The organism is Chryseobacterium angstadtii, assembly GCF_001045465.1.
GTDB classification, from domain to species: domain Bacteria; phylum Bacteroidota; class Bacteroidia; order Flavobacteriales; family Weeksellaceae; genus Chryseobacterium; species Chryseobacterium angstadtii.
In genome coordinates, this window is sequence record NZ_LFND01000001.1 from 288,358 (window position 1) to 346,028 (window position 57,671).

38 protein-coding genes and 1 riboswitch (2 of these 39 only partly in view) are annotated in these 57,671 nt (G+C 37.4%); of the genes, 8 read left to right on the plus strand and 30 right to left on the minus strand.

Annotated elements, in window-relative coordinates:
- The 13 genes from ACM46_RS01310 to ACM46_RS01370 form a co-directional block, all read right to left on the minus strand.
- On the minus strand, window positions 1-45 hold the 5' end (the start) of the coding sequence (locus ACM46_RS01310) for a hypothetical protein (protein WP_048504816.1). The gene continues 324 nt to the left of window position 1, outside the view; 45 of the gene's 369 nt are visible here — the first part of the coding sequence; it begins with the start codon at window positions 43-45; the stop codon falls past the left edge of the window.
- Between the two features lie 3 nt (window positions 46-48).
- A complete protein-coding gene (locus ACM46_RS01315) occupies window positions 49-723 on the minus strand; it encodes a superoxide dismutase (RefSeq protein WP_048504817.1) in 675 nt (224 codons plus the stop codon).
- 204 nt (window positions 724-927) lie between these two features.
- Entirely contained in the window at window positions 928-1,611 is a 684-nt protein-coding gene (locus ACM46_RS01320; protein WP_420911823.1) for an SCO family protein, read from the minus strand.
- Window positions 1,598-1,873, minus strand: coding sequence for a YHS domain-containing protein (locus tag ACM46_RS01325; RefSeq protein WP_048504818.1), 276 nt, complete (start codon window positions 1,871-1,873; stop codon window positions 1,598-1,600). The genes ACM46_RS01320 and ACM46_RS01325 overlap by 14 nt, the downstream gene beginning before the upstream one ends.
- Before the next feature lie 154 nt (window positions 1,874-2,027).
- Window positions 2,028-2,390 carry a hypothetical protein gene (locus ACM46_RS01330; RefSeq protein ID WP_048504819.1) on the minus strand — a complete coding sequence of 121 codons (363 nt, stop codon included), beginning with the start codon at window positions 2,388-2,390 and terminating at the stop codon, window positions 2,028-2,030.
- Window positions 2,391-3,016: 626 nt separating this feature from the next.
- Window positions 3,017-4,978, minus strand: coding sequence for a heavy metal translocating P-type ATPase (locus ACM46_RS01335; protein WP_048504820.1), 1,962 nt, complete (start codon window positions 4,976-4,978; stop codon window positions 3,017-3,019).
- Between the two features lie 44 nt (window positions 4,979-5,022).
- Window positions 5,023-5,442 carry a Fur family transcriptional regulator gene (locus ACM46_RS01340; protein WP_048504821.1) on the minus strand — a complete coding sequence of 140 codons (420 nt, stop codon included), beginning with the start codon at window positions 5,440-5,442 and terminating at the stop codon, window positions 5,023-5,025.
- A 13-nt stretch (window positions 5,443-5,455) separates the two neighbouring features.
- Window positions 5,456-6,352, minus strand: coding sequence for a cation diffusion facilitator family transporter (locus ACM46_RS01345; RefSeq protein ID WP_048504822.1), 897 nt, complete (start codon window positions 6,350-6,352; stop codon window positions 5,456-5,458).
- Window positions 6,353-6,372: 20 nt separating this feature from the next.
- On the minus strand, window positions 6,373-7,254 hold the full coding sequence (locus ACM46_RS01350) for a bestrophin family protein (protein ID WP_048504823.1): 882 nt from the start codon (window positions 7,252-7,254) through the stop codon (window positions 6,373-6,375).
- Between the two features lie 21 nt (window positions 7,255-7,275).
- Entirely contained in the window at window positions 7,276-8,013 is a 738-nt protein-coding gene (locus tag ACM46_RS01355; protein ID WP_048504824.1) for a methyltransferase family protein, read from the minus strand.
- 24 nt (window positions 8,014-8,037) lie between these two features.
- A complete protein-coding gene (locus ACM46_RS01360) occupies window positions 8,038-9,306 on the minus strand; it encodes an efflux RND transporter periplasmic adaptor subunit (protein WP_048504825.1) in 1,269 nt (422 codons plus the stop codon).
- Between the two features lies 1 nt (window position 9,307).
- Window positions 9,308-13,672: a CusA/CzcA family heavy metal efflux RND transporter gene (locus ACM46_RS01365; RefSeq protein ID WP_083997308.1), complete on the minus strand. Its 4,365-nt coding sequence runs from the start codon at window positions 13,670-13,672 to the stop codon at window positions 9,308-9,310.
- Window positions 13,673-13,807: 135 nt separating this feature from the next.
- A complete protein-coding gene (locus tag ACM46_RS01370) occupies window positions 13,808-14,131 on the minus strand; it encodes a DUF6660 family protein (protein WP_048504826.1) in 324 nt (107 codons plus the stop codon).
- 443 nt (window positions 14,132-14,574) lie between these two features.
- On the opposite strand from ACM46_RS01370, the gene ACM46_RS23590 reads away from it, so the two are divergent.
- The 6 genes from ACM46_RS23590 to ACM46_RS01405 all read left to right on the plus strand — a co-directional run bounded on the left by ACM46_RS23590 (window position 14,575) and on the right by ACM46_RS01405 (window position 24,931).
- Window positions 14,575-15,453: a hypothetical protein gene (locus ACM46_RS23590; RefSeq protein WP_053082652.1), complete on the plus strand. Its 879-nt coding sequence runs from the start codon at window positions 14,575-14,577 to the stop codon at window positions 15,451-15,453.
- Window positions 15,454-15,461: 8 nt separating this feature from the next.
- Window positions 15,462-15,932, plus strand: a complete 471-nt coding sequence (locus tag ACM46_RS01380; protein ID WP_048504827.1) for a hypothetical protein — start codon at window positions 15,462-15,464, stop codon at window positions 15,930-15,932.
- A gap of 108 nt (window positions 15,933-16,040) precedes the next feature.
- Complete coding sequence (locus ACM46_RS01385) at window positions 16,041-22,727, plus strand: RHS repeat-associated core domain-containing protein (RefSeq protein ID WP_083997309.1); 6,687 nt, start codon at window positions 16,041-16,043, stop codon at window positions 22,725-22,727.
- A 4-nt stretch (window positions 22,728-22,731) separates the two neighbouring features.
- Complete coding sequence (locus ACM46_RS01390) at window positions 22,732-23,208, plus strand: hypothetical protein (protein ID WP_048504828.1); 477 nt, start codon at window positions 22,732-22,734, stop codon at window positions 23,206-23,208.
- Window positions 23,209-23,832: 624 nt separating this feature from the next.
- On the plus strand, window positions 23,833-24,321 hold the full coding sequence (locus ACM46_RS01400; RefSeq protein ID WP_048504830.1) for an SMI1/KNR4 family protein: 489 nt from the start codon (window positions 23,833-23,835) through the stop codon (window positions 24,319-24,321).
- A gap of 226 nt (window positions 24,322-24,547) precedes the next feature.
- Window positions 24,548-24,931 (plus strand): hypothetical protein, encoded by a 384-nt coding sequence (locus tag ACM46_RS01405; protein WP_131707525.1) that lies wholly within the window; start codon window positions 24,548-24,550, stop codon window positions 24,929-24,931.
- Window positions 24,932-25,237: 306 nt separating this feature from the next.
- Here the strand turns inward: ACM46_RS01405 and ACM46_RS01410 are convergent, their stop codons facing one another.
- Together ACM46_RS01410 and ACM46_RS01415 are read right to left on the minus strand one after the other, a co-directional pair.
- Complete coding sequence (locus ACM46_RS01410) at window positions 25,238-26,731, minus strand: RagB/SusD family nutrient uptake outer membrane protein (RefSeq protein ID WP_048504832.1); 1,494 nt, start codon at window positions 26,729-26,731, stop codon at window positions 25,238-25,240.
- Window positions 26,732-26,749: 18 nt separating this feature from the next.
- Window positions 26,750-29,683, minus strand: coding sequence for a SusC/RagA family TonB-linked outer membrane protein (locus ACM46_RS01415; protein WP_048504833.1), 2,934 nt, complete (start codon window positions 29,681-29,683; stop codon window positions 26,750-26,752).
- A gap of 83 nt (window positions 29,684-29,766) precedes the next feature.
- A riboswitch (SAM riboswitch) is annotated at window positions 29,767-29,864 on the minus strand.
- A 234-nt stretch (window positions 29,865-30,098) separates the two neighbouring features.
- Between ACM46_RS01415 and ACM46_RS01420 the strand changes: the two genes are divergently transcribed.
- Window positions 30,099-30,509 (plus strand): type II 3-dehydroquinate dehydratase, encoded by a 411-nt coding sequence (locus tag ACM46_RS01420; protein WP_048504834.1) that lies wholly within the window; start codon window positions 30,099-30,101, stop codon window positions 30,507-30,509.
- Between the two features lie 361 nt (window positions 30,510-30,870).
- Here ACM46_RS01420 and pckA read toward each other — a convergent pair whose 3' ends face one another.
- The 15 genes from pckA to rimP all read right to left on the minus strand — a co-directional run bounded on the left by pckA (window position 30,871) and on the right by rimP (window position 56,466).
- A complete protein-coding gene (gene pckA, locus ACM46_RS01425; RefSeq protein WP_048504835.1) occupies window positions 30,871-32,487 on the minus strand; it encodes a phosphoenolpyruvate carboxykinase (ATP) in 1,617 nt (538 codons plus the stop codon).
- A gap of 127 nt (window positions 32,488-32,614) precedes the next feature.
- Window positions 32,615-33,520 (minus strand): GYDIA family GHMP kinase, encoded by a 906-nt coding sequence (locus ACM46_RS01430; RefSeq protein ID WP_048504836.1) that lies wholly within the window; start codon window positions 33,518-33,520, stop codon window positions 32,615-32,617.
- Between the two features lie 8 nt (window positions 33,521-33,528).
- Entirely contained in the window at window positions 33,529-34,404 is an 876-nt protein-coding gene (fabD, locus tag ACM46_RS01435; protein ID WP_048504837.1) for an ACP S-malonyltransferase, read from the minus strand.
- A 70-nt stretch (window positions 34,405-34,474) separates the two neighbouring features.
- The gene (locus ACM46_RS01440) at window positions 34,475-36,415 is read right to left on the minus strand and encodes a LysM peptidoglycan-binding domain-containing protein (protein ID WP_048504838.1); all 1,941 of its coding nucleotides are present in this window, start codon (window positions 36,413-36,415) and stop codon (window positions 34,475-34,477) included.
- Window positions 36,416-36,453: 38 nt separating this feature from the next.
- Window positions 36,454-38,040 (minus strand): bacillithiol biosynthesis cysteine-adding enzyme BshC, encoded by a 1,587-nt coding sequence (bshC, locus tag ACM46_RS01445; RefSeq protein WP_048504839.1) that lies wholly within the window; start codon window positions 38,038-38,040, stop codon window positions 36,454-36,456.
- A 13-nt stretch (window positions 38,041-38,053) separates the two neighbouring features.
- Window positions 38,054-39,991, minus strand: coding sequence for a putative porin (locus tag ACM46_RS01450; protein ID WP_048504840.1), 1,938 nt, complete (start codon window positions 39,989-39,991; stop codon window positions 38,054-38,056).
- Window positions 39,992-40,100: 109 nt separating this feature from the next.
- Window positions 40,101-41,564 carry a RagB/SusD family nutrient uptake outer membrane protein gene (locus ACM46_RS01455; protein WP_048504841.1) on the minus strand — a complete coding sequence of 488 codons (1,464 nt, stop codon included), beginning with the start codon at window positions 41,562-41,564 and terminating at the stop codon, window positions 40,101-40,103.
- Between the two features lie 12 nt (window positions 41,565-41,576).
- Entirely contained in the window at window positions 41,577-44,615 is a 3,039-nt protein-coding gene (locus tag ACM46_RS01460; RefSeq protein ID WP_053082654.1) for a SusC/RagA family TonB-linked outer membrane protein, read from the minus strand.
- 383 nt (window positions 44,616-44,998) lie between these two features.
- Window positions 44,999-45,646, minus strand: coding sequence for a hypothetical protein (locus tag ACM46_RS01465; RefSeq protein ID WP_048504842.1), 648 nt, complete (start codon window positions 45,644-45,646; stop codon window positions 44,999-45,001).
- Between the two features lie 18 nt (window positions 45,647-45,664).
- Window positions 45,665-46,438, minus strand: coding sequence for a hypothetical protein (locus ACM46_RS01470; protein WP_048504843.1), 774 nt, complete (start codon window positions 46,436-46,438; stop codon window positions 45,665-45,667).
- A gap of 18 nt (window positions 46,439-46,456) precedes the next feature.
- Window positions 46,457-48,073: a RagB/SusD family nutrient uptake outer membrane protein gene (locus ACM46_RS01475; RefSeq protein WP_048505555.1), complete on the minus strand. Its 1,617-nt coding sequence runs from the start codon at window positions 48,071-48,073 to the stop codon at window positions 46,457-46,459.
- Window positions 48,074-48,096: 23 nt separating this feature from the next.
- Window positions 48,097-50,961, minus strand: a complete 2,865-nt coding sequence (locus ACM46_RS01480; protein WP_048504844.1) for a SusC/RagA family TonB-linked outer membrane protein — start codon at window positions 50,959-50,961, stop codon at window positions 48,097-48,099.
- 740 nt (window positions 50,962-51,701) lie between these two features.
- Window positions 51,702-54,668, minus strand: a complete 2,967-nt coding sequence (gene infB / locus ACM46_RS01485) for a translation initiation factor IF-2 (protein ID WP_048504845.1) — start codon at window positions 54,666-54,668, stop codon at window positions 51,702-51,704.
- 79 nt (window positions 54,669-54,747) lie between these two features.
- Window positions 54,748-55,983: a transcription termination factor NusA gene (gene nusA, locus ACM46_RS01490; RefSeq protein ID WP_048504846.1), complete on the minus strand. Its 1,236-nt coding sequence runs from the start codon at window positions 55,981-55,983 to the stop codon at window positions 54,748-54,750.
- A gap of 15 nt (window positions 55,984-55,998) precedes the next feature.
- Window positions 55,999-56,466, minus strand: a complete 468-nt coding sequence (gene rimP, locus ACM46_RS01495) for a ribosome assembly cofactor RimP (RefSeq protein ID WP_048504847.1) — start codon at window positions 56,464-56,466, stop codon at window positions 55,999-56,001.
- Between the two features lie 446 nt (window positions 56,467-56,912).
- Here rimP and ACM46_RS01505 point away from each other — a divergent pair, with 446 nt between their 5' ends.
- Window positions 56,913-57,671 carry the 5' portion of a UDP-glucose dehydrogenase family protein gene (locus ACM46_RS01505; protein ID WP_048505556.1) on the plus strand. The gene runs 558 nt beyond the window's last position, so 759 of the gene's 1,317 nt are visible here — the first part of the coding sequence; the start codon lies at window positions 56,913-56,915; its stop codon lies beyond the right edge, outside the window.

Sequence of the window (57,671 nt, forward strand, 5' to 3'; positions counted from 1 at the left end):
GAATACCATGTAAATCGTGAGGAATATGCTGCAAATTAAATTCATCTGTTATTTTTTGCTTACCGCTTCATCATATCTTCTGCTTACCTCTTTCCAGTTGAGTACATTCCAGATGGCTGTAAGATAATCTGCTCTCTTGTTCTGATATTTCAGGTAATATGCATGTTCCCAAACATCAATTCCTAAAATCGGGGTTCCTTTTTCTTCTACTACATCCATCAGCGGATTGTCCTGATTAGGGGTAGAAGACACGAACAGCTTTCCGTTTTTATCTACCGAAAGCCATGCCCATCCTGAACCAAAACGGTCTGCTCCTGCTTTACTGATCTTTTCTTTGAACGCGTCCATGCTGCCAAATGTTTCATTGATCGCTTTAGCCAGTTTTTCAGAAGGCTGGGTGTTTTTTACCGGAGTCATTACCGTCCAGAAAAGCTCGTGGTTGTAATGCCCTCCCGCATTGTTTCTCACCGCCGGGCTCAATTTCGAAACTCCTGAAAGAATCTGAAACAGGGTCTGCTTTTCCTGTGGTGTTCCGGCAATGGCTTTATTCAAATTCGCAACATAAGCCGCCGCGTGTTTTGAATAGTGAATTTCCATGGTCTGTGCATCTACTGAACCTTCCAGCGCATTGTATGCATACGGAAGCGGAGTCTGCTTAAACTGTGCAAAAGCAAACTGTGCAGTAAATACCGCGCTTAAAGCTGCTATTTTCAAAATCTTCATAACGTTTTGTTTTTATGGTTTAACAATATTTTTTACTTACAGAAAGGAAGATGGAAGATGGATACAGAAAGTTATTTCAATCTGAAAACCACTCTGCTTCTTTATTACGACTTCATCTGATTTCTTATTTCTTTCAACATAATAACCATCATTCATTATAACCTCATCATTAACTTTCCTCATCCATCTTCAGACTTCCTTACTTTATTTCAATAATTTCTTGATATCCTCAATCAGGATTTCCCGGTCCGGATGGTATTTTCCATTTAACTTCGGGGTCTTTCCTTCCGGATCTTCATAATTCAACCCTGAATAATACAGGATCGGCATATTATCTTTATTGTATCTGCAGCGGATGTTCCCTTCTTTGTCTACAAGGGCAATCATTCCGCTGTGGTTAAGACTTTCGCTTTCGTCTTCCTTATCGCCTACATAAATATTGAACTGGTCGGCCAGCTTTCCGATATAATCTCTGTCTCCGGTAAGAAAATGCCAGTCCGGGGATTTTGCGCCTACCCTTTTAGCATGTTCTTTTAAGGCCGCAGGTGTATCATTTTCCGGATCAATACTTATGGAAACAATCCCGAATTCCGGGCTGTTCACCTCATCTTCAATAAATCTCATATTACGGTTCATTACCGGACAAATAGTAGGACATCTGCTGAAGAAAAACTCTACCAGATATACTTTCCCCAGCATATCTTTATTGGTGATCTTTTTATTATTCTGGTCGGTCAGTTCAAAATCGGGAACCTTCATTACCGTATACAGGTTCTTTTTAAAATATCCCATTCCTATGCCTATCCCCAGAAACAACAAGGCAAAAATCGCAATCGGAATGATTACTTTTTTTTTGGTTTCGGTTTGGGCTTTATTATTTTTGGACATATTTTTCAGGATTTCTTTTGAACTCATCTTTACATAAGCTACTGCAAAAACCGTACGTTTTATTTTTATAAACCACCGTATCCTTCATATCATCTTCTGTTTTCATATGACAGATAGGGTCTTCCGCATTGGCAAATTTGACTTTCTTTACATTCGATTTTGAAGATACAGAGCTCTTTTTATGTTTTACCTTAGGGGTTTCCTGTGCACAGGCGAATAATGAAACTGACAAGAATGCAGTTAAAATAATTTTTGATTTCATTTTAATTTTAAATTGAAATTGATTGTATTATGAATGTGTCAATTAATCTTTAACCCAAAGATAACCGCCGTTTTCATTGCAACCTTGAAAACAAAGTTGAACAACAAAGCGCGAAGACATCTTGAGAAAAAACTAAAAGAATAGTTAAGGAATATTAAACTAAAGGAGGATGAAATATCCTGGAGAAATAGTCTGAAGTATGATGAATGGTATACTCTGAATGCATGATCTGAGCTTCCGCATCAGAATCTTTCAGGATAAAAGATAAAAGAGTATCGCCGGAAACAAAAACATCCAGTACGGATATTTTGATGACCTGGGAATTGTTGGTCTGCTTTTCTGTTTTCGCCAGTTCTTTCCCTATATAACACTTTCCTTTACACGTAGACTGAGGTACATTTCTGTTTTCACAAAGGTTTTTTACAATATAATCATAGTTCACGGCATAATTAACCAATGGCAAAACAGGGCGTAATGCAATGGTGAAGATGATGAATATGGAAATAAAAAATCTCAATGATCAGTTCTGTTGTACAAATATACTACTCAAATTGGGTTTATATCTTATTTTATGATGAATGTCATTGATTATTTTTAATGGGGTGTTTTGTTTTCTTGTGGAGGTTTTTGTTGTGATAAAAGTGGAGAGGTTAGAGTTTATTAATCGCAAGGGCGCAAGAAATATGACAAAAAGCTGTTTTTAAAGCGCCAGGATTTTATCTCCGATAAAATTTTATAGTGCTGAGTATGTGGTGTTTTTTTTATTTCCTTACTGGGTGTTCGAGCTTTGGGGATTTTTCATAAAAAACCTCATAGGTTTAGTCATAATTATTCTAAAACAGGATTATGGTTATTAATCGCAACAGCAAGAAATATGACAAAAAGCTGTTTTTAAGGCGCGAGGATTTTATCTCCGATAAAATTTTATAGTGCTGAGTATGTGGTGTTTTTTTTATTTCCTTACTGGGTGTACAAGCTTGGGGATTTTTCATAAAAAACCTCATAGGTTTTGGAAACCTATGAGGTTGGGTGGGTTGTAATTATTTTAAAACGGATATAATATTAATATTGATTATGTATCACTTTTAGCTGCTACCTAACACCTATCATCTGCAACCTATTTACCTGCTACCTGCTCCCCTATCAAAACTTCATCCTTTGAATCCTCACAGCATTCAGGATAGCCAGCAAAGCAACTCCTACATCAGCAAATACAGCTTCCCACATGGTAGCCAATCCTCCGGCTCCCAGGACTAAAACAACTGCTTTTACAGCAAAGGCCAAAATAATGTTCTGCCATACTATTTTTTTAGTCTGCTTTCCAATATTGATCGCCATTGGTATTTTACTTGGTTTGTCATCCTGGATCACAACGTCTGCCGTTTCAATCGTGGCATCGCTACCGAGACCTCCCATGGCAATTCCTACGTCGCTGAGAGCAACTACAGGAGCATCATTTACACCATCTCCAACAAAGGCTACGGTTTCTTTTTTAGCTTTGATCTCTTTTACTTTATTCACTTTATCTTCCGGCAGTAAGTCCCCGAAAGCACTGTCTATACCCAGCTGGTCTGCCACATATTTCACCACAGTTCCTTTGTCACCGCTCAGCATGGTTGCTTTTACGCCCATTCTGTGAAGATTATCAACGGTTTCTTTGGCATCGCTTTTTATACTGTCTGCAATGGTGATGTAGCCCGCAAATTTCTTATCATACGCCACAGCAATAAGGGTATAAACAATATTGGAATGGTTGGTATCGTAACTGATATTGAATTTATCCATCAGCTTAAAGTTACCGACCAGTAATTCTTTTCCATCAACTGAAGCTTTTAGACCATGTCCGGCAATTTCTTCTACGTCTTCCAATGGAATGGAATGATCTATTTCGCCTGCATAATTGTGGATGGCAGTTGCTACAGGGTGTGTACTTTTACTTTCAAGGGCATTGACCAGCTTCAGAATTTCTTCTTTACTGAATCCCGGCTGAATGTTTACTTCCTGTACTTTGAATACGCCTTCTGTCATGGTTCCGGTTTTATCCATTACCACATTTTGTATTTCTGCAATACTGTCCAGAAAATTACTTCCTTTGAACAGAATTCCGTTCCGGCTTGCGGCTCCAATTCCTCCGAAATATCCCAGCGGAATAGAAATTACCAGTGCACACGGGCATGAAATTACCAGGAAGATTAATGCTCTGTACAGCCAATCTCTAAACTGATAGTCGCTGACAAAGAAATAAGGTAAAAGACAGATTCCTATGGCCAGAAAAACAACAATCGGGGTGTACACTTTTGCAAATTTTCTGATGAACAGTTCAGTCGGAGCTTTTTGGGCGGTCGCATTTTGTACCAGCTCCAAAATTTTACTCAATTTACTGTCTTCATAGGCAGTGTTCACCTTCACAAGGGCAATGCTGTTCATATTGATCATTCCTGCCAGTACGGCTTCGCCTTTTGATTTGGTATCCGGTTTACTTTCTCCGGTGAGCGCTGCGGTATTGAATGAAGCAGATGCTGTGATCAATTCGCCGTCCAGCGCCAATTTTTCTCCCGGTTTAAGCTGGATAATATCACCAATTTTGGCTTCTTTTGCTTTTATGGTTTTGGGCTGGCTTCCATCAATTATCGTTACCTCATCTGGTCGCTGATCCAGCAATGCTTTGATGTTTCCTTTTGCTCTTGAAACAGCCATTCCCTGGAATACTTCACCTACCGAATAGAAAAGCATTACCGCAACTCCTTCCGGATACTCTCCGATTATAAATGCGCCTACCGTAGCAATTCCCATCAGGAAAAATTCGGAAAATACATCTCCTTTTATAATGCTTTCATAGGCTTCTTTTAAAACAGGAAGCCCTACAGGAGCGTATGCCGCCAGATACCAGACTAAACGTACCCAGCCTGTAAACCATTCTGTTTTTATATAATTATCCAGTGCTATTCCTATGAGCAACAGCGCGAAAGATATAAGGGCAGGAAGAAACATCTGGAAAACCGTTTTATCCCCGGCATCATGAGAATGATCGTGATCGTGCCCGTCATTTTCGGAATGAACATGTTTGTCCTGTTCTTTTGGTTTTGTACTACAACATTCTTCCATAACTAATATTTTTATGTAAAATTAGGGTTATACTCAATGCAATGCTATTGCAAACCTTCGAGGCAGTTCTCACAGATTCCTTTGGCGAAGAGCCTTATTTCATCTATCCTGAAATTGGTCTGTATGTTTTCCGGAAAAGAAATATCTTCTCTGCAGGTAGTTTGTTTGCATATTTTACAGTAAAAATGCAGATGCCAGTCTTTATGTGTTTTTTCGTTACAATCGTCCTCGCATAATTTATATTTTGTAGTTGCATTTTCCTGGATGCTGTGTACAATTCCTTTTTCTTCAAAAGTTTTCAGGGTACGGTAGATGGTGGTTCTGTCTGCATTATCAAAATAATTTTCAACTTCTGAAAGAGACAGCGCCGCATCCTGTGTACTTAGAAAATCATACACGAGAATTCTCATGCTCGTAGGTTTGGTGTTTTTGCCTATGAGCTTGTTTTCTATATCTTTTTTCATTTTTAATTACAATTTAAAGATGAACTTCTTTTTCTTCATAGCCTTCTTCTTCTATCTGAAATGTGGTATGATGAATTTTGAAATTTTCCATGCTTGTTTCCGTTAAGGTTTTCAGCAATTGATTCTGAGCTGTTCCCTGTTCTCTGACAACATGCGCGCTCATCGCGTTCACACTGGATGTAAGCGACCACACATGAAGATCATGAACATCTTTCACTCCCGGAATTCCTTCCAAGTATTTACGCAACTCATGAATATCTACATCTTTTGGCGTTCCTTCCAGCAAAACGTTAATAGCCTCTTTCAGTAAACGCCATGTTCTTGGGAAAATCAGAAGGCCAATCGCAGCAGAAATAATCGGATCTGCATAATACCAACCTGTTGTGAGCATAATAACTCCCGCAATCATTACGCCTATTGAAGTAAGCATATCGGAAAGCACTTCGAAGTACGCCCCTTTCATATTGAGACTTCCTTCAGAATCTTTTCTAAGGATCATCATTCCGATAATATTGACGATAAGTCCGATACCGGCTACGATAAGCATAGTTTTACTCTGTACTTCCGGTGGGTTTTTGAACCGTTGAAAAGCTTCATAAAGTACATAAATGGAAATCCCTAACAATATAACGGCATTAATTACTGCTGCCAGGATCTCTGTTCTGTAGTACCCGAATGTTTTTCCGGCATCCGCTTTCCGCTCTCCTATTTTGATGGCGATGAATGCCAAAAGCAACCCGACAACATCGGTGAGCATATGGGCGGCATCTGCGAGAAGTGCGAGGCTCTGCGTGACAATCCCGCCAATCACCTCAGCAATCATATACGTTCCACTTAAAAGAAGGACAAAAAGCAGATTCTTTTTGTGCCTGCTTGCCGGTGAAGCGGTCTGTATTTTTATTTCTTCCATGTTTTTTAAATTTTAATGAATTACATTTCGTAATACAGAGAATTCTCTTTTTTCACAGGGACATTCTCATCTCCCGTCATTTGTTTAATATTAATTTCTATGGTCTGTGCCAACGAGGTCACAGGGGTATCAACAGGGCCGTTTTCAAATGGATCCTGCATAATGATGGATGTTTTTTCTATGGCAAGGAACATCACAGGAACAAGGAAAGTAATGATGATTTCAACTGCCAGCTGTCCATCATCCAATCCAAACGGAAGTATGGCAGCAAACACGTAGATCAATGTATGCAGCAGAATACTGTAAGATCTTGGAAAAACAGTATTTTTCAACCTTTCACATTTTCCCATGCTGTCGCATAGCCTGGTAATGATATCATTCAGCTGCATTTGCTGAAAATCCGTCAGTCCGCATGCTGCTCCCGTATCTCTGAGCTGTCGGGAATGAGCATCCAAAAGTGCATTCGGAATATTGGCGGCTTTGATGTGATGCTCATCCAGATATTTCTGAACCCTGTCTGAGAAAGGCTGCCTTCTTAAAGATTCACCAAGAGCATAGGTCCAGATGATCTGTCTTTCTGCAAATTCCTTTATGATCCTGTCTTCCCCGGCAGGAAAAAACTGTATAACCAATCTGATCAATGTTCTCGAATCATTCACTATGGCTCCCCAAACGGTTCTGGCTTCCCACCATCTTTCATAAGACTGAGACGTTCTGAAAGCCAGCAACAGAGATACCGCTGTTCCTAAAAGTGCCGGAATATTGAGGGGAAGGGAAATTTTCCGGAACCACGGGAGGAGATCTAACAGCCCTATGGACACGGCAAATATTCCCATATACAGGATCTGGGTTTTTATTTCACGGATGAAATACCAGATGGATATTTTTTTGTTTAACAGCATAGCTCGAATTTTTATCAGATTTTACCTGTTATTTTCCAGATAGTTGGTCCTTTTTTTAATTATTTTAAGTACAATGTAAATAATCATAGTCAAGGCACATCCTACTATAAAAAGCATATTGTAATGAGTATGGTTTTTAACCCATTCTCCTATTAAATCGAAAATCATAAAAATTAAAAACACAGCGAAAAGCCCGTTTTTCTCTTTCTTCAGTACCTTTTTCAAGCTGAACGACAGACTGCTCTTTGTAAAAAAATCTAATTTAGGAATAAAAACCGGTACTTTACCGGACCAGTTTCTATAAATATCCCCAAATTTTCTTTCCAAAAACTGTTCTTCAGCATAGATGATTCTTTCGTAATAAATCCAATAAAAAAGGATAAAGGAAATAATGAACCATACATTTTCTGTCATCAGAGCAGGCCCAAGCCACATCAGGAAATTCCCAAGATACAGCGGATGTCTCACCACACTGTATATTCCTGTTGTATTAAGGGTGTCTGCGACTTGCCCGTCTGCCGTATTTCTACCCGAAGTGTTTTTGGGTGTATGGCCTACCGTATATATTCTGACTCCGAGCCCTGCGAGACTTACAAACAGACAGAAAATTTCATAATAAACCATACAGTCCGTGGTTTCTTTCTCCAGATTGGTCTGGATGAAAACAACCAGCCCGATGAACAAAATCCCTATTGGCAGGAAACTCCGATACTTAAACAGCCAGTTTCCCTGATCTTCAAGTTCTTCTTTTAAAGCCATAATTTTTAAATTTCATTGTGTTTGTTAGTGTTCATGTCCTCCAGAATTAGAAAGTTTTGCATTCACAAAAAATGCTCCCTTCACCACAACTCTGGCATCCGGCGGAATTTGTCCTACCGGCGTAATTGCGGTATAACCCATATCTGAAGTTCCTTTCACTACTTCCACTTTTTCGAAATTCACGGTTTTTTCCTGCTCTCCGGCATGTCCGCCTTTTTCTTCTTTTTTCTCCCCACCTTCGGCAGCAGCTTCTTCATGTTCTTCAGCCTTTTTATCTGTCCGAACGAAAACGTAATACTTCCCGTCTGCTTCTACAATGGCTTCATTCGGAACGGCAGGGGTTGTATTTTTATCTAGGCTTACGATTCCGGTGATATTCATTCCGTCTATCAGGCCTGCTTTATTTCCGGTCACGGTTCCATGCACAGAAATGGTTTTGCTTTCATTCTCAAAAGAAGAACCTACGCTATATACCATGGCATCATATTCTGTTTCCGGATTATTGGTCAGTTTAAAATGAACAATCTGCCCTACTTTCATTCTAGGCAGGTCTTTTTCAAAAACCTGAAGATCCAGGTGAATAGAATTGTTGTCTATAATTTCCGCCACAGGAGAAGAAACATCTACATAACTTCCGATCTGAGCGGAAATGCTGCTTACGGTTCCGCTTATAGGTGCTGTAATGACAAGTCCTGATCTCATATTGGAATTACTGACTTTTCCGGGGCTTATACCCATCATCTGAAGCTGTCTTAAAAGAGAAGCTTTCCGGGTTCTTAATGTTCTGAGCTCTGCATCTGAACTTTGCAGGTTTTTCTTAGCCCCTGCATCGTTATCGAAAAGTTCCCGTTGTCTTCTGTATTCCTGTTCTGCATAGGTAATTCTACTGTTCGTTGTGAGATAATCTTCCTGTAAGCGGATAAAATCGGGATTGGCGATGGTTGCAATCACCTGTCCTTTTTTTACGATGCTTCCTACCTGCACGGTAAGGGTTTTGATGACTCCGCCGTACAGAGAGGTGATGGTTGCTTTGTTATTATTGGGAACCCGGAGAATTCCATTGGCTTTGACTGTGGAAGTCAGTTCTTTCATTTCCACAGGCCCTAGAGTTATCCCTACCGATTTCATCTGTTCTGCCGTTAAAGCTGCAATAGTCTGCGGACCTTCTTCATGGGCAGCTTCGGTCTTTTCGGTTTTCGTTTCACTTTTTTCTGCCGGGGTTTCTTTTTTCCCGCAGCTTATGAGTAAAAGAGCCGTGACCGTAAGGTATATGATGTTTTGCTTTATTTTCATGTTATTTATTGATAATTGAATTAATAGTAACTACAGATTGGTTCACCTGCTGGATAGATTCTAAATATTTTAACTGGATATTGGTTGCGGTCTGCAGGGCAAAAAGATATTCTACATAAGAGATTTCTCCTGTTTTGTACCCTAATTGGGCTGCTTTTACAATCTTTTCTGCGTTTGGAATAGCCTGACTTACATAATATTCATATTGTTGTATGTCCTGCTGGTATTGTCCCAAAGCATTTTCCAGCTGTGCAGTAAGCTGTTTCTGCTGCATTTTGGCATTGGTCTCGGCGGCAAGTTTATCATATTCCAAAGCCTGTATCCTTGCTTTTGTAGCTCCAAAAGTCAAAGGAATGGCAACGCCTACTGAAAAAGAGTTAAAACGGTCGCCTGCATTATAGAATTTCTCCTGTCCGTTTTTGGTATGAAAACCAATCAGCGACTGGCTTGTCAATCCGAGGCTGAACTCTGGAAGTCCCTGAGATTTTTCAACCTTCTTATTCTTTTCAGCAATCTCCATTTCCTGATAGAAAGCTTTTATTGTAGGGTTATTGGCTACAGAACCGCTGTCCAGAATATTCTCTGTTTTTAAAGGTTCATACTCTTTTTTAAACGGAACTTCAAAATCTTCTGACGTGTTCAGTAATGTCTTTAAATTTTTATAGGCATTGTTTAAATAGACTTCATTCTGTCTCAGCAGCAGACTGATTTCTCCTTTCTGGGTTTCTGCTGTATTAATTTCAATTTTCTTAATATCTCCTGCTTTAAATCTTACGGTAGCAATCCTGATAAAATCCTGGTAAAGGCTATCGAGATCCTTCAGCTTAAATTTATTGTATTGAAGGTATTCTATCTGATAGTAGTAGCTTCTTACCTGTTTTGTCAGTTCATTCACCGAAACTTCTTTACTGATCTGGCGGCTTTTGATATTTTCTGTAATCAGTTCTCTTCTCGCTTTGAACAGTGTAGGAAAAGGAATGCTTTGAGAAATGGCAAACGACTGGTCGAATTTTGGACTGTTGTACTGCCCCAGCTGCGCTTCAAAATTCAGCTTCGGAAGTTCTTTGGCTGTTCCTTTGAGGGCTTCCGCTGATTTTATACTCAGATCTTTCGATTTTAAAACCAGATTATTTTCCGTCGCCATTTCTACTGCCTGATCTACGGAGATCTGACGGGTTTGGGCTTTAAATGTCTGCCCGAACATCAGAAATCCAAGAACAAGAATTGTAGCGACAGGTTTAATTTTATTAATTCTTCCTTTAATCTTCGTATTAAAAATAATATAAAGCATCGGCAAAACAAATAAGGTAAGGAATGTGGCTGTCACCAGTCCTCCGATTACTACTGTAGCCAAAGGTTTCTGTACTTCTGCTCCGGCTCCCGTGGAAATGGCCATTGGTAAAAATCCTAATGAGGCCACTGTTGCGGTCATGAGAACAGGTCTCAGTCTGGTTTTTGTTCCTTCATAGACTCTTTTCAACACATCGGTTTCACCTTCTTTTTCCAGTTGGTTAAAGGTTCCGATCAAAACAATTCCGTTGAGAACCGCTACCCCGAACAGGGCAATAAACCCAATTCCGGCACTGATACTGAACGGCATGTCTCTTAAAAGAAGTGCAAATACTCCTCCGATCGCACTCATTGGAATGGCAGTAAAAATTAATGCCGCCTGCTTGAATGAATGGAATGTAAAATACAAGAGCATAAAGATGAGAAACAGGGAAACAGGAACAGCTATCATCAAACGTTTGCTGGCTTCCTGAAGGTTTTCGAACTGGCCTCCGTAAGTAAAGTAATATCCGGAAGGCAGTTTTACCTGCTTATCCAGTTTGGCCTGAATATCCTGCACCACACTCTGTACATCCCGTCCTTTTACATTAAACCCAATCACGATTCTCCTTTTTCCTTCTTCACGGCTGATCTGTGCCGGGCCAAGTTTATAGCTTACATTCGCTACTTGGGAAAGAGGGATTTGTGCTCCGGTATTGGTTGCAATCATTAAATTATTCACATCACTGATACTCGTTCTGTGAAGACTGTCGAGACGGACTACAAGGTCGAAACGTCTTTCATTTTCAAAAACCTGTCCGGCTGCTTTTCCAGCAAAGGCCGTACTTACAGCATTGTTCACATCTTCTATATTCAATCCGTAATTGGCCATTCTGGTTCTGTCGTATTCCACATTAATCTGGGGAAGACCGCTTACTCTTTCAATCTGAGGAGCTGTTGCCCCATCCACGGTTTGAATGATCTTTCCTACTTTATCTGCATAAATAGACAGCGAATCCAGGTTTTCACCAAAAATTTTAACGGCAACATCCTGCCTGATCCCTGTCATCAATTCATTAAAACGCATCTGAATCGGTTGATTTTTTTCAAAAAATACGCCCGGAATGGTTTCCAGCTTTTCACTGATTTCATCCGCCAGTTCCGTATAGGATTTTTTGGACTTCCATTCGCTTTGTGGTTTTAATACGACAATCAGGTCGGTGGCTTCCGGAGGCATAGGATCGGTAGGAACCTCAGCGGATCCGGTTTTCCCGACTACCATTTTCACTTCATCAAACTGCTTGATGATTCTGGATGCCTGCATAGAAGTTTCTATACTCTGGCTGAGTGAGCTTCCCTGCGGAAGAATACAGTGGAATGCATAATCTCCTTCCTGAAGCTGAGGAATAAATTCACCTCCCATATTTTTGAAGATAAAAGCACTGATGACAAAAATAAAGACAGTAACCGAAACGATGATATATTTTACTTTCACCGCTTTTTGCAGCATCGGCTGATAGATCTTCTGGAGAAAATCCATCATTTTGTCACTGATGGTTTTTTTATGGGTTATCTTTTTTGAAAGGAACAAGGCGCTTGCTGCCGGAATATAAGTAATAGAAAGGATTGTAGCTCCTATAATGGCAAATCCTACTGTTTTGGCCATCGGTGTAAACATTTTTCCTTCTACTCCTACCAGCGTAAGGATAGGTACATATACAATTAAGATAATAATCTGTCCGAATATGGCACTATTCATCATTTTGGAAGCTGCCGTTCCCACTTCCTGATCCATCTGGATCTGGGTAAGACTGTTTTTATAATTCTTATTGTGTTGCAGTACATGCAGTGTAGCTTCTACAATAATTACGGCACCATCTACAATGAGCCCGAAATCTATAGCTCCAAGACTCATCAAATTGGCACTTACGCCAAAAACATTCATCATTCCTAAAGCAAAAAGCAATGACAGAGGGATCGCTGAAGCCACAATAAGCCCGGCTCTGAAGTTCCCGAGAAAGACCACTAAAACGAAAATAACGATTAAAGCTCCTTCAATAAGGTTTTTCTCTACGGTATTAATAGCTCTGTCCACAAGATCTGTTCTGTCCAGGAAGGGCTCTATGACCACATCGTCAGGAAGCGACTTCTGAATGGTAGGGATCTTAGCTTTGATAAGACTTACCACATCATTACTGTTGGCTCCTTTCAGCATCATTACAACGCCGCCTACTGCATCTACTTTCCCGTTGTAAGTCAGTGCTCCATAACGAACAGCACTTCCCAAACGCACATCTGCAACATCTTTGATAAATATAGGAACGCTTCCGGTCTCATTTTTTACGGAGATATTTCTGATGTCATCCAATGAAGTTACAAAACCGATTCCGCGGATAAAGTAGGCATTTGGTTTTTTATCTATATAGGCTCCTCCGGTATTCTGATTATTTTTTTCTAAAGCTGTAAAAATATCGGAAATACTGACTCCCATTGCTTTGAGACGGTCGGGATTCACTCCTACTTCATACTGTTTCAATTCTCCACCGAAGCTGTTGATTTCAGCTACTCCGGGTGTTCCGTTCAACTGTCTTCGGACAATCCAGTCCTGCATGGTACGGAGTTCTTTGGCTGAATATTTTTTTTCGCTTCCTTTTTTAGGGTGAAGAATATACTGATAGACTTCCCCAAGACCTGTACTTACAGGTGCGAGTTCGGGTGTCCCGACTCCTTTGGGAATTTCTTCTACCGCCGTTTTCAACTGTTCGTTAATGAGTTGTCTGGCAAAATAAACGTCTACATTTTCTTTGAATACCACAGTGATTACGGAAAGCCCGAATCTTGAAATACTTCTGGTTTCCTCGATATCCGGGACATTGGCAATACTCTGTTCTATGGGAAAAGTAACCAATTGTTCCACTTCCTGCCCTGCCAGTGTAGGACATGCGGTAATGATCTGAACCTGATTGTTGGTAATATCAGGAACAGCATCTATGGGAAGTTTTGTAGCACTCCAAACTCCCCAGATGATCAGAAGCAAGGTCATAATTCCGACGATCACCTTGTTTTTGATACTGAATTTTATGATTTTATCTAACACGATCTGTATTTAATTTTTATGGGTAATAACTGCATGCGGCGGTAATGCCGATGCAAAAATATCACGAAGATCTCTGCAATGAAATTGCAAAGTTCAACAGAAAGAAAGCCTTAACTTTCTATTAATCAACAAAAATTAAATCTTAGGGGGCTGCCAGATATGGTCGTATACCTGGTATGCAAAGTTGTTTTTCTGAAAAAGAATTTTCTTTGAGAAATAAGCCTGAACATGATTTGGGACCTCAAACAGAGGATCCATTTTGAAAGCCGACACCGTCATCTGGCAACAGCTGCATGCACAAAGCGGAGAACAAATATCTCCTCTGTCTTTTGAATGAGACTCATCCATATTGAATGACAGCTTTGTATCTCCCTGTCCTGAAGGACGGTGCACATCTTCACAAGGCATCAGTGACAATGCCATGAAATAAAATGCAAGTATCCATCTTAACAGATTCATATGAACAAAGGTAGAGTTTTTTTCTAAAACGAAAATATTATATGAGGTATTTAATATATTCTTGACATTGGAGTGGAGGTTTGGGTGGTGTGGTGTATTTTAATCTGCCTCCGAATTTCAAAATTTATCATTAATATTTTTTATTCATTAAAAAGATCAATTAAATATTTTTCTTTTTTTATTCAACTAAAAGCCCAATAGTTCTCTTTTGGATGATATATATTAAGGTTAGATGGATTTAATTCAAATATTATTTAATTTTGCAAAAGCACACAAATCTCCTCGTAAAGTGAAAAAACTATATACTTAATTCTTTACCAACAGAATATATAAAGAGATGTTTATAAAATATAAGATCAAAGGATCTTTATTAAATTAACGGCTACCTCATGTAAACTACAAAAATATTTTTAAGATTTAAAAAGAAACAATTATACCATTTTATGAAAAAAATTTTATCAATTATCGGAATAGCTGTATTTGGAACACTATTTTCTCAAAATATCCCTTTTGACAAATTATATGGAAATTCAGATCCCACAAACTATTACCTAACCCATTATCCTGTAGCGGGTTCAGATGGCTTGGATATCAAGTGGTATGGTGGTATTAAACTCCAAACATCTGAGGCTTTAGTACAATTATTAAACAATGGGAATGTTGGTATTGGAACCAGTGACCCCAATGCAAAACTACATGTCCTTAAAGAGAATACAAATAATCAAAATTTAGTCATTGGTAAATTTGATGCCTCAGGTCCAACCGGAGGTAGTACGATGGTGAGTATAGGATATCATACTACTGCTAACCTAGAACTCAATTCTGCATATACAGGTAGTGGATTCAGATATGGAAGCTATGGTGATTTTAACATCGAAAATGATAACAACAGTACAAGTTTAGGAGCTATAAATTTTGTTTCCAATAAGAAAATACAAATGGCCATCATGCCCAATGGAAATGCATCTCTTCAAGGTAAATTTGAAGCAAAAGAGGTTAAGGTAACGCTTACACCAACAGCCGATTTTGTTTTTGATGAGTATTATGATCTACCAAAACTCGAAGATGTAGAAAAACACATTAAAGAGAAAAAACATCTTCCTGAAATTGCTTCTGCAAAAGTAATGGAAAAAGAAGGGGTAAATGTTGGAGAATTCCAAATTAAACTTTTACAAAAAATTGAAGAATTAACTCTTTATTCCATTGAGCAGAATAAGCAGATAAAAAGTCTTCAGGAAGAGAACAAAACTTTAAAATCTCAATCTGAAGATATAAAAGAATTAAAAAAACAGGTTCAGCAAATCCTTTCCACCAAAAAATAGACACACTGATGAAAAGAAAATTACTTTCGATATTCTCTCTACTTATAAGCATTTTCGGGTTTTCTCAAACCGAGATTTATTTCAAATACGATGAGGCCGGGAACCAAAGATACAGAGGCCCTAATACTGCAGGAAAAAATACTCCGGCAGAAGCAGCAAAAAAAGAGACTAAAACAGTAACTGCATTGCAACAAGCTTCTATCATGGATGAAAAAACTTTCTGGAAACAGATAAGATTATATCCTGTACCTGTCAACGATATTCTTACCATCGACTGGACTGAAGAAGCAGACCAACTTATAGAATCTGTTTCTCTATATCAACACAGTACGGTACATTGGAAATTCCAACAGCAGAATATTCCGGGGCTGAACCGTCAGCTTAAAATCAATATGACAGGATATGACTGGGGAGTATATATTCTGCGTTTTACATTGAAAGACGGAAGAGTATTCGGCAGAAATATTACCAAAAGATAGATTTTTTTGGATTAAAATAGATTAAAGCATTGAAAGATTAAAAAATTTTTCAGTGCTGTATCTTTTACTTATTGATCAACAATTCTCATTGATAATTATACTATAAAAATGAAATTTATTTTATCATTTATACTGTCCTTGTGTTCAGTACTGGGATTTTCACAGACCATACTTTACCAGACAGAAAATACATCAAGAACGGTTCAGGACCCACAAACGGTGATCCTTACTCCTGGATTTAGCGCTTCTTCAACAGTAGCTAATCCTTTTGTGGCAAAGATAGGATCCTCTACGGAAAGCTCTGGAGGCGGGCCTTTGGACTCCAATGCTGGTGTAAATAATCCATCTGGAACATCTGTTGTAGGTGATCAAAAATTCCATGACACAAAGGGAAATATTGAAGTGAGTGGAGCCGGACAGCTTCAGTTTACATTGCCTATTGCTTTACCTCCTGGAGTAAAAAATGTAGCTCCAAATATTAGCTTAATTTATTTAAGCAATTCAGGAAATGGTATTGCTGGCTATGGGTGGGCACTTTCAGGTATTACTACCATTTCAAGAATTGGAAAGAATATTGAAAAAGACGGAGAATTGAACAGTGTTAAATTAGATTATTCAGATTATTTCAGTTTCAATGGACAAAGGTTGCTATTAAAATCAGGAGAATATGGTAAGGACGGAGCTGAATATGTGACTGAAAAATATTCCAATACTAAAATAAAATCCGTCGGATCTATAGCAGGGCAGATTTGGCAGGGCCCTGAATATTGGGAAGTTACTTTTGAAGATGGTTCCCAAGCTTGGTACGGAGCTACTGCTTTAGGAAGTAATCCAGCCAGAACAGCTTTAGAATATAATATTGTAAAATGGAGAGATGCACAAGGTAATTATATAAATTATAATTATGAGTATACCATGATTTCCGGATTTAGAGGTATAGATGGTGGTGTGTCAAGAATATCATCAATTCATTGGGGTGGGAATGAAATTTTAAATAATCCCCACTTTAATACTATTGACTTTACTTATCATGACAGAGATCTTTCAGAAGAATCATATATGCAGGGGCTGAGATATATACAAAATAAATTATTATCTGAAATTAAGGTAAGTTCGAATGGAAACCAATTTAAAAGGTATGCTATTGAATATATAAAAAATGGAAGTAACTATCAATTAGTTAATACAATTACAGAACATAATACTGAAGACAGTGCTGCCAATCCGATAACTTTTAATTATCCTGTTCCTACTCTACAAAATCTGGAATATTCACCAAACAGTATGGATAGTTTTGACAACGTTAAGTTGACAGGTGATTTTAACGGAGATTCTTATGTGGACTTCATTATGAATAATGGAATTGTAAAACTTGGAGCCTTTAATGAAAACTTCACCGATGTTCCAACCTCTAAGATTTTTAACTCTGATGCAAAGATTGTCAATACTTTACTGGATGAAGAAGGTCAAGTATACAATGGAAATGGAATTATTCAATATGAAAATGGATATATCCGCGGATATATCTTTAGAGACAATACTTTCGTTAAAGTATTTGAAAAGCTTGTCTATAACGAATCAGGTTGTACGCAAAGTACTACTGACCCTCATCCTGCAGGATGCAGAATGTTGCTTCCCACATTGAATGAAGGAGATCTTAATGGGGATGGTATCTCAGATATATTTCTAACATTGAAGCAAGAGCTTTGCCAGTGGATTCCGGATCCTAACTGTAACAATCCCAATTCTTCTGGAACTATGAAAGGTCCTGAACCATGTACTATACTACGTTGTAACACGTATACAGTAGGAAACTTTATTGTGGATTTAAAAAATTCTAATAACCCTTTAGCTACTTATACTCTTGATTCGGGAATCAATGAAAACTTCTATTATAATCAACGCTATATGGATGTTGATGGTGATGGAAAAATCGAAACTATTGATGTTTCTACTACAGGCTATACAGTACTTGAGTTTGTAAAAAATGCTCCTAATGAGTATATCAAAAAAATAAAATTCACAGGTAGTTTATTTGAGGCCAGAGACACCGAAGTTCCTATATTATTTGGAGACTTTAATGGTGATGGAAATCTTGATTTTACAGTTCCTATTACAGACACTCAGGAAACAGATAACTGGAGGTTTTATATGGGAACCGAAAAAGGATTCTCCAATTTTTTAAAACCAAATTTTTTGAAATTTAGAAAATCAAGTGCTTCAACGGGAAGTTTCCATATTTACCGTCACTTTTATTCAATTTCAGACACTAATAAAGATGGAAAGTCAGATATTATCCATATACGTTCTTATAATGATATAGGGCAACAAAATTCAAATGGAAATTCAAATTATAGAACTTTCGGCTATGAAATATACACTTATACCTCCGATGGAGTTCAAAACGGTATTCTAAATTTTGCTGTAAGTAATAAACTTGGCGGCCATAATTATGTTATACAAAATCCTCAAGAATATAGTTTATTCGCACCTATCACTTCTCAAATTAAGGTCAATAATAACTATTATAATGTTTTCCTATTCTGGAAAGAGCGACTACATAAACTTAAAGCTCCTTCTTCTATCAGTGAACTCTCTCAGGTTAAATCTATTACTCAAGGAGGAATTACAATGTCTGTAGATTATCTGGAAATAATCCCGAATAATATTACTAATCCGAACTTTTACAAGAAAATAAAGAAAGAATTTTATCCCTATTTTTCCTTAAACCGCTTAGATCAGTCTTATGCTGTGTCCCAGCTTAGGCAGGAAGGGAAGAAGCAGGATTTCCGGTATCGGGGAATGACAGGCAACATGCAAGGAAAAGGAATGCTAGGATACCATCAGACTGTCCGTTCTTCTTGGTATGCAACCGAATTTGAAAATACCAAAATCTGGTCAGGAGCAGAAATAGATCCTCAACTTGACGGAGTTCCTATAAAAGAATGGTCTATCCGAACAAATGATGAGTCAAAAATTTTCCCAACAGATATCTCTGAGAACAATACTCAGTTATTAAGTTTTAAATCTACCTTTTATCAAGCTGACAAATTATTGAATAATCAGTTAGTCACTGCGCCTGTTTCAGATGACAACAAACCTAAGATCGTAACAGCTACCATCGCGAAAAGTACCAAAACTAAAGATTTTCTAACAGGAACTATCACTACAGGCAGTCTTACCTACGGAGATTACTATCTTCCAGCCCAAAGTGTAACCAATGTTAACAATGGCTATGCTCTAACAACTTCTACATTTAAGTATATCCATAATCCTTCAGGATCAGGATCTGCTTATTATATCGGACGTCCAGAATCTAAAATAGATGTTGTTCAGGCTTATGGTGATACAAAATCCGCCAAAGAAGAATATATTTATGACAATAATCTTTTAAAAAACCTTAAAACCTGGAACAGAGACAATACAGGTTATCTTTTGGAAACATATAATTATGATGGTTTTGGAAATATCATTCAAAAAACAATCAGTAACAGTATAGATTCTCAAGTACAAACGAACAAAGCTGTATATGAGCCTAAAGGAAGATTTGTAGAGAAGAAAACCGATAATTTAGGGCTGGAAACCAACATAATCTACACCCAATGGGGACAGATTGAAAAACAAACAGATCCGATAGGCAATACACTTATCAATAAATATGACGAATGGGGCAAACTTCTATCTTCTAAAACCAATTTGGAAGGTACAATAACTTATCAGTATCTAAGAGATGCCAATTCCAACATAACAATTATACAATATAGTCCCAATGGTGATGTATCAAAAAAGCACACCAACAAACTGGGACAGGAATATAAAGTTTCTACTAAGGCATTTGGGCAAGGACAATTTGTTTCGAATGAAACTCAATATGACATACTGGGAAGAAAAACTGCAGAAAGCGAGCCTTTCTTTGAAGGAAGCAATCCTACCCAATGGAATACTATTACTTATGATGATACTATTTTCCCTGCAAAGATAACGGCAAAATCATTTAATGGAAAAGAAGTTGCGACTTCCGTTTCAGGCTTAACAACTACAGTAAAGGAAAACAACGGTAACGCGCGAACAACTACAAAAACGGGAGATGCTATTGGAAATACAATCTCTTCTTCTGATAAAGGAGGATTAATAACATTCTCTTATAACGCGGCTGGAGAGCAAGTTAAAGCGCAATACGCTGAAAATATTGTTACAACAAAATATGATACATGGGGAAGGAAATCAGAATTTAATGATCCATCCAACGGAATCTATAAATACGAATATGATGGTTTCGGCCAGCCTAAAAAAATAATAAGCCCTAAAGGCACTAAAGAATACACTTACAATGCTTCTGGCCAGCTTATTTCCCAGAAAGAACTCTCTACAACAGATGGCGGCCAGGCTACCAATAAAATGATTTCTTATTCATATGATGATAAAGGAAGGGTAATTACCAAATCCGGGATATCAAAAGGAAAAGCATATAGCTCTACTGTTTCTTATGATCCTCAGGGCAGAGTTTTATCATCATCCGAAAGCAGTAATGGTAGGTATTATATCCAAAAAGGGATCACCTATGATGATAAAGCAAGAGTGATCTCTTATGAAAAGCAGCTGTATTCTTCCGGTGTCCTGACAAAAGTACAGATAGAAAATGTTTATAGTGCATGGAATGGAGAGCTTTATCAGATAAAAGATAAAACTTCAGGCAAGCTATTATGGGAACTCAATCAAGTCAATGAAAAAGGACAAGTACTTAAAGCAAAGTTAGGATCTGTGGATATCATCAATGATTATGACACAAACAGTGGTTTCCTTAAAGAAATTAAGCATAATTCAGCAGTAAAGCCGAGTCTTTTAAACATCCGATATCAATTTGATGCCATCAGGAATGAACTGAAAAGCAGAGTTACAGGAGGAGACTTCAACATTACAGAATCATTTGACTATGATGATAACAACAGGCTTGTAAACTGGACCAATCCGGCGACGGGAGTTAAAACATTAAATGCCATCCTTAATGTTTATGATGATAAAGGTAGAATTTTGGAAAACGACCAAGTCGGAAAAATTAAATTTGAAAATCCTGCAAAAGTATACCAGCCTACAGGAATGACTCTGAACGCTGAAGGAACCCAGAATTACAATAATAACCTTATCCAGAGTATTGCTTATAATGAAAATAATGATCCTGTCTTTATTGACGGTGAAAAAGGGAATGTAGCATTTCAGTATGGACTTACCAACATGAGACAAAAAGTAAGCTATGGTGGGAGTTTTGATCCTGATCAGGAAGGAAAATTCACTAAATATTACAGTGAAGACGGAAGCTTTGAAGTTCTTAAAGATAATATAACCGGAAAAGAAAAACACATTCTTTACATTGGTGGGAATCCTTATGAAAGTAATATTGTATATTTAAAGAACTTTACAGAGAGTAGCGGTTCTTACAAATTTTTGCACAAGGATTATTTAGGAAGTATTCTTGCTATAAGTGATGAAGCCGGAAATAAGCTTGAACAAAGGCACTTTGATGCATGGGGAAATTTCACTCATCTTCAGATTGGGAGTGGATCAGTCATTACGGATAAAAATATAATTGATACTACTTCATTATTAATAGACAGAGGATATACCAGCCATGAACATTTTGCAGAGGTGGGAATCATTCATATGAATGGAAGACTGTATGACCCATTGTTGAGACGGTTTTTAAACGCAGATGAATATATCCAGGATCCTTACAATACGCAAAACTACAATAAGTATGGCTATGTGCTGAATAACCCGTTGATGTATAATGATCCAAGCGGAGAAGTACTTCCTTTCTTAATTGGTGTAGGGTTAGGTTATTTTTGGGCAACAGTAATATCCGGTGCCATTATTGGAGCTGCTATAAGTGTAGGTATGTATGCTCTTCAGGCAACATTCAATAATAATTGGTCTTGGGGAGGCTTTGCAAAATCCATACTAATGGGAACAGTTACAGGTGCGGTTTCTGCAGGACTCGGAGAAGTATTCAGTGCCGGAGGTTTTTGGGCTACCGTCGGAAATGGAGCGTTGACTGGTGCAGGTAGTGGAGGTATTGTCTCGTTAATAAATGGAGATAATTTTCTTGAAGGAATAATAAAAGGAGCTGTGATAGGCTCGGCTGTAGCCGCTGTAAGCTTTACGGTTAGTTATTATGCTAATGGACATAATAAGATTAAATATAAAACCACCACTTCGGATGTTAACAGTAATAATTTAGCATATGATGCAAATATACAGCATCAAACAATGCAAGATGATGTGAGTAGTACAAGAAATAAACTATTTACAAAGCCAGAAATTAATGAGTTTGGTGTAGGTAAAGATACTGTTGGGTTTGGTGGAGTAGATGGCTATTTATATCCAGGAGATGGAAGTAAAGTTTATGCCTACACTACACCAAAAAACTTTTGGACAGGTAAGTCCGATATTGTTTATGCCCCTATAACCGCACAAAATAAAGAATTATTAAAAGCGACAATGATTCATGAAACAGGACATGCATATATTCAAAAATTAAACATATTTGATGCTGTTATAGATACTGAAAAATTAGAAATTCATCCAAATCTAGATACAACTGGTCATATTGCCATAAGTAAGTTAGAACATGTTTATGCTGATAAAAATCTCTTGTTCAAAAGACCTCGTTATTTTTATAATAGTAGAAACAATATAAATTTAGCATATTCTAAGTTAAATAGTATCCAAAGATATTGGACTGACAAAACATTTGATAAACTTTATTCAATTTTTGACCGATTAACATTAATGAAATAATGACATGAATTACAAAATATTATTCCCTTTTTTAGCTTTTTTTTTCCTACAATGTAGATCTCAGAAAATAAACGATGTAAACTTTAAGTATGGTAAATTATTTTATCAAGATTCTACAATAATAGAAAGCCATTTATATAACAGTGTAACAGGATTATACGAATATAAGAAGAAAAATTTCGGATTTGGAGAAGACGAAAGTGTAACAGCAACAATAAAACTCACTGAGAAAGAGTTAAACGACATTTATAACTTGTATGTTTCTCTTAAACCCAAACACCTTACTGAGTGCATCTTTAATGATAATAAACTTTTTTATAAATCATATGTTATATTCAATTCAGAAAAAAATAAATTATCACCTGAATGTACTACTGGAAAACAAGAAGAAAATAATAAAATAAAAATCAAAATACTCAAGTTAATAAAGTCTTCTCCTGCATATAAAACTGCATTTTATTGGGAATTCATTCGAAAGTAAGAAATTGACAAGGAAGTTTGCTTCCAATAGTGAATTTAAATAAACAATTACAGGCTATGATTATTCTCAAACCTTCTTCATGTCCAGAGACCTATGCATTATAAAAGATAATAATTATAAAGAAAATAGAATCATATAACAGTAAAACAGGATTATATTACAAAGCTAATTGTGGATCCTATTCTGCACCCTTTGAAGCAGAAATAGTAATTCCTTTAACAAAGCAAGAAAAATCTAAAATTTGGAAGATCAAAAATGAATCAAAGAAATATACTTTAGAAGACTGTACCATGATTGAAGATATTACTATCAAATCAAGCTTTTATTTTCATAATGAAAAGTTAGCGAAAAAATGTACAGAAACACAATCTGAGAAAAGGCTGTTTATAAAACTTAATATGCAATTAAGACTAATCTTAGAATCAAAGCAAGAATACCGAAAAGCATTTTATTGGGAGTTTATAAAGAAATAAAAGCTGAACAAATTGGTTGAGAAAAAGAATTTGGAGTAGAAAATCAACAAACTGATGCATTAAATGAGAGTTAAAAAACAAACAGCAGATTGTAATAGAGGTTGTTCCGCCGGAGAAGAAACAATTTAAGATCAATTGAGTAAATACATTCATGAAAATAGATCATTTAAAACAAAGATTGACCAAATTAATTAATTTTTGGAAAAAACAAGCCATTCCGGTATCCTCAAAGTCAAGACAAGAGATTGATGAATTTCAGAAAAATAATAACATCCATTTACCTGAGGATTTTGTAGAATTTTATTCAGACCTGAATGGCATGGAAACGCTTTATCCTAATGAAACCGATGAAGAAGGTTTTTTGTTTTATCCTTTGGAAGCTGTTATTCCAATAAGCAACAAATTTAAAGACTCTAGATTAATCAATAAAGAACATATTTTCTTATTTGCAGAATATATGCATAAAAGTTGGTGGTACGGTGTAGAAGTAATAAATGCTAATAATTACATCATTGGAATTATTCCTGAAAAAGATTTTTTTAAGCCTATCACTAATTCATTTGCAGATTTTATAAAGTTATATATGGATGACTCTCCAAAACTTTATGATTATTCATCATCACTATTCAACGGTATATGACCCTAAGTATGACTTTTATATTCTAACTTTCGCAAGAATAATACATGTACAAATGCAATTAATAACACAAAACTATGTAAGTACAAATTTTACTGCTTTACTATTTATTTTATTAATGTTATCCTGTGATAATAAATAAAAGAGAGATGAACAAATTGCAACCTCTATAATCAATCAGAATTTTGAAATCCTAATGGATTCCGTTTCATATTTTGATTTATCAAAAATGTCAAAAAATTCTATTAAGGACAATATCGTTGTTACTCTAAATGCTGAAGTGACAACGATGGATGTAAAAGAATCAATAGAATTATTTAATGCCAAGTTTAGCCTTAAAAAGGAAAAAACAGATCCTATCTTTTTTAAAATAAAAAAAATACCTTTAAGTAGAATTGACAATTATCCTATTACCCTGGTTTCTGATTTCCAAAAAAACCAAGAGACAGTTAACGTTAGTTTTACTAACTTTTCACTTGACAAATCTAAAAATTTTGCTTCTGTAACTGTTATTAAAAGCAGAGGAATAGGAGCAAAATTTGAAATTTATTATTTTAAACAGGTAAATGGTAAATGGATTTTTGAAGGTAAAGAACTTATAGCATTGGGATAATGGGTTTACAATTTTTTGAATTGAGAAAATGCATATAACAATACGGGAGCAATTAAAAGCTTTTTGCAGGGAATTGTATCAGGAGGCCTAAGCTCTGCATTTACTGGATCTAATTTCTTGGGAGGAATCATCGGTGGAATATCCTATAAAACTAATATATTTGAAAATAAAGTAACTTCAACACGTCAGTATAAGCAGGCTTTTTAATGATAATAAGTTCATTAAAAATCTCTTCAAACCTTTTCAATACACAAAAAAGCCACCGCACTACACGGTGGCTTAAAAAATCAAATCTAAAATAAATAATTACAGATTAGGATTATTCTCAAACTCCTTCTGCGGAATACTGAACAGATAATACTTACTGTTTGGTGCAAAAGCAGTCTGGTCTGGGAAATTGAAGACGGAATGTCCTCTTCCGTTTACTGTTTTCACCGTTCCATCCGGAGTGGTAATCTGAACTTTTATAGGCTGCCCGTCGGCATCTACAAATGGTTTTCTTTCTACGGTTCCCTGTGTTCTAATAATATCTGAAAGGGAGAAACCTTCTCCGAAAAGCTCTTTTCTTCTTTCAATAAGAATTTCTTTTATGACATCATTCTGGGCGAGAGGTCCTGCATAAGCATTGGCATTTCTGGCTGCTTTCAGCTGGTTTAAAACAGTCACCGCATTGGTCACGTTTCCGATTCTGGCCTCTGCTTCCGCTTCAATCAGATACATTTCAGATGCTCTCATTAATACAATATCTGCGATAAGTCCCGTTTTAAATTTAAACTTGGAATATCTTAGCAGCCCTTCCCTACCCGGAAGTCCATCCCACTGAAAAAGCTGAGATCTGATATCATTGGTATCAAAAAGATCTTTAAAATAAGGATCTGCCATAAAGCTGTAATAATAGCTTCCTGAAGAAGACACATCAAGATAATGGAAGGCATAGCTCGCTCCCGACTGCTCCTGAGTCTGTCCGTGCCCCCAGATCCACTCTCCGTTGCTGATGTCATTGAATCCTTCCTTATATTTTTCAGGAACCATTAAAGGATAACCTGCTCTGGCAATTTTAGCAGCTGCGGCAGCTTTGCTCCACTCCCCTGTATTCAGATACGTTCTTGCTAAAAGTCCGTTGATAACAGCTTTGTTAATTTTATCCTTATTATCTCTTGTGTAACCGGCCAGAAGATTATCAGCCTCCGTTAAATCGCTTTTGATCAGGGTATAAATTTCTTCCAGACTTGCTCTCTTATTCGGAACAGAAGTAATGGTGGAAGGTTCCGTATAAATAGGAGCCGTAAGCGCATTCTTATCTTTCAAATAACTGAACTGATAAAAACTGGCCAGATTCAGATAACAGAAAGCACGCAATGCCTTAGCCTGTCCTTTTACCTGTGCTTTCTTCGCCTGGCTTCCTTCCGTCTGATCAATACGGGTAATCACATTATTCATGTTATTAATAGTGGAATACAATGTTGACCAGATAAACTGAGGACGTGAGATGGTATTATTGATCATCTCTGTGAATGCGTAGGCAGAAGGAAAACCATATTTATTCGTAAGGACTGCCACATCGCTTCCCATCGCATCACTGGTTCTCAAAACCGTTGAGTATCCAATATTCGCATAGGTAGGCCCGTCATCATTAAATTTGGCCCAGGCCCCGTTGATAACCGATTCTGCACTTTCTGCAGTTTTGAAAACCTCTTCACCGCTCGCCTGATTGGTAGGAGCCGTATCCAGCTCATTTTCACAACTTGTCAGAGACCATACTGCGATCAGGGCAAAAGATATATATTTTAATTTTTTCATTGTTTCAATTTTAAAAGTTTAAAGGGTAGCCTGAAGACCGAAAGTGATTGTTCTCATCGCAGGATATCTGTAATACGTGGTTCCGTCCAGAGCCTGCTCAGGATCCATTCCTTTGTGCTTGTAGAACGTCAGAAGGTTTTCCGCCTGCAGATAGATTCTGAATTTTTTCAGTCCAAGCTTCTCAAAATAATCTGATGGAAGGGTATACCCTAGACTTACATTTTTAAGCCTTGCATAGGTTCCGGAATATAAAAATCTTGAAGAAGTTGAATTCCAGTTATTGGTTGTGGTACTCAATGCAGGAACATCTGTATTCGGGTTTTCCGGAGTCCATCTGTTCAGCATTTCTGCACTCCAGGCACGTCCTGCAGAATTTCCGCTGGATAGTAAAGATGTATAATCCGTATCAAGGATTTTTCCACCAATACTGAAAGTCAAAAGACCTGAAAGATCAAAGTTTTTATAGGTCACATTGGTACTAATCCCTCCTGTTAACTTGGGCAATGCAGAACCCTGGAATGTCCTTGTTGCTTTTGCGTATTCAGAAGTGGTTCCGTCTACCGTATTTCCGTTAGCATCCTGATAAATGTATCTCCACAGAGGTTTTCCGTTTGATGGATCTACCCCTTTCCATTCCTGAATATAGAAATCATAAATGGATCCGCCTACATCGAGACGTTTACTTCCTGTAATTACCGATCCTTTCGGAAGTTTTGTAATTTTATTCTGCAAAGTACTCAGGTTTACATCTACATTCCACTGTAAATTGTCGTTCTTGATAGGCGTTGTGAATAATGAAAATTCAAATCCCGTATTCTGGATGGTTCCTACGTTGAACGGGAAATCACTGATTCCCAAAGACGGAGCTACCGGCATATTAAACAAAAGATCCTGGCTTTGTCTCTTAAAATACTCTACATTACCCTTCACTCTGTTATTCAAAATCGCAAACTCAAGACCTACGTTTAGATTAAGGTTGGTTTCCCATTTAACATCATTAGTCTTTACTTTTTCAAGAACGGTTCCCGGCTGGCCAAGGTTGTTGTAAAATCTATACAATTCCTGATAAGCGTAATACAGTGAAGACCCATTCGGTTTTCTCAATTTGTCATTCCCTTGACCTCCGTAACTGGCACGAAGTGTAAGCTGATTGAAGAAATTCAGGTTTTTGATAAATTCTTCATTCGAGACTTTCCACGAACCTCCCACAGACCAGAATTTTCCCCATCTGTTGTCTTCGAAGAATCTTGAAGAACCGTCCGCTCTTCCAGATACCGATAAAAAGTAAGTATTGTTAAAATCATACTCCGCTCTTCCCAGAAAACTCAACAGGGTGAATTTATCGCTGTTTCCGCTGAAACTTCCTAACAAAGCGGCAGCATCCGGCTCATAATAATAAGGAAGAGAAAACTGACTTCTGGAACCTGAAATGGTCTGATAATCATATTTATAAAATTCCTGTCCTCCTAAAACATTGATGTGATGTTTCCCAAATTTCTTATCGAACGTCAAAATATTACTCGTAGTGTAGGAAAGTGTTCTGCTGTTTGATTTTGTGACAGACCCTCCTACTTCACTTCCCTGCCCGATAAGTGGATTTGAATAATAATGACCATTGTAATTCACCAAATCAACGGAAAAACTCGTCTTAAATTTAAGTTCGGGAAGGAAGGTAAAATCTAAGAATCCTTTTCCTGAAAAATTGTCTTCTTTATTTTCATTTTTATCCAAAGGCAGTGTTGCTGCAGCATTCTGATTTTGCAAAGCACTTGTAGGTCTGTATTTCCCAAAATCATAGATTCTGTTTCCGTCTGCATCCAATCTGTAGCTTCCGTCCGCATTCCTTTCATAGTAAGGATAAAAAGAAGGAACTACTCTTGCTGCCTGGATGATATTATCCTGTCTGGAATCTGAAGATGGCGGTGCGTTCTGGATGCTGTTCGTATAGCTTAAATTCACTCCTGCATTCAGCCATTTTTTCACTTCAGAATTAATCTTCAATCTGGTTCCAAATTTTTGAAAGCCTGATTGAATCGCAATTCCTTTATCGTCCAGGTAACCTAATGAAAAGAAATAGTTGCTTTTCTCGCTTCCTCCGCTGATATCGAAATCTACCTGACTTCTGGAAGCCGTTCTTTGAAGGATATCTCTCCAGTCATCATTCCATAAAGGTTTTGCTCCCGGAAGAAGTTTTCCGTCTGTACCGACAGGTTTCGGATAAGCCGTTCCGTAAGGATTTATACCGAGTGCCGTAACAAGGTTGTCGCTGGCCATCTGCCCTGCCTGCTGTAAAGAGATCTTGTCGGATTTGTAACCATTTCTCAAGGCTTCCCAATACAGTTGAAAATATTCGTCTGTACTGACTTGTTTATAATCTTTTACCGCTCTGCTTGAAAATCCCTGACTGATATTGAAATTAACTCTTGATTCTCCTTTCTTACCTGACTTTGTTGTAATGATAATAATTCCGTTAGCTCCTCTTGAACCGTATAATGAGCTTGCAGTAGCATCTTTCAAAACACTGATGGACTCGATGTCGTTAGGGCTTATGGAATTGATGTTTCCGTCAAAAGGAATTCCATCCACCACATACAGAGGGTCACTGGAAGCACTTATTGATCCTACTCCTCTAATTCTCACGGAAGCTGTAGAACCCGGCTGCCCTGAAGCACTCACCGCCTGAATCCCCGGAACCTGTCCTTCAAGAGCTTTTGTAATGTTAGTAACCGGTCTGTTATTGATTTTATCACTGGAAATAGTCGCTACTGAACCTGTATAGCTAGTCCTTTTTGCCTTTCCATAGGCGATCACCACAACTTCATCAATTTCCTTTTCGCTGATTGTATCTTTTTTCTGCCTGCTTTCCTGTGCCTGTACGCTTATAATTCCTAAGAAAAATACCGCTACAGACGGAATCCAGGTTTTAGAATTAATTAATTTTTTACTACTCATAATCAATTTTATTTATCATATATTAAAAAGAATCCCTTTGCAGAAAAGTCAGCAAAGGGCATCGATAAATACGATTAACCAAATGCTTATTTTTCCTTTAAAGGCTGAATGTAACACCACGCACATGGGCAGGTTGTTAAGACTTCACAGGGTCAGTTCCCTCCATCTTTCTTTATAAGCCGATCGAAATATGTCTGCAAATCTAAAAACAATTAGTCTACAAAACAAGTAGACTTTAAAATTTATTATGAAATATTTTCAAAAATTAACTTAATTATTAATCAAAGTCCGCTACAGTAAACAGTTACAGGATTACGAAATAATCAAACATGATAAATATCATTAACAATAATACAATTAAGCAAAACTGTAAAAAAAAGTTCGAAAATAGAACTAAACTATTTAAATTTATAGAATGAAAGTTTTAATAGTAAACGGACCCAATCTGAATCTTTTGGGCACAAGAGAACCTGAGATCTACGGCAGTACTTCCATGGAATCCTGTCTGGAAAAACTGAGATCTGAATTTCCCTCTTATGAACTGGACTATTACCAGTCTAATATTGAAGGGGAAATGATCAACAGGCTTCAGGAGGATGATTTTGATGCTGTGGTGATCAATCCCGGAGCGTATACGCATTATTCGTATGCAATTGCGGACTGTTTAAAGAATATCAGGAAGCCTAAAATTGAGGTTCACATCAGTAATATTTACAAAAGGGAAGAGTTCCGCCAGAAGTCTGTGACGGCAGCGAGTACGGATGCTGTGTTGTCAGGTTTTGGAATGGATGGGTATAGATTGGCTTTATTGAGCTTGAAAAAATAGTTTTGTTTATTTAACCACTGATTTCACAGATTTTCACGGATGATTATGCTTTGTTTTGATAGAAATTCAGGCTGATCTTCTGGAATAAAGTTACAGTTCTAACTAGTAGTTTTATTTTATTAACCACTGATTTCGCAGATTACCACAGATGATTGTGCTTTGTTTTGATAGAAATTCAGACTGATCTTCTGGAATAAAGTAACAGTTCTAACTAGTAGTTTTATTAACCACTGATTTCGCAGATTGACACAGATGATTATGCTTTATTCTGAAAAAACTCAGGTTGATCTTCTCAAATAAAGATTACAATTCTAAAAAATATAATAAAAAAGCCTCATCGGTGATGAGGCTTTTGTTTGTATTAAGTGGTCTGCTGTTGAACTTGAGGTCCGGAAGCGATTAACTTTCTTCCTTCTTCAGTATCGCAGTACTGTTCAAAATTTTTGATATATCTTGCAGCAAGATCTTTTGCTTTTTCTTCCCATTCTGAAGCATTAGCATAGGTTTCTCTAGGATCAAGGATCCCTTCGGAAACATTTGGAAGCTGTGTAGGAATTTCAAGATTCATAATTGGAACTTGAGTTTTAGGAGCATTTTCGATTGACCCGTCAATGATGGCATCAATAATTGCTCTTGTATCTTTCAGAGAGATTCTGTTTCCGGTTCCGTTCCATCCTGTATTTACCAGATAAGCTTTAGCACCGTGCTCTTTCATTTTTCCAATTAATGTTTTAGAATACATTGTTGGATGAAGCGTAAGGAAAGCTTCTCCGAATGCCGGAGAGAAAGATGGTTCCGGTTCAGTGATTCCTCTTTCTGTACCTGCCAGTTTGGAAGTATATCCACAAAGGAAGTGGTACTGAGCCTGGTTTTCATCCAAGATAGAAACCGGAGGCAATACTCCGAATGCATCAGCAGAAAGATAAACAATCTTCTTCGCATGTCCCGCCTTAGAAGGAAGAACAATTTTGTTGATATGGTAAATCGGGTAAGATACTCTTGTATTTTCAGTGATAGATCCGTCAGTGTAGTCGGCAATTCCGTTGTTTACCACTACGTTTTCAAGAAGTGCATCTCTTTTAATAGCTCTGAAAATATCCGGTTCTTTTTCCTCAGAAAGGTCAATTACTTTAGCATAACATCCACCTTCGTAGTTGAATACACCATTGTTGTCCCAACCGTGCTCATCGTCACCGATCAGGTATCTTTTCGGATCTGCAGATAAGGTCGTTTTTCCTGTTCCGGAAAGGCCGAAGAAAAGAGCAACATCTCCTTCTTCCCCTACGTTTGCAGAACAGTGCATAGAAGCCATCCCTTTTAATGGAAGGTAATAGTTCATCATGGCAAACATTCCTTTTTTCATCTCACCGCCGTACCAAGTACCACCAATGATCTGTAATTTTTCAGTAAGGTTGAACATAATGAAGTTTTCAGAGTTCAATCCCTGAGCTTCCCAGTTCGGGTTTGTTGTTTTAGAACCATTAATTACTGTGAAATCCGGCTCTCCGAAGTTTTCCAGCTCGTAGTGAGAAGGACGGATAAACATATTCGTAACGAAATGCGCCTGCCACGCTACCTCAACGATGAACCTTACTTTCAGTCTTGTATCTGTGTTGGTACCACAAAAGGCATCAACTACATAAATTTTCTTAGCCTCAGAAAGCTGGTTCAGCACTAATCCTTTACAAGAATCAAAATTTTCCGCTGTAGTAGGAAGGTTTACTTTCCCATCCCAGAAAATTGTATCTCTTGTAACATCATCCTGAACTATATATCTGTCTTTAGGAGAACGACCTGTGAAAATTCCAGTTTTTACCGATACTGCACCAGATTCCGTAAGCTCAGCTTTCTCAAAGCCTTGATTTTCAGGAGCTACTTCAGCCTGATATAACTCTTCATAAGACGGGTTATAGACTACCTCGTAATTTCCTTTAATCCCTAATTTTTCTAAATCCTGGATGATTTTAGCGTGTTTCATTTTACTTATATTTTCTATTTCTTTATTGGGTTCAACAAAATTAATATTAATTATTTGTTAAAGGTGGTTTAAATATAATGATATAAGTCAGAATGACAAATAAAAAAAAAGGATTGTAAAATATTGATTATAAATTAATTATATCAGACCATTGAAAAACGGTCTTAAAACCTTTTCCCCAAAAATAGTCCTCGTAGCCGTCAAATTTGGCACTCATCACAAAATCTCCGCCCCAAGCTCCCAAACTTTTAACGAAAACAGGGCAGTCTGCGAAAAACTTCTCCTTAACTGTAGGAATTTCAAGGAAATCAGAGATTTTTTGTTCATGAATCACCATCAACTGTGAAAAATTTTCCAATTCACTGCATAACAAAACTTTCTTTGTGATATCCGAAAATTCCTCAACAAGTATTTGAGACCTGGATTTCGACTTATAAAAACTGATCCCTTCCCGGCTGTCCTGTTTTTGATTTAAATGAATAAAGATCAATTCATTTTTGAACGGAGGATTGAAATCTGCTTTTTCATAAAAGATCTCCGGCTTGCTTCTGAAAAGAATAGCTGATTTTTCTTTTGCCACGGCAATATCATAACCGCTTCCGCCTAAACTGATGGTGTTTAAATGAAAAGGATCAATATCTGCCCATTCTGAAAGGTTGTTCATTAATGTTGAACTGCTGCCGAATCCGTAATCAGCGGGAAACTGAAGATTGGTCTTCAGGTGATATGTGTTGTTCTTTTTGAATTTAGTCTGAGAAAGCTGCTGAACATTCTTTAAGGTTTTCAGAATAAATTCAGCGCTTGAAGGAATATTGGTTTCCAGGATCTGCCATTCCTTATAATCTATGGCAGCTTTGAACCATAATTGGTTTTGATGATGGGCTTCCCAGAAGATCAGGGATTTTTCATCGTTTTTTTCTTCAAAAAAAAACTCTTGTCCAAGCTTGGTAGGTACCGCCAGGACAAGAGCTCCGTCTATCGCGAAATATTCAGAAGTAAGCATAAGCTTTCCAGGTGAAAATATTCCGCTCATATTTTTTATTAGATGGCTGAAGCCACTTCTGCAGAAGGATCAATTTTCTTGATCAACCCCTGAAGGGTTTTTCCAGGACCTACTTCTACAAAATTAGTAGCTCCGTCTTTGATCATATTCTGAACAGACTGTGTCCATTTTACAGGACCTGTAAGCTGAGCGATCAGGTTTTGTTTGATCTCTTCAGGATTGGTTACTGCTGTAGTTGTGATATTCTGGTATACCGGAATAGTTGCTTTTCTGAATTTTGTATTTTCAATAGCAGCTGCTAATCTTTCCTGTGCAGGCTGCATCAACGGTGAGTGGAATGCTCCGTTTACAGGAAGTAACAGGGCTCTTTTCGCGCCTGCTTCTTTAAGTTTTACACAGGCTTCTTCTACTGCTGTAGTTTCTCCTGAAATAACCAATTGGCCCGGACAGTTGTAGTTAGCCGGTACAACAATACCGCTGATCTGTGCACAGATCTCTTCAACTACTGCGTCTTCAAGTCCTAAAATGGCAGCCATAGAGCTTGGATTGGCATCACAGGCTTCCTGCATAGCTTTTGCTCTTTCGGATACCAGTTTCAGACCGTCGTCAAAAGATAGAACACCATTGGCTACTAAAGCTGAAAATTCTCCTAAAGAATGTCCGGCAACCATTTCGGCTCCAAGACCGTTCACTGCTTTTAAAGCAGCAACTGAATGTATAAATATGGAAGGCTGGGTAACCTCTGTTTTTTTAAGATCTTCATTCGTCCCATTGAACATCAGGGAAAGAATATCGAAACCTAAAATTTCATTGGCAGATTCCATTAAGTCCTTAATGTCTTTTCTAGAATCGTACAATTCTTTTCCCATTCCTACGAACTGAGAACCCTGCCCAGGAAATACAAGTGCTTTCATGTATTGATTTAAATATTATGCAAATATAAAGATTATGTTAAAAATACTCCTTTAAAAAAGCACAAATTGGTTAAGGAACTAATCTAATTACTCGGTATCCTGTGTTTACATAGGCTCCGTTTGCTTTAGACTTCACAAACTCAAACTTGGTAGCAAGCTGGGTCTGCACTTTATTCATCTGTTTAAAGATCTCTCCTTTTCTGTTTTCTCTGGTCAGCATGTCATTTACAACATCAAACCCAACGATTGCATATTTAGGAGGTGTTTTGCAGTATTTACTTTTATAGGCGGCTAAGATTTCTTTTTCGAAACTACCATCTGTATTGATCTTTCTGTCCATCAGATAGACAAGACTTGCCTGGCTCAGTTCATCTACTTTTTTCTCAAAAACCGGAGAATAGTACATACTGAATGCTTTTACGCCTTGAACTTCTTTGGAAAGAGCTACTATCTTATTGGCAAATGCATCTCCTGCGGTATCATTGTCGCTGGCCAGGATAGCAATAACCGGAGCGGACTGCCCTGTCATCATATTCTGATCCAGTTGAATCTCTGAAGGAGAGTTGACAACAATTATATTTGGATTTTTAACTGCTTTTTCCAGACCACCTTTGATGTAGCTTGCAATTTCTTTTTTGCTGTCTGCCACTACGTAAATTTTCTGATCTGAATAAACTGCTTTTACTTCATCAACAATTTTATCAGCATAGGTCTGATCGTTGGTTTCAACAATAATCAGATTGCCGTAATTATAGAGTTCCGGAGAGTTGGCAAATGGAGCCACCACCGGGATCTTCTGATTTTTGGTAAAATCCAGAACATCTATCACGTTTGATTTGAAGAATGGGCCAATGATGAGATCCGTATTGTCCGGATTAATCTGAGTCATTGAGTTTTTAAATGAAGCTTCGTTTCCGGAATCTACGATTTTAATATCCAGTTTCTGTCCGCCTCTGGCATTTCTTTCAATGGCAAGTTTAGCTCCGGTAAGAAAATCCAGTGCCATAGTTCTGTACTGGGTTTCATTGGTACTGTAGCCGAAAGGAAGCATAAGAACAACGCTTAATGCATCGCCGCTTTTCTTCACATAAGCCGGATCCTGTTTCTTGATCTTCAGAACCATTCCTGATTTAAGTCCTTTTGACAATTCAGGGTTCAGAGCGATCAGCTCATCAATTGAAATTCCAAATTTATTAACGATAGAAAATACAGTATCTCCCTGCTGAACGGTATAGGTTACATAATCATCAGCTGATGATGCAGGTGTTGCCGTTACTGTGGATTTTTCGTTTCCTGAATCTATTTTGGTTTTCGGATTTACCTGTTCAGTTGCTGAACCTGTATCCGTTTTCATTTTTTTTACCAGAATGGTTTCTCCGGGCTTCAGTCCTTTTTCTTCCAGTCCAGGATTTAAAGCATATAATTCCTGCTGACTGATTCCAAACTGTTTTGTAATTCTGTAATAATTATCTTTTGCCTGAATCACATACATAGATGCGTCTACAGATCCATTGATATCAACTCCGCTGTGAGGTTCTGTAGGTCTTGGTTCCACAGTTAGAGGGGCTGTCTGTTGATCACCACCATATTTTTTGATACTGTCGAGCGGCAAAATAATCTCATCCCCTATTTTGGTATGAGTATCGAGTTCCGGGTTTAATTTTCTAAGGTCTGCTTCAGAGATACGGTACTGTTTTGTAATTCCGTAAATAGTCTGTTTTGGCTGCAGAACAATTTTTCCCAGCTGAGCTCCTGTATGAGCAGGTTTTGCTTTTTCGGTAACAGCAGATTTGGATGCAGTATGCTTTTCAGCTTTCACGGTCACTACATCTCCAATAGCCAGCTTACCGTCTTTGTATTTTGGGTTCAGCTTTAACAATTCATCTACAGTTATCCCGTATTTTTTTGCAATATTATAAGGATTATCTCCTTTTACAACGGTGTGCGAGTTCTGGGCAGATGCACCCAAAACCATACATAAACTGGACAAAATAAAAAACCTCTTTATCATACTCGATAATTATAATTTACAAAAATACTTCTTTAAAATTAAATGGCAACAATTATTAATTTGGATTCTTGAACCACCATTTCTTCCCAACAATTTTCAAGCCATGAATAGCTATAATCTGAAAAGAATACACTGAAGTTGAATACTCTTTCCTGCCAGGTTTTGGAAGGATGTACATCCAAAAATAGTTTTTCAAGCCTTTCGAGAAGCTCACCCTGTTTTATTTTTTCTGCATGAAGCAGACGTTTTTTCATTCTTTTGAAAGATTTCAGCTGTCTTACTTCTTCGGCTTTTACCATATTCCCGAAAGACTTCTCTGTAGTTTCCGCTATGGTCTTCAGTTCTGAAAATCCTTTTTCCAAAAGGAGTTCTTTCTCTTCAAGCAAGGATAATACGGAGCTGTCCTTTACAATTTTCTGATTGGTGATCGCTGTAAAGTTTCCAAAAAAATCTTCGATATTCAGATCCAGTTTCTCAATTTTCCCGACTGTTTTTTCTTTGATGAAAAGCATTGAATTTCTAGGAATCAAAACGGGAAAAGGAATATTCACTGATGCAAAATAATCTTTGAGTTCCAGCCAATACATGATTTCTGCATTTCCTCCGATATAGGCTAAATTGGGCAACACCTTTTCCTGATATACCGGACGCATTAAAGCGTTCGGACTGAATCTTTCGGGGTGATTTTCCAGCTCCTGAAGTATTTCTTCTTTCGTAAATCTTTTGTCTGTATCTACTGCGAGGTATTTTTCACCGTCAAAATCAATTCTGTCTCTGGTTTCAGAAAGGTAGAAAAGGTTTATGTCACGTGGATTTACCTGAACTTTCCCATATTTACGGGTCAGAAAATCTACTCTTTCTTTTGAGTGCTTCTGTAAACTGAAATCGGTAAGCTCTTCTTTAAAAATATCTTTGATCTGGTTCTTAAGCTCTCTGGAATCTCCATCTATAATAAGCAGTCCGAATTCAGAGAAAAGTCTGTTCACTAAAATTTTGATAGCCTCCGTCAACGTGTTTCCTGCTTTATAAGCTTCCTTCATCATCAGGATCAGCTCTGTCCCGAATACGGAATCTTTAAATTCCTTTTCGAATTCGGAGATAAAAAAAGTATCGCTGATGGTAATTCTTCCTACCGGGCCTCCGGACTTTTCATTGATCTCATAATAATTGTTTTCGGTCTTAAAATGATTGATCTCTGCAAAGTCATGATCTTCAGAAGCCATCCAATACACGGGAACGAAATTAAAATCTGGGAAATTTTCCTTCAGATACGCACAGGTTTTAATGGTCTGTAAAATTTTATAGACAAAAAAAACGGGTCCGGAAAACAGGTTCAGCTGATGTCCCGTAGTAATGGTAAATGTATCCAGCAGGCATAAGTTTTCCTGGTTTTCTTTCTGTTTTGAAGAAAGGGTAAGACCTGAAAGCTGCTTCTCCAGCACATCGGATAAGATCTGCCTCTGATCCGTTGTAAAGGAATTCTGTTTAAGATGAATCTGATCTTTAAAGTGATCTAAAGAAAAGGTATTGTTTTCAAAGCCCTCAATTTTTTGGTTCAGAAAATCTTTGACCAGCTGAGGAATGCTTTCTATATCGTTAAATGATATCTTATTTATTGTTTTCAACTTGATTTGGCTTTTAGTTGAACAAATACCACACAATCCCGATGTTTAATCTAAAATCATAAACCGGGTAATGTGGAAATGCATAGGCTTTATTATTGGAAATTACGGTTCCTATCTGCTGTCCTTCTACATAAAAGAACATTTTTTTCACCTTCATATTGATATAAAGATCGGCAATAGGCTGTCCCCCGATAGAGAATGAATCTGCATTAGGCAAAATATATTCGTTGAGAATCGGGAAATAATCTCTTGACGCAAATTTTGAAAAATAATAGACTTTCACTCCCATCTGAAGCTCTGCTGCGTCTTTAAAGGCTTTGCTCTGGAAGAAGAAATTGGCTCTTCCGATGAAACTAGGCATTGGAAGAAGTTCTTTATTCGTTAAGGCATTCTGGAAATGAAGTCTTGTATTAAGATGGAATTTTCCGAAACTGAATGTGGCGTCACCCCCGATCTGAGAAATGTTCAGTGAACTGCTGCTCTGCTGCGGCGCTCCGTCTGCATTGAAATAGGTATAGTTATCAATTCTGAAATAATTGGCAAAAAGTTCGGTCTTGAACCACTTCAGATTTACGCTCCCTCCGATTTCCGTTACGGTCTGGTTTTTGGCGTTTTCAAGATAATAATTGTATTTGTTGTACACGGAAGTATTTAAAAGATAGTTGAATGAAGGATAAGCACTCTGGAAGTTCACCTTTGCATTAACGAAATAATCTTTTATAGGTTCAAATTTGATGTTGTTTGCGGTTCTCAGATAGCTTCCGAACTGGCTTCCGTTTGAAAATTCTAAGAATGATTTCAGCTGGAATTTATCCCAAAGTTTAATCTGAAGGTTTCCGACCGCTCCGATTCTGTTTTCTTTAAGCTCGCCCGGAAGAGCAACTCCATTGACCGTAATCAGATCTCTCACTCCAAATTTAAGCATCTGATAGCGCACTCCTCCATCAAGCTTAAATCTGTCATTGTTAAAAACAAGACTTACGGTATTACTGAAATTGTCTGAATATTTTTTTGTGGTAAGTGGAAAACCGTTGATTACTTCCGATACATTGTTGTACCAGTAAGACTCCAGCCCTCCCTGATTGTAATAGTATTTATTGCCCTGATGAGAAAGTGTATGTCTTATGCTGAAAGGAAATTTCTCTGCATTGAACGGGGTAAACTGATGGCTCAGATAATATCTTCTGTAGGAAAACTGAGAGCTGGACGAAGCCAGATTCACCTGAGCATTCTGTCTGTTGCTGTAATCACTGGCACCACTCTGGAAAAGATTGTCTTCTGTGATTCCTCCACTTTCCTGGTTGTTTACGTTCTGATGAAGGTAATGGGTAAACAGTTCATAATTCCCGCTTTTGGAAATATAATGTCCTGAAAATAGCGTATTGTTATTGGAAGCCAGAGAATTTCTGTAAAACCCCTGAGAACGAAGCCCCATATATTCAAGAGCAAAATTGAATCTCTTCCCGATATTCTGCGTATAGGTAGATTTCAGTGCTGCTCCGTTTTTCATCGCGGTATGGTAAATGAAAGTCGCAGTTGGTGTCTTCACATCATAGTACTTCACATCATTGGCACCGATGATCATGTAGGATTTATTGGAAGGCAGCAAAGCCAGGTTCTGCTCCGGGTTTACTTCATATATCAAAGGATTGAAGCCGGCTCCTATATTGGCTACCTGGGCTCTCCCGAAGTTGTCTGTATTATTATATTGTGAAAAGATATTGGTTTTGTCAGCGGTCATTACCGTATCAAAAATTTTCTTTTCCGAAAACTGGGTCTGATACAGATAATCATTAATAGTAGGTTTAAAAATTTTCAGAGAATCTTTTTTCCCGGAATCTATGACAAGGGTGTCTTCTTCTTTTTTTGGATTCTTCTGATCTGTTTTATTAACGACCTGAGCCTTCACGATAAAACCGAAGAAGATGATGATCAAGAGGATGTACTTCATTATTGATTTTTCTACAGCAAATTTAATAAAAAAAGCTGTCCCATTTTTTGAGACAGCTTCTTTACTTAAAAAAAGAGGCTGTCTTTTTAGAACAGCCTCTTGATATTTATTAGAAATTTGGATTATTCAAAATTTCTTCTTGTGGTATTTTTAAAGATACTCTGTCATCCGTGTAAGGGAATGACTGACCTACGAAGAACAAGTGGTTTGTACCTCTTGTAACTGTAGCCTTATTTCTCTTGAATGCAAGATAAGATTTACCTTCACCCCAGAATTCTAAACGAGTATTCTTATAAATTTCATCTTGTAAAGCAGTTCCACTTAATGCATCAATATAAGACACGTCCGTTAATCTGTTTGCAAGGTAATTTTTCAGAATAGTTTTTGCTTCAGCTTCCTGGCCTGATTTAGCAAGTGATTCTGCAGCTAACATGTAGAACTCATCTACTCTCATGTAGATATAATCTGTAGTAATTTGTCTCTGCCCTTGTGCAACTCTATTTGGATCAAAGAATTTGTTACCTGGATAGTTTTGTGCAGGATTCGTTACAACAAACTGATTTCTTCTGATATCATCAGCTCTCATACTGTTATACAAACCTAAGTCAATACCTTTTCTGGTTCCAACTGATGCATAGCTATATGTGAATACATCAATTTGTCCCCACCAGCTTACAAGGTCTAAACCATTCACTACTGCAATATCAAATCCCCACATCCAACTTGGAGTAGCCAAATCATTAAATCCTCCTCCACTCAAAACAGTAGATCCAGGAGTTTGAGCCATTCTTACAGCTTGAGCTTTAGTCGTTACAGGATATCCGTAATTAGCAATAATATCTTTAGACAATGTAGCTGCCTGCGCAGACTGTCCTACAGCAGCATAAGTATAAGCAAGAAGTCCTTTTGCAACCCCTTGATCAATTACTCCTTTATTTGCTCTATCAAAACCTTCTAAATACTCTACAGCTTTGCTTAAATCGTCTATAATTAAAGCATACACTTGCTCTTGAGAAGATTTAGGAGCAGCTGGCATTTGAGACTTCTTATATACCGGAATAGCAGCCTCAGTTGGATTATATCCTTTTGTATACAACTGCATTAGATAAAAATAAGCATAAGCACGTAGGGCCTTTGCCTGTCCCATTGCATATTTATCTTCTTGAGATGCAGGTACATTATCTGTTCCACCTAATCCATCAATAACATCATTTGCTCCTGCAATAACTCTGTAGTAATATCTCCATGGCTTATAATTTACCGTATTGGTAAAATCAACTTGAGCGGCCATGTTAGCAATGTTTACATACCATCCATAGTTTGTTGCTTCAAGTGCCATGTCCTGAGAAAGCAGGTCACTATAAATATCATATCCTTTTTGTCCGAAATCATCATGATCAAGATCTGTTCCACCGGTTCCGGTGTTGATCATCATCAGATACAAACCATTTAGTTTAGTTTGTACGGGTGCATCTCCTACAGTTTCAGTTGGTGCACTTTCAAGAAATTCCTCGCGGCATGAAACAGTTAAAGTTGCAAGCGCTATACTACTTAATAATAATATCTTTTTCATTTTATTTACTTGTTAGAAGTTAATTTTTGCTCCAAATGTAATCGTTGATAGAGGTGCATAAGCATAAGTACTTGTACTTCCTGTTTCTGAAACACTTGGGTTAAATCCTTTTCTCTTACTTGCAATCCATAAGTTATCTCCACTCACGAATATGTTAAATCCTGTAATACCTATCGTTTTTACGAAATCTTGTGGAAGATTGTATCCTAAACGGATGTTATTTAGTGCCAGATAATCTGACTTAACTAAGAATCTGCTTGATCTTGAAGCAGCATTAACGTCCGCTGTATAGTTAGAAGACATTCTAGGGATATCTGTAACATCTCCTGGATTTTGCCATCTGTTCAAGATATCTTTGTGCCAGTTGTTGCTACCGATTACACCGTTCCCCATTAATCCTGCGTAAAGGCCATCATATGCATAACCTCCTATGCTGTATAAGAATTGTACTCCTAATGTGAACGATTTATATCCGAAATCGAAGTTAAATGCACCTCTGATATCAGGAATAGCAGATTTGTCTAAGAATTTCTGAGTTGCCTGGGAATAAACTTCAGTAACTCCAGTTCTAACGTCTGCATTAGGATTCTGAGCTTGGAATTCGTGAAGTGAAGTAATTTGTTCACCTGCATCAAAAACACCATTTCCGTTGTTATCCGTATAATTTACGTACCATTGAGCAGCACCTGTTGCAGAATTCACACCTGCATACTCTCTCATATAGTAATCATAAAGAGATCTTCCTTCAGCTCTACCAAATCCAGCTTCAGACAAGTCAAGAATTTTTCTTTGTCCTGAACCTTGATCAATTGGCATTCTTGTAAGTTTATTACGTAAGAATTCTCCATTTACACCAAAGTCAAGGAACATATCTTTCTTGTTGATGATATGTGCTTTTAAAGTAAATTCAACACCTTGGTTAATAAGGATTCCGTCGTTAACTTTGATAATTGCATTTCCTGTAGAAGGAGCTAATCTGTTATCAAAAATCAGGTTATCCGTAGTTCTGTGATAATAATCAACATCTAATTCAAGAGCTCTGTTTTTAAATAGTCCTAGCTCAATACCTCCCTGGAAAATTTTAGCTTTCTCCCAAGTAAGATCCGGATATCCGTTTCTGTTGTATGTTGCTCCCGGAAGCCCCATAAAGTTTCCTGGGTTATAAGCATTGTATCCAGGATAGAAACCAACCACCTGATCTCCTGAAGGAGCTACCAGAGACTGATCACCTACTGTTCCGTAACTTGCTTTTAATTTTAAGTTGGTAATGGTTTTGTTATCAGAAAGGAAATCTTCTTTTGTCGCTAACCATCCGATACCTGCTGATGCGAAAGTATCCCATTTATTGTTTAAGAATCTTGAAGAACCATCTCTTCTTACTGTACCGTTGAAGAAATATTTCCCTTTGTAGTCATAAGTCAACTGCCCAAAGTAACTCTCAAGAGCATAGTTACTTACATATGAACTTGATAGGGACTCTCCAATACCCTGGTTTAATTCAGGGATCATATCAATAATATTAGGTCTTCCGGCAGATAGGAATTTTTGCTCCCAGCTATTGCTTTCGTGAGCAACAAACGCCATTAAGTTATGATCTCCGAATCTTTTGTTAAATCTTAATAACTGTAACCAGTTATAAGCCATTAATTCGGTTTTTGTTTTATAGATATATCCATTCTGGCTAGCTGCATTACCGTAGAAAGGGTTGTCTACCTGATCATTACTATTGTTGTAGTATTGACCACCTACTCTTGTTTCGAAGCTTAAGAACTTAGTAATATCAGCTTTCAAGAACATATTAGCATTAATCTCATGCTTATAGAACTTGTTGATATTATTTGTAGCATCTGCAATTGCATTGGTTAATGCTCCAAAACCTCTTCCTCCTTCACCGTAATCAAACTGATTTCCTCCGAAGTGTGGATCTGGAATTTTATTTCCTGCTGCATCACGTAAGAATAATGGGTAGATAGAAGGAATATTGTCTACGAACCAGAAGATACTTCCTGAGTCACTAGTTTGTCCGTTTCTATTTGCTTTTGAATAAGCATATCCTAAGTTAAAGTCTCCTTTTAACCAAGGTCTCGCCTGATGACTTAAGTTTAATCTACCAGTATATCTTTCAAAATCAGAGTTGATAGAGTACCCTTTATCACTTAAGTATCCGATGTTAGTATAGTAAGTTGTCTTACCTGTACCTCCACTGATGCTTAGGTTATTTTCTGTTCTTGCAGAAGTTTGGAAAGCATAATCTTCCCAGTTTTCAGGATCATATAATCTTCCTGTCCCTGGTCTTACCATTCCTGTAGCCGGATCGATTAACTGAGCAGCTGAAACTCCCCACATATTATAGTTAGGGTTAATACCTGCAGTTCCGAAAAGGTTGTTATTAGCATAAGCTGTAGGATCAGCCTGTCCTAATAATCTACCACGGTTTCTCATTGCCTGCCAGCTTAATCCGATATACTCTTCAGGAGATTTTATAGTTTCATACCTTGGAAGTAATGCCATGTTGAAACCAACTTTAGATTCAAGCTGGATAACGGATTTGTTAGCTCTACCTTTTTTAGTATTAATAACAACAACACCATTAGCACCTCTTGCACCATAAATAGAAGTTGCACTTGCATCTTTAAGGATGATCAAGTTCTCGATATCCTCAGGGTTGATTGCACTTACGTTACCTGTGTAAGCCATACCATCCACTACATATAGTGGGCTTCTGTTACCGCTTACAGAACCAAATCCTCTAATACGGATAGTAGCATCTGTACCAGGTTGTCCCGAAGTGTTAATAACTCTAACACCTGCTGCTTCTCCTGCAAGCGCCTGACTGACACTGGATACGTTTTTTGCGTCAATGTTCTTTGCATCTACTTTAGATGCTGTACCAACATATGACTCTTTTACAACTTGGGAATAACCAACTAAAACGACTTCTTCAATTTCTTTTTCTTTGGTTAATGTATCTCCAGGTTTTTGCTGTGCAAATGCGACTTGTCCTAAAAAGAATAAAGCCCCCGCACTTAATACACGTAGTTTAACATTCATATTAACAAATTTTAATATATTTAATTCGCAAATATGTTAATAAATATTAACACCCACAAATATTAAATTTGTGGAGGCAAAGGGTTTGTTTTATATGATGCTTTTAACTATTCTGTGAAATAAGGCAGATTAAACAATAACAACCAGCTTTATTTGTATAAATATTTTTTTTTCACGCTTGTTATTTTTTTTAACTAATTATTGTTAATATGCAAAATATTATTTAGAATCATTACAAATTATAATTTTGTTAAAATGTGATTTGTAATTGAAATATTATTAATAAAAGTAAAATGTTTAAGAATACATTCTCACAACACTATTTTATACTTAACAATAAAAACAAAGAATACCGAAATATCCTTTGTTTTTAATGAGAAGCCTTACTTTACGATTACCTCAAGTAAGGCATTATAATCTTCTGATTTTTTTAACTTATTTTTCTTAAAAAAAGTAACCAGATCAGCATCCTTAGATGGGAAGGCATTTTTAAGATCTCCTTCCTTTAGGGGAATCAAGGTCTTATTTTTAGTATCATACAGGAAATAATCAGGTTTCAAAGGTGTAAATTTGGCAGGTTGGTTCTGTCCGTAAGTATTCTCTGAGATTTTACCTTCCGTAAATTTCACCCCTTCTTTTCTTACAATTGTATAATTCCCTTTTTCTGAAGAAGACTGAATATAGTAACCTCCATTTATCAATCTGACAATATATTTATTATTTATATTAAAATAATCTAATTCTTCTTTCGGTATTTTGAAATATTTATCATCATTTTTCAAAATAATCTCATCATTATAAATATTATATCTCAAAAGATAAGTTCCATTTTCACCTTTGATGGCTGACGGCAAAAACGCAGTTTCAAGGAACGGAGATCCTACAAACTCGTTATCAGGAACTCCATTTACACCAATTTTATTGACAGCCTGTGACATTAATCTGTTGTTATTAAGATTATGCAAAACAGAACTTTGGGAAAAATAAAAGCCCATTAAAAACAGAGAAAAAACAATACTTACCTTTTTCATAACATTTATAAAAGATGATTAACTACCTACAATATTATCCACTACTGCAGCAAAATTACCTGCACTTACAAACGGCTGATAACTTAAAACAACTTTTCTAGTACAGAAGTTAATTGTTGAAGCTGTCGCCGCTACCTGTCTGATACTTACCATTCCATAAGTAGAGTGCATATAGCCTGTTTGCTGTGTAGGAATTGTAACAGAACCTGTAGATGGGTCGTATGTTATTTTAATATCATAACCATCAGCATAATAATCCTTCAACAGAAGAGTATTAGCGTCAGTTCCCGCAGCAATTGTAATATCATATGTCCCACCAAAAAACGGCATCGTCGATTTAAAATTACCTGCCAGGAAGTAAGAAACAGGACATTTAAGCGCTACAGTCATTGTATGCACTGGAGTAATGACCCCATTTTTAATGGTTGGCGACGATAATCTGAATACCGCATTTTTTCCTTCAGGACTGGCTCCTGTTTCCAATAGCTTGATCGCTATTTTCCCATCAAAATTACCGGATGGATTACTTGGTCCCATAAACTGAAAGTCTATTCCTTCTTTTAACTGAGACGTAGGATCCACAACCAGACTTACTTCCGCACTTGGCACTTTTACAAGAGTTCCATACTGTACCTCTACAACTTTCGAGCCACTTCCCTGATCAACCAATTGCTGAGAACTGGCAGTGATGAAATTTAAGTTCGGATCACCATCATAATGAATTTCATCATTGGTACAGGAATATACTAATGCCGATAAAAGTGCTATATATAAATAATTAAATGTTTTCATTTTCTAATTTTTAAAAAATTAATATCCAGGATTTTGCTGAATGCTTGGATTCCCCTGAGTTTCTGCCCTAGGAATAGGCAAAGACTTCATACGGTAATCATCAATAGGAATAGTAACAGGAATTGATTTAAGATCATCTGTAGGATCTCTGTCAATAGCCACTCCGGCAATTGCTCCAAGTCTTTTTAAATCCAAATATCTATGTCCTTCAAGATAAAGATCTTTTCTTCTTTCCAAAAGAATATCCTGGTACGCAGCCGCCTTACCTGAATACACCGGCAAAGTAACCGGAGCTACATAATTTCTGGCATCTCTTACATTTTTGATGTACCCGGCAGCAACAGGATAATTAGCCTCCTCCACTGCACATTCAGCCAGAATAAAATACATTTCCGATAATCTGAATACAGGAAGATCGTTCCTCAACGGCGCCTGGGACGCTACTTTTTCTCTGTAAATATCAGTCGCAATAGGATCCGGCAATAGCTTAGGTCTTCCCGGATATTTATCAATAACCAATACATCCGCATCTCGGTAATTGCTAATGGTTGCATACCCTGCATCTATTCTTGAAGTAGGGTCAATGTATGCATATCGTCTGATATCACCATTAACCTGAGCCAACAAATTAAATGTTCTTCTTCCCATATCATACAGAATAGAACCACTTAAACTGGATGTATTTGAAGCTAAAGTACCGCCAATATTCCCCCAAGCCCCAACAATAGGACGGTTCAGTGCAAAAATGATCTCGCCTTGAAGGGTATTATTTAACATTTTTACATATGGATTTCTGGTAAGATAACCATTCAATGCAACGTGCGCTGCATTATTTTGTGCCAAAGTACCAGGAGCAGAACCAGGAATTGTTGCGTTCACCAATGGTGTAAAAACCAATCCTGAAGAGCTCACTACAGTCTGTGCAGCCGTTTTAGCCTGAGGATACATCCCTCTGTACAGATAGTATCTCGCTTTGAAAGCATTTAAAAAGTTAGCTCCGATTCTATAATAATCTCCATTGTTTGCTGCTAAATTCGTCTCAGCATAAGCAATATCTGCATCAATAAAAGAGAAGATAGCCGAATTATTAACTCTTGGCACTGTTTCAGACTGACCGGGAACATGATCAATCAACATTACTCCAAGCGCATTAGGGTTTTTCATATCAGTAGAAAAATAAGACTCTAATGTAAAATAAGAGAATGCCCTGATCAATCTTGCCTGAGCTATTATATTTTTATATTTTGCCTCATCACCGGCCACTGGTGTTATTTTAGATGCTCCTTCCAACAATCTGTTTACTCTGTTGATTGTTGTATAGCTTCCCAACCAGATATTAGCAGCAAATCCATTGGTAACATCTAAATAAAATTGATGTGCGCTCAATGCCAGCTCACTATTCTGTGGCCCCATACCTAATTCATCTGTCATCTGCCCGGAGAAGAACAATCCGTTTGTGATATCTAATCCCGAATAAACAGTTCCGTTAAGGTACTTATTCATATCCTCGGTATTCACAAAGGTATTGTCTGCATTCAATTCTCCGTCCTGAACAATATCTAAAGCATCATTACACGAGGACAATCCTACGGAAACAAATGCGGATAAAATTGCTATTTTAAATATATTTTTCATATTGAAATTCATTAGTAATAAAATTAAAATTCTAAGTTAACCCCAAGCGAGAAAGTTCTCGGGTTAGGATAAATACTTAAAGGAAAAGTTCCCAGTCCCTCAGGATCATACCCTCTCCATTTTGTCCATGTCATAATATTTTCACCCTGAACAAAAATCTTAGCAGATTTAATCACCGAATTTGTATTAAAGAACTGTTTCGGAACATTATATCCTAATGATACATTTTTAAGTCTTAAAAAAGATGCATCAAATAGCAGTCTATCAGTAATACCTGATACCGGTGCACTTAAAGAAGGGATATCGGTTTCACGGTTATCAGGCGTCCATGCATTAAGTAAATCTGCTGACACATTGTATCCGGCTCTCATATAAGCAGGGTTCAATGCCCAAGACAGCTGGTTGTCTGATCTCCAGAATTTAGCCTGGAAAGAGAAAAGTGCATCCAGGAAGAATCCTTTGTATTCACTATTAATACCAAAACCTCCGGTATATTTAGGGAAATAGTTCTTACCTGTTTTTCTTCTGTCCTTATCCAAAGCCTGCTCTGAAACAGCCCCATTAGAATCCAAATAAAGCTCGTTACCTGTATTAGGGTTTACTCCTAAGTAAGGCACCAAATTCCATTCATTGATCGTACCGCCTTCTTCCAGCAATAGTGAACCTGTGGTTACAGGAACCTGAAGTTTAGTAATTTTATTTTCATTATAAGAAGCGTTCGCAAAAACAGTAAGTTTATAATCCTTGTTCATTAAAACATTGTATCTCAACACAAGTTCTACCCCTTCATTTTTAAGACTACCATAATTTCCTCTGTAGTTATACTGTCCAGTAATTGCAGAAGACGGGATATTATAGTACAGCATATCTGTGTTCTTTTGATAGACATCCACATTCCCTTCCAATCTGTTTTTTAGCAATTTAAAATCAAGACCTACGTTAGCTTGCTTTATTTCTTCCCATTGTACAATAGGGTTAGCCATATTATTCAGGAAATAACCCGGTGTATTTCCGTATCCGTTTCCAACAACATTAATTTCTCTACTAATCCCAGTCGCAAGCAACAGCGGGTTGGTATCGTCCCCGGCAGCAACCACATTGGCATTCCCTTGTGTACCATAAGAAGCTCTTAATTTCAACATATCGAAGAAAGAGCCGTCCATGAATCCTTCTTTATCAATATTCCAGCGTCCACCCACAGACCAGAAAGTCCCCCATTTTCTACCAGGAGCAAATCTGTAGTTACCATCTCTTCTGATGGTTCCGCTGAAACCATATTTATCAGCAAAATCATAATCGGCTGTCGCAAAATACGAAAGAGCACCGGCAGTAACTTTATTAGCTGATACGGTTGATACATAAATATCTCTTTCAGGATCAAAAGCTATATATCCCGTACCTGCCCCAATAGCAAAAGTTTTTGGATCCAGTCCGTTCTGAGTCTGAGAGCTGCCATAGAAATGAACTTTATTATATTCCATATAAGCCCCCAACCCAACAGTATGTTCTCCAAAAACCTTATTATAGTTAAGGCTGGTTACTGTAGTAAAGTTTAATTCCCGTGAATTGGAAATTGTTTCAAATCCGCCATATTCAATTCCGGAAGTAGATGCTACAACAATAGACAGATAACCTTTGGGATTTCTTCCCGAAAAGGCATTACCTATTTTCAGATCCGCACCAGTTCTATTGTTTAAGGTGAAATCATCTGTTATTTTATAGGATGTTGTTGCACTTGTGAAAACGGAAGTTTCATTGAATTTCCCAAATACAGACTGGTCCCCTCTCAATACATCCTCTAAAACATAAGCAAAGTTTCCGCCAGCTGAGGAGGCTGTACCAATAGCATTAAACAAATCCCTACCCGAACCGTACTGTCCTGATTTAATATAAGGCAGCGCTATAAATGATCCAAGCAATGGATTCTGAACAACATTCCCGTTGATTCCAGAGTTACCCTCCTGATTCAATTGGCTTCTCTTGGAATATCCTAAACCAATAATAGCTGTATAATTGAATCTTTTATCTTCCGATCTACCGGTAATATTATTTCTGAAAGTAAATCTCTGAAACTTTGTATTAGGCACCAAACCTCCCTGCTCCAAATATCCCAGGGAAGAATATACCGATGTATTCTCGCCTCCAAATGTTGCAGAAATATTATGCTGCTGAGTAACATCTGCTTTAAAGAACACTTTTTCCCAGTCGGTATTTACAGGATAATCTGCAATTTGCTGATCAGTTAAAGTAGCACCAAGCAGAGACGAAGGCCCATTGTTTTTCTGAATTCTAAGTAATTGGTGGGAATCCGCAATATTATACTTGTTCTTAGGCATAATACTCACCCCGGTTAAAGCAGAATAGCTTAGTTTAAGTTTCGCATTAAATTTCCCACCTTTAGTTCTTACAAGTAATACTCCGTTTGCTCCTCTATTCCCATAAATGGAAGTTGCAGCAGCATCTCTCAGAATAGAGACAGACTCTATGTCTTCCGTATTCAGGTTTCTGAACTGATTGGTTCCGGTAGGAATACCATCAATAATCACTAATGGTTCAGTATCTGCCGAAAGAGAGGAAATACCTCTAATAACAAGATCTATCTTTGCAGATCCGGGAGATCCGGAATTGGAAGCAATAGTTACCCCCGGTGCAGATCCCTGTAATGAATTCAGGAAGCTCACGTTCGGCCTATTTTCCATAACCTCTGCACTGATAGTGGTATTCGCACTTACATCTTTAGGCTTCGTTAGGGTTCTATTGTAACCCAGGACCACAACTTCTTCAATATCTTTTGTCTTAGCTGTGTCGGTTTTGGTTTTTTGGGCATTATACATTCCGTTTAAGAAAAACAGAACTCCAACACTCAATACACGTATTTTAACATTCATATTAACAAATTTTAATATATATGTGACAAATATGTTAATAAATCCCAATACCTACAAATACAGCAACGAAAATACCGTTATATTTTTTATCATTATCGTAAAATACACCAATTAATGAATAATTATTAATCAATAAAAGTTAAAATAATTAACTAAAAAATAAATAAAATAAGAATTTTAACAGTTTATACTCATTTAAACGAAATGTTAAAATTATTAATTTAGAATCATTATAAATTAATGTAAATAAAAAAGCCATATTAATTCACAATAGTATGATTTTCATTAACTTACAGATTTAAAAGTAAAAAAATCATCAATATCTAATTGTAACTTTATCCTAAAACAAAGGGTTTCCAAAGATTTTAATGCCCATTCTATGATTCAAAAAAAGACCTTTTTTATAGACTTTTGTAACTACCACAACATCAACCGATAAATGAGTGAAAAATTCAAAATTTTCACCAATTTACACCTTCAACAACTCTTTTTTCAACCTCGAAACCCATCTAATCAAAACAGAAATCATATGAATTTTAACATAAATAGTCTTAATTTTTTGACACAGCTCATTATAAGCATTCTCATATATTGATATAATGTCACGAACCTAAACGCTATTATAAAACGCTTAATCATTATGCATTAATTACAAATACAGATCATAAATCTTAACATTTGGTTAATAAAAAAAACCACCCTTTTTAAGGGTGGTTTTAATGTATAGTTTATCAACTGATTTATTTCAGCTTCTTCTTAACAGCTACCTGTTCGTAAACTTCAAGGATATCTCCGATCTCAATATCATTATAGCCTTTCAGGTTCAGACCACATTCGTAACCTTTGGTCACTTCTCTTACATCATCTTTGAAACGCTTCAAGCTTTCCAGCTCTCCGTCGAATTTAACGATACCGTCTCTCAATACTCTCACTTTTGAGGTTCTGGTTACTTTTCCTGAAAGAACCATACATCCTGCAATTGTTCCTACTTTAGAAATCTTGAATACTTCTCTGATTTCCACGTTACCAATTACCTGCTCTTTGATCTCAGGTGAAAGCATGCCTTCCATAGCTTCTTTCACTTCATCAATCGCAGCATAAATTACAGAATATGTTCTGATCTCAATTTCTTCTTTATCTGCAAGTTCTTTAGCATTAGCACCGGCTCTTACATTAAATCCGATGATAATTGCATCAGAAGCAGTTGCTAAGTTAACATCAGACTCAGTGATCTGTCCAACTCCTTTATGCAGGATATTTACATTGATCTCTGCAGTTGATAATCTCTGTAACTGATCGGATAATGCTTCTACAGAACCATCCACGTCACCTTTAAGGATAATATTCAATTCTTTGAACTCTCCTAAAGCAATTCTTCTACCCAATTCTTCAAGCGTAGTATGCTTCTTGGTTCTTATTGAAAGTTCTCTTTGCAGCTGCTCTCTCTTATTGGCAATGGTCTTAGCTTCACTTTCGTCTGCATATACTTTAAACTTATCACCAGCTGTAGGCGCTCCATCCAGACCTAAAATAGTTACCGGAATAGACGGGCCAGCTTCTTTAAGGTTTCTGCCTCTTTCATCAAGCATTGCTTTTACCTTACCGTGATTTTTACCTGCCACTACATAATCTCCAACTTTAAGGGTTCCGGTCTGTACCAACATGGTAGCAACATATCCTCTTCCTTTATCTAATGAAGCTTCAATAACAACACCTTGAGCGGCTCTGTTTGGATTAGCTTTAAGATCAAGCATTTCTGCCTGAAGCAATACCTTTTCCAATAGAACATCCATATTGTTACCAAATTTCGCAGAAATCTCCTGAGACTGAACGTTTCCTCCCCACTCTTCTACAAGGATATTCATCCCGGAAAGTTGCTGACGGATATTATCAGGATTAGCATTCGGTCTATCTACTTTGTTGAGTGCAATAATCATTGGTACTCCTGCTGCCTGTGCGTGAGAAATAGCTTCTCTCGTTTGCGGCATCACATCATCATCCGCTGCAATTACAATGATTGCAATATCGGTAATCTGAGCACCTCTGGCTCTCATCGCGGTAAACGCTTCGTGACCTGGTGTATCTAAGAATGTAATTCTCTGTCCGTTTTCAAGCTTCACATTATAAGCTCCAATGTGCTGGGTAATACCTCCGGATTCACCTGCGATAACATTTGTTTTTCTAACGTAGTCAAGTAATGACGTTTTACCGTGGTCAACGTGACCCATTACCGTTACGATTGGTGCTCTAGGAGAAAGATCCTCCTCGGAATCCATATCTTCTTCAGATTCTACTTCTTCAAGATCTGCATCTGAGAATTCAATTTTATAACCAAATTCATCGGCAACCAATAATAAGGTATCCGCTTCAAGTCTCTGGTTCATGGTTACCATAACACCAAGAGAGAAACAAGCAGAAATAACTTCTGTAGGAGAAACGTTCATTAAACTCGCCAATTCACCTACTGTGATGAATTCCGTTACTTTTAATGTTCTGTCCTGAGCATCAATTTCCTGCTGACGTTCATCCTGCTCTCTACGGTAAGTTCTTTTATCTTTTCTGTGTTTTGCAGATTTAGATTTACCTCCTTTGTTGGTCAGTTTTTCAAGAGTTTCCTTGATCTGGTTTTTAACCTGCTCGTCAGTAAGCTCAACAGGCATGGTTCTTTGCCCCGGTCTGTTGTTGTTTCCACCCGGACCTTTCTTAAATCCTCCGCCTTGACCCGGTGGACGATTCCCCTGGTTGTTCCCAAAACGGTTTCCTCCCTGGCCACCTTGCCCCTGAGGACGGTTTCCTCCAGGACCTCCCTGACCTTGCGGACGGTTACCCTGACCTCCACCATTTTGAGGACGGTTACCCTGACCTCCCTGGTTGTTATTATTATTTCCAGAGTTTTGGTTATTCCCCTGACCCTGTTGATTATTCGGGCCTCCGGGTTTTTCAATTCTCTTTCTTTTCTTTTTAGCACCAGCACCAGGTTTTGGTGCAAACTGCGTTAAATCTATCTTTTCACCTACGATCTTAGGACCGTCAAGTTTTTGATAAACAGTTTCTATTTTCTGAGGCTCCTGAGATTCAGACTCAGCTGGTTTTTGAGACTCTTCTGTTTTTTCAGCAACAGGTTCTGTCTGTTTTGGAGTTTCTTTCACAGGTTCTACCGGTTTTTCCTCTTCTTTTTTCTCCTCCATTTTTGGTTTATCTTTTTTTACAGGTCTATTTCTAGATTCTATTTGAGACAGATCTATTTTATCCAGAACTTTGAATTCCTGCTTTTCAGGAGCAGCTTTTGCTTCCGGTTCAGCCACAACTTCTTCTTTCTTTTCTTCTACTGGTTTCTCCACAGGAGTCTGTACTGCTACAGGTGCAGCAGGAACTTCTTCCACTTCAGGAGCTTTAGGTTCAAGATCTATTTTACCTAAAATTCTAGTTTCTGGTTTGTTTGCTTTAGCTCTTATTACTTCAGGGGTTTTCTTTTCTTCAATCTCCAGTTTTTCTTCCGGAACCTTAGTGATCACCACCTCATGGGAAGCTTTACGCTGTTCGCCGTCTTTGGCAAACTCAGCCTCCAATGCAGAATATGCCGCTTCTTCTAATTGAGCGTTAGGATTGTTTTCAACTTCGAAATCCTTTGACTGTAAAAATTCTACTAATCTGGACATCGAAATATTGAATTCCTTAACCGCTTTATTTAATCTTATTTTTGGCATCTATATTATTTACTGTTTTTTTAATTCTTAAAATTAAAGTATTTCTTTTTTACTGTTTTATTAAAATTTATCAAAAATCTTAATCTTCAAATTCTTCTCTAAGAATACGCTTCACATCTTCAATTGTTTCCTCTTCAAGATCCACCATATTCAAGAGACTTTCAGTATCTTTATCCAGTACTGATTTTGCAGTAGTAAGGCCTACTTTTCTAAATTCATCCAAAATCCACTGCTCGATATCGTCATTAAATTCTCTTAATTCAACATCGTCATCCTCACTGGATTCTCTGTATACATCAATCTCATATCCTGTAAGCCAAGAAGCCAGTCTGATATTCTGCCCCTGCTTTCCAATCACTTTAGAAATCTCTTCAACCGGTGTATAAACTAAAGCATAGCTTGAATCCTCGTTGATATCAATTTTATTAATGGTAACATTTCCTAAAGCTCTCTTTACCAAAATTTCAGGGTTTTTAGACCACTGAATAACATCGATGTTTTCGTTTCTCAACTCTCTTACAACCCCATGAATTCTGGATCCCTTCACTCCCACACAAGCACCTACAGGATCTATTCTGTCATCATAAGCATCTACTGCAATCTTCGCCTTCTCACCAGGAATTCTTACTACTTTTTTAAGCATAATCGTTCCGTCCTGGATTTCAGGAATTTCCAGCTCTAATAATTTCTCAAGGAATTTAGGTGCAGTTCTGGAAATAATAATCTGAGGTTTTGAACCTTTAAAATCTACTGTCTCAACAATAGCTCTGATATTTTCGCCCTTTTTAAAGAAGTCGGACGGGATCTGGTTTTCTTTCGGCAAAATGAATTCATTCCCTTCATCATCCAGCAAGATCACATGCTTGTGACGGATGTGGTGAATTTCTCCAATAACAATCTCCCCGATCTTATCTCTGAACTGCTCATAAAGCATTGCATTATTGTGCTCCTGAAGTTTTGTAGCCAGGATCTGCTTTAAAGTAAGGATATTTCTTCTTCCCAACTGGGCAACAGGAATTTCCATAGTAAAATCTTCACCCACCTCAAAAGTAGGGTCTATTTTTTTTGCTTCAGAAAGTTCGATTTCCAGATCATCATCTTCAGACATCTCGTCTTCTACAATCGTTTTATTTAAAAATATCTGAAAATCTCCTTTATCAGGGTTCACAATTACATCAAAATGATCATCTGAATCAAATCTCTTTCTCAAAAGAGTTTTCAGTGAATCTTCAATAATTGCCATAAGATCAATCTTACTGATCCCTTTTTCGTCTTTAAAATCACCAAAGGATTCAATCAACGCTATATTATCCATCTATTTTTTTTTCTTTTAAAATTTAATTACTACTAACGCTTTTTTTATCTCAGAGTAAGGAATTTCTTTTTCCTCCTCCACATCCACTTTCCCTTTGCCGATATCTTTCGGTTTCCGGTAGCGTAAAATAAGTGTGATTTTTTCATCATCCACTTTAGCCAGTTCACCTTCAATTTCGGAAGCATCATTCAGCATCACTTCGATATCTCTTCCGATATTTTTTCTGAACTGTCTGGGAGCTGACAATGGCTCGCTAAGTCCGGCAGACATCACCTGAAGGCTAAAGTCGTGCTCCTCACGATCCATATTAAACTCTATCGCGCGACTTGCATCAAGGCAGTCCTGAAGAGTCACTCCATGATCTCCATCCAGGATCACCGTAATATCATCTCCGGCAGAAATTTTCAGATCTACAAGAAACAAATCTTCTCTGGTAACCAGGAATTCGTTTAATAATTCTTCAATTCTTTTTTTAAACTCCATACATTAATTATCTTGATTTACCAGTACGAAAAAAGGCTTTCTTCCGAAGCCTTCCCATTTTTTCCTGTAAATCCACTGCAAATATACGCATTTTTTCCAAAAAAGCAAAATATGCTTCGTTATCAAGTAAATACCCTAAATTTTTCATTGAAGTTACAAGGTATGGGATTCGAGGTTCGGGATACGGGGTTCGTGGTGCGAGGTTTCGGGTTTGAGAGTAAGAGGGTGAGAGTGTTTGAGAGTTGGAGAGCTTAGGAATTTGATTATTCTCAAATATTCATCTTAATATCAGTCTGAGTCTTTGCCTCAACCTCATCCTAAAGTCTGATGTCTGACATCTGCTGTCTGAAATCTTGTCTCTTACCTCAAATTCAGGTTAAAGTAAATTAAAGAAGCAGATGACGGTATTTTTATTATTTTTGTCTTTAAATTTAAAAACAGACATTTTGAATATAACAATTGTAGGAACAGGTTATGTAGGGTTGGTTACAGGCACTACCCTGGCAGAACTTGGCAATTCAGTATACTGTGTTGACATTGATGAAAAGAAAGTAGAAGGTATGAAAAACGGCATTGTTCCCATCTATGAGCCGAACCTTGAAGAAATGTTTTTAAGAAACATTCAATCCGAAAGATTATTTTTCACGACCAATCTTAAAGAAGCTTTAGACAAAAGCGAAGTTATTTATCTGGCCCTCCCAACCCCACCGGGTGAAGACGGCTCTGCAGATCTTTCGTACGTTACTCAGGTGGCCAATAATATTGGGGAAATGATGACGGAATACAAAGTCATTGTCAATAAAAGTACGGTTCCCGTAGGTACTGCCGATAAAGTGAGAGAAGTAATTGCCTCTAAAACAGACATCCCTTTTGATGTAGTTTCCAATCCGGAATTCCTGAGAGAAGGTTTTGCGGTGGAAGATTCCATGAACCCTTCGAGAGTGGTAGTAGGAGCAAGCTCTGAAAAAGCAAAAAACGTCATGGCTAAAATTTACCAGCCATTTACCAATACCGGAATTCCGATTATTTTTATGGATGAAAAGTCGTCGGAGCTTACCAAATATGCCTCCAATTCTTTCCTTGCCGTAAAAATCACTTTCATGAACGAAATAGCCAATTACTGTGAAAAAGTAGGAGCTGATGTGGACAAAGTGAGACTGGGAATGGGCAGCGATGACAGAATCGGGCACAGATTTTTGTTTCCG

Excerpts from the sequence above, each read along its gene's own strand:
- ACM46_RS01315 (WP_048504817.1), bottom strand. The coding sequence starts at position 723 with ATGAAGATTTTGAAAATAGCAGCTTTAAGCGCGGTATTTACTGCACAG.
- ACM46_RS01320 (WP_420911823.1), bottom strand. The coding sequence starts at position 1,611 with ATGTCCAAAAATAATAAAGCCCAAACCGAAACCAAAAAAAAAGTAATC.
- ACM46_RS01325 (WP_048504818.1), bottom strand. The coding sequence starts at position 1,873 with ATGAAATCAAAAATTATTTTAACTGCATTCTTGTCAGTTTCATTATTC.
- ACM46_RS01335 (WP_048504820.1), bottom strand. The coding sequence starts at position 4,978 with ATGGAAGAATGTTGTAGTACAAAACCAAAAGAACAGGACAAACATGTT.
- ACM46_RS01340 (WP_048504821.1), bottom strand. The coding sequence starts at position 5,442 with ATGAAAAAAGATATAGAAAACAAGCTCATAGGCAAAAACACCAAACCT.
- ACM46_RS01345 (WP_048504822.1), bottom strand. The coding sequence starts at position 6,352 with ATGGAAGAAATAAAAATACAGACCGCTTCACCGGCAAGCAGGCACAAA.
- ACM46_RS01350 (WP_048504823.1), bottom strand. The coding sequence starts at position 7,254 with ATGCTGTTAAACAAAAAAATATCCATCTGGTATTTCATCCGTGAAATA.
- ACM46_RS01355 (WP_048504824.1), bottom strand. The coding sequence starts at position 8,013 with ATGGCTTTAAAAGAAGAACTTGAAGATCAGGGAAACTGGCTGTTTAAG.
- ACM46_RS01360 (WP_048504825.1), bottom strand. The coding sequence starts at position 9,306 with ATGAAAATAAAGCAAAACATCATATACCTTACGGTCACGGCTCTTTTA.
- ACM46_RS01370 (WP_048504826.1), bottom strand. The coding sequence starts at position 14,131 with ATGAATCTGTTAAGATGGATACTTGCATTTTATTTCATGGCATTGTCA.
- ACM46_RS23590 (WP_053082652.1), top strand. The coding sequence starts at position 14,575 with ATGAAAAAAATTTTATCAATTATCGGAATAGCTGTATTTGGAACACTA.
- ACM46_RS01380 (WP_048504827.1), top strand. The coding sequence starts at position 15,462 with ATGAAAAGAAAATTACTTTCGATATTCTCTCTACTTATAAGCATTTTC.
- ACM46_RS01385 (WP_083997309.1), top strand. The coding sequence starts at position 16,041 with ATGAAATTTATTTTATCATTTATACTGTCCTTGTGTTCAGTACTGGGA.
- ACM46_RS01390 (WP_048504828.1), top strand. The coding sequence starts at position 22,732 with ATGAATTACAAAATATTATTCCCTTTTTTAGCTTTTTTTTTCCTACAA.
- ACM46_RS01400 (WP_048504830.1), top strand. The coding sequence starts at position 23,833 with ATGAAAATAGATCATTTAAAACAAAGATTGACCAAATTAATTAATTTT.
- ACM46_RS01405 (WP_131707525.1), top strand. The coding sequence starts at position 24,548 with ATGTCAAAAAATTCTATTAAGGACAATATCGTTGTTACTCTAAATGCT.
- ACM46_RS01410 (WP_048504832.1), bottom strand. The coding sequence starts at position 26,731 with ATGAAAAAATTAAAATATATATCTTTTGCCCTGATCGCAGTATGGTCT.
- ACM46_RS01415 (WP_048504833.1), bottom strand. The coding sequence starts at position 29,683 with ATGAGTAGTAAAAAATTAATTAATTCTAAAACCTGGATTCCGTCTGTA.
- ACM46_RS01420 (WP_048504834.1), top strand. The coding sequence starts at position 30,099 with ATGAAAGTTTTAATAGTAAACGGACCCAATCTGAATCTTTTGGGCACA.
- pckA (WP_048504835.1), bottom strand. The coding sequence starts at position 32,487 with ATGAAACACGCTAAAATCATCCAGGATTTAGAAAAATTAGGGATTAAA.
- ACM46_RS01430 (WP_048504836.1), bottom strand. The coding sequence starts at position 33,520 with ATGAGCGGAATATTTTCACCTGGAAAGCTTATGCTTACTTCTGAATAT.
- fabD (WP_048504837.1), bottom strand. The coding sequence starts at position 34,404 with ATGAAAGCACTTGTATTTCCTGGGCAGGGTTCTCAGTTCGTAGGAATG.
- ACM46_RS01440 (WP_048504838.1), bottom strand. The coding sequence starts at position 36,415 with ATGATAAAGAGGTTTTTTATTTTGTCCAGTTTATGTATGGTTTTGGGT.
- ACM46_RS01450 (WP_048504840.1), bottom strand. The coding sequence starts at position 39,991 with ATGAAGTACATCCTCTTGATCATCATCTTCTTCGGTTTTATCGTGAAG.
- ACM46_RS01455 (WP_048504841.1), bottom strand. The coding sequence starts at position 41,564 with ATGAAAAAGATATTATTATTAAGTAGTATAGCGCTTGCAACTTTAACT.
- ACM46_RS01460 (WP_053082654.1), bottom strand. The coding sequence starts at position 44,615 with ATGAATGTTAAACTACGTGTATTAAGTGCGGGGGCTTTATTCTTTTTA.
- ACM46_RS01465 (WP_048504842.1), bottom strand. The coding sequence starts at position 45,646 with ATGAAAAAGGTAAGTATTGTTTTTTCTCTGTTTTTAATGGGCTTTTAT.
- ACM46_RS01470 (WP_048504843.1), bottom strand. The coding sequence starts at position 46,438 with ATGAAAACATTTAATTATTTATATATAGCACTTTTATCGGCATTAGTA.
- ACM46_RS01475 (WP_048505555.1), bottom strand. The coding sequence starts at position 48,073 with ATGAAAAATATATTTAAAATAGCAATTTTATCCGCATTTGTTTCCGTA.
- ACM46_RS01480 (WP_048504844.1), bottom strand. The coding sequence starts at position 50,961 with ATGAATGTTAAAATACGTGTATTGAGTGTTGGAGTTCTGTTTTTCTTA.
- infB (WP_048504845.1), bottom strand. The coding sequence starts at position 54,668 with ATGCCAAAAATAAGATTAAATAAAGCGGTTAAGGAATTCAATATTTCG.
- nusA (WP_048504846.1), bottom strand. The coding sequence starts at position 55,983 with ATGGATAATATAGCGTTGATTGAATCCTTTGGTGATTTTAAAGACGAA.
- rimP (WP_048504847.1), bottom strand. The coding sequence starts at position 56,466 with ATGGAGTTTAAAAAAAGAATTGAAGAATTATTAAACGAATTCCTGGTT.